The sequence below is a fragment of the Thermodesulfomicrobium thermophilum DSM 16697 genome (assembly GCF_059568695.1).
In genome coordinates, this window is the sequence record NZ_JCANTW010000011.1 from 54,654 (window position 1) to 110,778 (window position 56,125).

At 61.1% G+C, this 56,125-nt stretch carries 51 protein-coding genes (2 of these 51 only partly in view); 26 read left to right on the forward strand and 25 right to left on the reverse strand.

Features of this window, described 5'->3' with window-relative positions; all coding sequences use genetic code 11:
* The 4 genes in view from BR00_RS01575 to BR00_RS01590 are tightly spaced (at most 39 nt apart) and all read right to left on the reverse strand, a layout consistent with a single transcriptional unit that may run on beyond the window.
* A protein-coding gene (locus BR00_RS01575) for a UTP--glucose-1-phosphate uridylyltransferase (protein WP_496475863.1) crosses the window boundary here: on the reverse strand, nt 1–807 show its 5' portion. It extends 639 nt beyond the left edge of the window; only the first 807 of its 1,446 coding nucleotides appear in the window; the start codon lies at nt 805–807; the stop codon falls past the left edge of the window.
* A 39-nt stretch (nt 808–846) separates the two neighbouring features.
* Nucleotides 847–2,250: a response regulator gene (locus BR00_RS01580; RefSeq protein WP_496475864.1), complete on the reverse strand. Its 1,404-nt coding sequence runs from the start codon at nt 2,248–2,250 to the stop codon at nt 847–849.
* A complete protein-coding gene (locus BR00_RS01585) occupies nt 2,247–3,827 on the reverse strand; it encodes a sigma-54-dependent Fis family transcriptional regulator (RefSeq protein ID WP_496475865.1) in 1,581 nt (526 codons plus the stop codon). Before BR00_RS01585 ends, BR00_RS01580 begins: the two co-directional genes overlap by 4 nt.
* Before the next feature lie 30 nt (nt 3,828–3,857).
* Nucleotides 3,858–4,496, reverse strand: a complete 639-nt coding sequence (locus BR00_RS01590) for a hypothetical protein (RefSeq protein WP_496475866.1) — start codon at nt 4,494–4,496, stop codon at nt 3,858–3,860.
* 272 nt (nt 4,497–4,768) lie between these two features.
* Here BR00_RS01590 and BR00_RS01595 point away from each other — a divergent pair, with 272 nt between their 5' ends.
* The 3 genes from BR00_RS01595 to BR00_RS01605 are packed head-to-tail and all read left to right on the forward strand — an operon-like array spanning nt 4,769 to nt 6,988.
* Nucleotides 4,769–6,028 carry a glutamate-5-semialdehyde dehydrogenase gene (locus BR00_RS01595; protein WP_496475867.1) on the forward strand — a complete coding sequence of 420 codons (1,260 nt, stop codon included), beginning with the start codon at nt 4,769–4,771 and terminating at the stop codon, nt 6,026–6,028.
* Nucleotides 6,015–6,689 carry a nicotinate (nicotinamide) nucleotide adenylyltransferase gene (nadD, locus tag BR00_RS01600; protein ID WP_496475868.1) on the forward strand — a complete coding sequence of 225 codons (675 nt, stop codon included), beginning with the start codon at nt 6,015–6,017 and terminating at the stop codon, nt 6,687–6,689. The genes BR00_RS01595 and nadD overlap by 14 nt, the downstream gene beginning before the upstream one ends.
* Entirely contained in the window at nt 6,686–6,988 is a 303-nt protein-coding gene (locus tag BR00_RS01605) for a Dabb family protein (protein WP_496475869.1), read from the forward strand. The genes nadD and BR00_RS01605 overlap by 4 nt, the downstream gene beginning before the upstream one ends.
* Here BR00_RS01605 and msrB read toward each other — a convergent pair.
* Nucleotides 6,979–7,425 carry a peptide-methionine (R)-S-oxide reductase MsrB gene (gene msrB, locus BR00_RS01610; RefSeq protein ID WP_496475870.1) on the reverse strand — a complete coding sequence of 149 codons (447 nt, stop codon included), beginning with the start codon at nt 7,423–7,425 and terminating at the stop codon, nt 6,979–6,981. The genes BR00_RS01605 and msrB overlap by 10 nt on opposite strands.
* Before the next feature lie 96 nt (nt 7,426–7,521).
* Between msrB and BR00_RS01615 the strand changes: the two genes are divergently transcribed.
* Nucleotides 7,522–9,975, forward strand: coding sequence for a glycogen/starch/alpha-glucan phosphorylase (locus BR00_RS01615; RefSeq protein ID WP_496475871.1), 2,454 nt, complete (start codon nt 7,522–7,524; stop codon nt 9,973–9,975).
* Between the two features lie 56 nt (nt 9,976–10,031).
* On the opposite strand, the gene BR00_RS01620 is transcribed toward BR00_RS01615, so the two are convergent.
* A complete protein-coding gene (locus BR00_RS01620) occupies nt 10,032–11,234 on the reverse strand; it encodes an EAL and HDOD domain-containing protein (RefSeq protein ID WP_496475872.1) in 1,203 nt (400 codons plus the stop codon).
* Between the two features lie 399 nt (nt 11,235–11,633).
* On the opposite strand from BR00_RS01620, the gene BR00_RS01625 reads away from it, so the two are divergent.
* The 4 genes from BR00_RS01625 (at nt 11,634) to BR00_RS01640 (ending at nt 16,029) form a co-directional block, all read left to right on the forward strand.
* Complete coding sequence (locus tag BR00_RS01625) at nt 11,634–13,817, forward strand: glutamine synthetase III family protein (RefSeq protein WP_496475873.1); 2,184 nt, start codon at nt 11,634–11,636, stop codon at nt 13,815–13,817.
* A gap of 117 nt (nt 13,818–13,934) precedes the next feature.
* Nucleotides 13,935–15,005, forward strand: a complete 1,071-nt coding sequence (locus BR00_RS01630) for an AI-2E family transporter (protein ID WP_496475874.1) — start codon at nt 13,935–13,937, stop codon at nt 15,003–15,005.
* Between the two features lie 14 nt (nt 15,006–15,019).
* Nucleotides 15,020–15,379, forward strand: coding sequence for a hypothetical protein (locus tag BR00_RS01635; protein ID WP_496476241.1), 360 nt, complete (start codon nt 15,020–15,022; stop codon nt 15,377–15,379).
* Nucleotides 15,277–16,029: an adenosine kinase gene (locus tag BR00_RS01640; protein WP_496476233.1), complete on the forward strand. Its 753-nt coding sequence runs from the start codon at nt 15,277–15,279 to the stop codon at nt 16,027–16,029. The genes BR00_RS01635 and BR00_RS01640 overlap by 103 nt, the downstream gene beginning before the upstream one ends.
* On the opposite strand, the gene BR00_RS01645 is transcribed toward BR00_RS01640, so the two are convergent.
* A complete protein-coding gene (locus BR00_RS01645; protein ID WP_496475875.1) occupies nt 16,019–16,858 on the reverse strand; it encodes a VgrG-related protein in 840 nt (279 codons plus the stop codon). The genes BR00_RS01640 and BR00_RS01645 overlap by 11 nt on opposite strands.
* 137 nt (nt 16,859–16,995) lie before the next feature.
* Here BR00_RS01645 and BR00_RS01650 point away from each other — a divergent pair, with 137 nt between their 5' ends.
* The 10 genes from BR00_RS01650 to BR00_RS01695 all read left to right on the forward strand — a co-directional run bounded on the left by BR00_RS01650 (nt 16,996) and on the right by BR00_RS01695 (nt 30,691).
* Nucleotides 16,996–17,466, forward strand: a complete 471-nt coding sequence (locus BR00_RS01650) for a chemotaxis protein CheW (RefSeq protein WP_496475876.1) — start codon at nt 16,996–16,998, stop codon at nt 17,464–17,466.
* 137 nt (nt 17,467–17,603) lie between these two features.
* Complete coding sequence (gene mfd, locus BR00_RS01655; protein ID WP_496475877.1) at nt 17,604–20,990, forward strand: transcription-repair coupling factor; 3,387 nt, start codon at nt 17,604–17,606, stop codon at nt 20,988–20,990.
* 43 nt (nt 20,991–21,033) lie between these two features.
* Nucleotides 21,034–21,939 carry a SurA N-terminal domain-containing protein gene (locus BR00_RS01660; protein WP_496475878.1) on the forward strand — a complete coding sequence of 302 codons (906 nt, stop codon included), beginning with the start codon at nt 21,034–21,036 and terminating at the stop codon, nt 21,937–21,939.
* A 17-nt stretch (nt 21,940–21,956) separates the two neighbouring features.
* Nucleotides 21,957–22,928, forward strand: a complete 972-nt coding sequence (locus tag BR00_RS01665; RefSeq protein WP_496475879.1) for a RodZ domain-containing protein — start codon at nt 21,957–21,959, stop codon at nt 22,926–22,928.
* Complete coding sequence (recO, locus tag BR00_RS01670) at nt 22,925–23,656, forward strand: DNA repair protein RecO (RefSeq protein WP_496475880.1); 732 nt, start codon at nt 22,925–22,927, stop codon at nt 23,654–23,656. Before BR00_RS01665 ends, recO begins: the two co-directional genes overlap by 4 nt.
* Nucleotides 23,657–23,695: 39 nt before the next feature.
* Nucleotides 23,696–24,574 carry a glycine--tRNA ligase subunit alpha gene (locus BR00_RS01675; protein ID WP_496475881.1) on the forward strand — a complete coding sequence of 293 codons (879 nt, stop codon included), beginning with the start codon at nt 23,696–23,698 and terminating at the stop codon, nt 24,572–24,574.
* 21 nt (nt 24,575–24,595) lie between these two features.
* On the forward strand, nt 24,596–26,686 hold the full coding sequence (gene glyS, locus BR00_RS01680; protein WP_496475882.1) for a glycine--tRNA ligase subunit beta: 2,091 nt from the start codon (nt 24,596–24,598) through the stop codon (nt 26,684–26,686).
* 46 nt (nt 26,687–26,732) lie between these two features.
* Complete coding sequence (locus tag BR00_RS01685; protein WP_496475883.1) at nt 26,733–28,514, forward strand: ABC transporter ATP-binding protein; 1,782 nt, start codon at nt 26,733–26,735, stop codon at nt 28,512–28,514.
* Between the two features lie 271 nt (nt 28,515–28,785).
* Nucleotides 28,786–29,064, forward strand: a complete 279-nt coding sequence (rpsT, locus tag BR00_RS01690; protein WP_496475884.1) for a 30S ribosomal protein S20 — start codon at nt 28,786–28,788, stop codon at nt 29,062–29,064.
* Nucleotides 29,065–29,152: 88 nt separating this feature from the next.
* Complete coding sequence (locus BR00_RS01695) at nt 29,153–30,691, forward strand: NAD(P)/FAD-dependent oxidoreductase (protein ID WP_496475885.1); 1,539 nt, start codon at nt 29,153–29,155, stop codon at nt 30,689–30,691.
* A 24-nt stretch (nt 30,692–30,715) separates the two neighbouring features.
* On the opposite strand, the gene BR00_RS01700 is transcribed toward BR00_RS01695, so the two are convergent.
* The 9 genes from BR00_RS01700 to BR00_RS01740 are packed head-to-tail and all read right to left on the reverse strand — an operon-like array spanning nt 30,716 to nt 39,220.
* The gene (locus tag BR00_RS01700) at nt 30,716–31,267 is read right to left on the reverse strand and encodes a hypothetical protein (RefSeq protein WP_496475886.1); all 552 of its coding nucleotides are present in this window, start codon (nt 31,265–31,267) and stop codon (nt 30,716–30,718) included.
* Between the two features lie 11 nt (nt 31,268–31,278).
* The gene (gene glpX / locus BR00_RS01705) at nt 31,279–32,259 is read right to left on the reverse strand and encodes a class II fructose-bisphosphatase (RefSeq protein ID WP_496475887.1); all 981 of its coding nucleotides are present in this window, start codon (nt 32,257–32,259) and stop codon (nt 31,279–31,281) included.
* Between the two features lie 11 nt (nt 32,260–32,270).
* Nucleotides 32,271–34,259: a transketolase gene (gene tkt / locus BR00_RS01710; RefSeq protein WP_496475888.1), complete on the reverse strand. Its 1,989-nt coding sequence runs from the start codon at nt 34,257–34,259 to the stop codon at nt 32,271–32,273.
* Between the two features lie 18 nt (nt 34,260–34,277).
* Nucleotides 34,278–34,718, reverse strand: a complete 441-nt coding sequence (gene rpiB, locus BR00_RS01715; protein WP_496475889.1) for a ribose 5-phosphate isomerase B — start codon at nt 34,716–34,718, stop codon at nt 34,278–34,280.
* A 4-nt stretch (nt 34,719–34,722) separates the two neighbouring features.
* Nucleotides 34,723–35,049, reverse strand: a complete 327-nt coding sequence (locus BR00_RS01720; RefSeq protein WP_496475890.1) for a hypothetical protein — start codon at nt 35,047–35,049, stop codon at nt 34,723–34,725.
* Nucleotides 35,046–35,771, reverse strand: a complete 726-nt coding sequence (locus tag BR00_RS01725) for a hypothetical protein (protein ID WP_496475891.1) — start codon at nt 35,769–35,771, stop codon at nt 35,046–35,048. The genes BR00_RS01720 and BR00_RS01725 overlap by 4 nt, the downstream gene beginning before the upstream one ends.
* Nucleotides 35,768–37,447 carry a tetratricopeptide repeat protein gene (locus tag BR00_RS01730; protein WP_496475892.1) on the reverse strand — a complete coding sequence of 560 codons (1,680 nt, stop codon included), beginning with the start codon at nt 37,445–37,447 and terminating at the stop codon, nt 35,768–35,770. Before BR00_RS01730 ends, BR00_RS01725 begins: the two co-directional genes overlap by 4 nt.
* Nucleotides 37,444–38,199, reverse strand: coding sequence for an HD domain-containing protein (locus BR00_RS01735; RefSeq protein WP_496475893.1), 756 nt, complete (start codon nt 38,197–38,199; stop codon nt 37,444–37,446). Before BR00_RS01735 ends, BR00_RS01730 begins: the two co-directional genes overlap by 4 nt.
* Entirely contained in the window at nt 38,186–39,220 is a 1,035-nt protein-coding gene (locus BR00_RS01740) for a sigma-70 family RNA polymerase sigma factor (RefSeq protein WP_496475894.1), read from the reverse strand. The genes BR00_RS01735 and BR00_RS01740 overlap by 14 nt, the downstream gene beginning before the upstream one ends.
* A gap of 198 nt (nt 39,221–39,418) precedes the next feature.
* Between BR00_RS01740 and BR00_RS01745 the strand changes: the two genes are divergently transcribed.
* The 7 genes from BR00_RS01745 to BR00_RS01775 all read left to right on the forward strand — a co-directional run bounded on the left by BR00_RS01745 (nt 39,419) and on the right by BR00_RS01775 (nt 46,407).
* Entirely contained in the window at nt 39,419–41,836 is a 2,418-nt protein-coding gene (locus tag BR00_RS01745) for a homocysteine S-methyltransferase family protein (protein ID WP_496475895.1), read from the forward strand.
* A 13-nt stretch (nt 41,837–41,849) separates the two neighbouring features.
* A complete protein-coding gene (locus BR00_RS01750) occupies nt 41,850–42,314 on the forward strand; it encodes an N-acetyltransferase (RefSeq protein WP_496475896.1) in 465 nt (154 codons plus the stop codon).
* A gap of 13 nt (nt 42,315–42,327) precedes the next feature.
* On the forward strand, nt 42,328–42,855 hold the full coding sequence (gene hpt / locus BR00_RS01755) for a hypoxanthine phosphoribosyltransferase (RefSeq protein ID WP_496475897.1): 528 nt from the start codon (nt 42,328–42,330) through the stop codon (nt 42,853–42,855).
* A 2-nt stretch (nt 42,856–42,857) separates the two neighbouring features.
* On the forward strand, nt 42,858–43,703 hold the full coding sequence (locus tag BR00_RS01760; protein ID WP_496475898.1) for a DUF3426 domain-containing protein: 846 nt from the start codon (nt 42,858–42,860) through the stop codon (nt 43,701–43,703).
* A gap of 210 nt (nt 43,704–43,913) precedes the next feature.
* The gene (locus BR00_RS01765) at nt 43,914–44,408 is read left to right on the forward strand and encodes a rubrerythrin family protein (protein ID WP_496475899.1); all 495 of its coding nucleotides are present in this window, start codon (nt 43,914–43,916) and stop codon (nt 44,406–44,408) included.
* Nucleotides 44,409–44,525: 117 nt separating this feature from the next.
* Nucleotides 44,526–45,842, forward strand: coding sequence for a DNA repair protein RadA (gene radA / locus BR00_RS01770; RefSeq protein ID WP_496475900.1), 1,317 nt, complete (start codon nt 44,526–44,528; stop codon nt 45,840–45,842).
* 73 nt (nt 45,843–45,915) lie between these two features.
* Nucleotides 45,916–46,407: an HD domain-containing protein gene (locus BR00_RS01775; RefSeq protein ID WP_496475901.1), complete on the forward strand. Its 492-nt coding sequence runs from the start codon at nt 45,916–45,918 to the stop codon at nt 46,405–46,407.
* Nucleotides 46,408–46,612: 205 nt separating this feature from the next.
* Here the strand turns inward: BR00_RS01775 and BR00_RS01780 are convergent, their stop codons facing one another.
* The gene (locus BR00_RS01780) at nt 46,613–47,926 is read right to left on the reverse strand and encodes an esterase-like activity of phytase family protein (RefSeq protein ID WP_496475902.1); all 1,314 of its coding nucleotides are present in this window, start codon (nt 47,924–47,926) and stop codon (nt 46,613–46,615) included.
* A gap of 85 nt (nt 47,927–48,011) precedes the next feature.
* On the opposite strand from BR00_RS01780, the gene BR00_RS01785 reads away from it, so the two are divergent.
* Nucleotides 48,012–48,206 carry a hypothetical protein gene (locus BR00_RS01785; RefSeq protein WP_496475903.1) on the forward strand — a complete coding sequence of 65 codons (195 nt, stop codon included), beginning with the start codon at nt 48,012–48,014 and terminating at the stop codon, nt 48,204–48,206.
* 394 nt (nt 48,207–48,600) lie between these two features.
* On the opposite strand, the gene cas2e is transcribed toward BR00_RS01785, so the two are convergent.
* The 8 genes in view from cas2e to cas3 are tightly spaced (at most 23 nt apart) and all read right to left on the reverse strand, a layout consistent with a single transcriptional unit that may run on beyond the window.
* Nucleotides 48,601–48,909, reverse strand: coding sequence for a type I-E CRISPR-associated endoribonuclease Cas2e (gene cas2e / locus BR00_RS01790; protein ID WP_496475904.1), 309 nt, complete (start codon nt 48,907–48,909; stop codon nt 48,601–48,603).
* Nucleotides 48,900–49,760: a type I-E CRISPR-associated endonuclease Cas1e gene (gene cas1e, locus BR00_RS01795; protein WP_496475905.1), complete on the reverse strand. Its 861-nt coding sequence runs from the start codon at nt 49,758–49,760 to the stop codon at nt 48,900–48,902. Before cas1e ends, cas2e begins: the two co-directional genes overlap by 10 nt.
* Before the next feature lie 17 nt (nt 49,761–49,777).
* On the reverse strand, nt 49,778–50,476 hold the full coding sequence (locus BR00_RS01800; protein WP_496475906.1) for a type I-E CRISPR-associated protein Cas6/Cse3/CasE: 699 nt from the start codon (nt 50,474–50,476) through the stop codon (nt 49,778–49,780).
* The gene (gene cas5e / locus BR00_RS01805; RefSeq protein WP_496475907.1) at nt 50,473–51,186 is read right to left on the reverse strand and encodes a type I-E CRISPR-associated protein Cas5/CasD; all 714 of its coding nucleotides are present in this window, start codon (nt 51,184–51,186) and stop codon (nt 50,473–50,475) included. The genes BR00_RS01800 and cas5e overlap by 4 nt, the downstream gene beginning before the upstream one ends.
* A gap of 2 nt (nt 51,187–51,188) precedes the next feature.
* Complete coding sequence (gene cas7e / locus BR00_RS01810; protein WP_496475908.1) at nt 51,189–52,319, reverse strand: type I-E CRISPR-associated protein Cas7/Cse4/CasC; 1,131 nt, start codon at nt 52,317–52,319, stop codon at nt 51,189–51,191.
* 23 nt (nt 52,320–52,342) lie between these two features.
* Nucleotides 52,343–52,870: a type I-E CRISPR-associated protein Cse2/CasB gene (gene casB, locus BR00_RS01815; protein ID WP_496475909.1), complete on the reverse strand. Its 528-nt coding sequence runs from the start codon at nt 52,868–52,870 to the stop codon at nt 52,343–52,345.
* Complete coding sequence (casA, locus tag BR00_RS01820) at nt 52,867–54,468, reverse strand: type I-E CRISPR-associated protein Cse1/CasA (protein ID WP_496475910.1); 1,602 nt, start codon at nt 54,466–54,468, stop codon at nt 52,867–52,869. Before casA ends, casB begins: the two co-directional genes overlap by 4 nt.
* On the reverse strand, nt 54,461–56,125 hold the 3' portion of the coding sequence (gene cas3 / locus BR00_RS01825; protein WP_496475911.1) for a CRISPR-associated helicase Cas3'. The gene runs 888 nt beyond the window's last position; the window shows 1,665 of its 2,553 coding nt (coding positions 889–2,553); its start codon lies beyond the right edge, outside the window; it ends in the stop codon at nt 54,461–54,463. Before cas3 ends, casA begins: the two co-directional genes overlap by 8 nt.

Genomic DNA, 56,125 nt, shown 5'->3' on the forward strand with positions numbered 1-56,125 from the left:
CCGGCAAAGATGGCCGCCTTTTTTGTCCTGCTCCGTGCGTCGAGCCACTTCCATGAGGAACGGGAGATTGTGCCGCACCATATAGCCCAAAAGGCGACGATTCATAATGGCGCCGAGGTTGTCGGCGTTGGAGATAAAGGCGTAGTAGTAATCGTTTTCCAGCAATGCATCGAGCATGCCCGAGGTGACGAGGGCGGTGTAGATATCGCCGTGCCCTGGGGGATTCCACTCGAGTTCTGGATTCTTCGGCCATTTAGCTGGAGTGAGGTCCTGGGCGAGGATCTTGGGGAAACGGTGCTGTAAGAACGCCAAGGGAATACCGGTGCCGCCATTGGAGAATCCTTGGATGGCGAGCATGGTTTCGGTGTGGGTCCGAAAGCTGTTCATAAAGACCTGCGGGAACTCCACGCCGTAGCGTTGGCGGATTTTTTGGGCCTGCATGAGGATGAGGTCGAGGAAGGTGAAGTCATCTTTGACCGGGATCAGGCTTTTGGGGCCTTCGAGTCCCATGCTCGTGCCCAGCCCGCCGTTGAGCTTGATGACTACGGTGTGGCGCAGGGCCTTTTCGCCGTCTTCTTTATATTCCTCCAATTGTTCGTAGTCCGGCAGCTCCCGGTCCTCCACGGGGAGGATTTCCCGGTCCGAGAGCTTGCCTTGGGCGCCGTAGAGAAATTGGTTGAAGTAACACTTGAAGGTGTTGATGACGATGGCGGGCATGCCCTGTTCTTCCATCTTCAGGGCAAAGGGCCGAAAGAGTTCCGTGAGCTCTTGATCAGCAAGGGTGACGCAGGAAAGGGAGTTACTCATGGGGACTCCTTGATAACGGCGGTACAAGCAAGCGAAGCCTTAGGAAAAAGTGGCCGCGGACACAAGGCCGGGATGGGCGCACGGCAGGTGCAGTTGCACAATGAGGGTCTGGTCGGTGATATGCGACTCCATGTCTCCGTTTTGGCGGGCCATGAGACGGCGGCACACATCCAGATGGTGGTGTCTCACGTGCGGAAGCGGGGCAGGAGAGATCTCGAGGTTCACACCAGCGGTTTTTCCCTCACGGAGGATTCGTGCAAGGATATGACCGCCAGCGGCGAGGCTGTCTTGGGCATACTGGATGACGGAGAGCAGTGCCCGGTGGGTGAGCTCGGTGTTGGCCTGCACCAGGGGGGCTGCATCCTCACGGACCTCCCAGGTAATGCCCATGCGTTCCAGGTGGTGGCTGAGGATGCGGAAGATGAAAGTCACGGCGCTGGCAATGGAGATGGTTTCAATGGCCGCAGGCGGAGGGTCCAAGAGCGGCTCCAGGCGCTCCCAGATACTGTCGAGGCGACGACACTCATGGCGTAAAAGCGCACATTCCGCGTCGTCGGGGTAGCGTTCCTCAAGAATAAGAATGCGCGTAAGCCCGCCCAAGGCCACGAGTGGGTTGCGGACTTCATGGGCCAGTTCTTGCGCCAGGGTGTGGAGCGCCATCTGACGCTCGTTGGAGAGAAACATGCGATCTAAATAGGTGTGGTGCGTGATGTCGAGCAGGATTCCTTCCACCCGTCGGGGTTCGCTTTCGTAGCGGTTGGCGATGAAATGCACTTGGAGTACCAGTGGGTAGCCCTGTTTATGGGTGAATCGGAAGTCCAGCTTGGACGTAAAATGGGTCCCATCGAATATCTTGCTGATATTGTTTAGAAATATTTTTCGGTCATCTTTATGGATAAGATGGAGAAACTTGAGGGGATAGTTTTGGAGTTCCGATACGCTGTAGCCGAGAACGTGTTCGGTTTTGTGGGTAAGGAATGTAAAATCGAGATCTTTGGTGAAGCTGAAAAGGATAATGGGAAGGTTGTGAATGAGTGTATGGAGGCGCGCCTGCGTGGCGCGCATGCGCTCTTGGAGTTGGCTTTGCTCCAGGCAGTTGCGGATGGTTTGGGCGAGGATTTCGAGGCTGGCGATGGGCTTGATGATATAGTCCCACGCTCCGGCTTTGAATGCCTGAGCAGCGCTTTGGGCATAGTTTTTGGCCGAGATGACGAGTACGGGGACATAGGGGCGCAGATCGTGCATGGTCTGCAGGAGGGAAAGTGTGTCGTCTTCTCCGAGAATGAGGTCGAGAAGTACCCCATGTGGAGGGGTTTCGGTAAAGCACTGCAAGGCGGAGGCCGCATCTGCTGCCTCGGATACGCAATACCCTTCTTCGGTGAGCCAGTGGGCAACGGCGGCGCGGAAGAGGGGATCGTCATCCACGACCAAAAGACGTTTCATGACGAATGCTTGTTATGATGTCCGCGGGATCGCTTGGCGTATTTTTTGGGATCAATATTATATTTTTTGATCTTATAGTGGATGATGCGGTAGCTTGCACGCAAATCTCTTGCAACTTGCAACATGTTTCCGCTGCATCTTTGTAGAGCTTCGATCAATATCTCCTGCTCGAATTTGGCTACGGCCTCTCCAAAAGAAAGCTGGATGTCTGTTGCGGAGCTTTCTGCTGTTTGGAGTGTCGGCGGGAGATGATACGTCCGTATTGCTTCTTCATTGCAGATAAGTGTCGCCCGCTCCATACAATTGCGCAGTTCGCGCACGTTTCCCGGCCAATCGTATTGGGTGAGCAAATCTATGGCAGGCATGGAAATGCGTTTGATGCTTTTTCCATACTCCGTACAAAACCATTGGAGAAAGTATTCCGCCAGCGGCAGGATGTCTTCGCGGCGTTCCCGCAAGGGTGGGATGAAGATTGGGAAGACATTGATGCGGTAGTAGAGATCTTCGCGGAATTTACCTGTCTTGATGAGCTGTTCCAAGGGCTGGTGGGTGGCGCAGATGATGCGTACGTCCACGGTAATGGGCTTTTCGCTCCCCACCCGTTGGACTTCGCCTTCTTGGAGGGCCCGTAAGAGTTTGGCTTGTGCCTCTGGGCTGAGTTCGCCGATCTCATCCAAAAATAGGGTGCCGGTGTGGGCCAGTTCGAAACGGCCCTTCTTGGCGCTCACCGCGCCGGTGAATGCCCCGCGTTCGTGCCCGAAGAGCTCGCTTTCCAAGAGGTCTGCAGGGAGGGCGGCGCAGTTGAGGCGTATGAGCGGCCGGTCCCGGCGGGGGCTGGCGTTGTGGATGGCCTCGGCGATGAGTTCCTTGCCGGTGCCTGACTCCCCCCGCAAGAGCACGGCGGCCTTGCTGGGGGCCACTTGGAGGATTTGTCCCATGACGAAGGACATGGCCTTGGACGTGGCCACGATTTTACTTTGTGTGAGCGCCTTGGCGCGTTCGCTCGCCTCGCCCAAAAAACCCATGGACGCCCAGAGCTCTTTTTGGGCCATGGCCTCTTGGAGATATGCCGTTTGGCGGGCGATGACCGCGGCAAGGACCTCGAGAAAGGCGCGGTGCCCGTCGAGAGCGCATCCTCCCTGGCGGGGGATGTCTGCGCTGAGCACGCCGAGGATCTCCGGAGTTCCTTCGGCGGTGGTGCGGCGTACCGGCACACACACAAAGGCGAGCTCTTGGAGTTCCTCTTTGGGGCGCCCCAATGCCTTGTTGAGAAAGCGGGGGTCGCTTGCCATGTTTTCTACTACGATGGGGCGCCCCGTTTGGACCACTTGGCCGGTGACGCCTTGGCCGGGCATGTAGACCGCCTTGGCCTGACCCCTGTGGCCATAGAAGAGATCGAAGGAGATGGTGTTGGTCTTGGGGTCGAAGATGGCTACCGCCATACGGCGATACCCCATAGCTTGCGCAGTGCGCTGCAGCAGCGTCTCCAGGCCGGTCTGCAGGGGTCCGAGAGGGTCGAGGTCCTGAAGGAGTTCGTGCAGGGTGGTGAAAGCGTGCAAGCTATCGAAGGCATCCATGGTGCTGCCCGGTACGAGAGCGGTTGTAGGTTAAGGCCGCGTTTTTTGGAGCTGGGCAACTTTGGCGTCAATGTAGGGACTGCCCGAGACCAAGGTTTTGAGCTCTTGATAGGCTGCCAGGGCTTGCGCAGGTTTTTGGGCATTTTCTGCCGCAAATGCCTGGGCACTCAAGGCCAGTGGCTTGAGCCCTTCCGGCCAGGTGGTTTGCTGCGCGAGCGTCAGGGCCTCGGCAAAGCGTTGGGCGCGCGTCAGCGCCTGAACCTGGGCCAGCGTTGCTACGGGGGCGAGTGCATCAGCGTGTGCCGCTACCTGCTGCCACAGGCCAGCTTCTTCGGCGCTGTCCTGCAAGGCATCCGCCTGGACCGTGGCTTCAAGCAACGCGGCGACGGCAATCGTGGGGTGTTCGGCCGCCATGGCTTTGAGATCCGCGATCGTCTGGGCGCTTGGGGACTGCTGGGCGAGTTGCACGAGCGCTTCTTGGGTGCGGGCAAGCTGGATGCTTTGATAGTGATCTCGGGCGGTCCAGGCGGCGACGAGGGCGATCACGGCGGCTGCCGCCACGCCGAGGGCCTTGATATGCTCTACGATCCAGCGAAGTAGAGGATGGAGATCGTCGTCCATTTCCTGCTGAAGGCTGTCGAGAAGGTCTGGGTGGGGTGTCTGCTGCATGGGAAACCTCGAAATGATTGTTCAAAATTGTAAGCTGGGGGCGGATGTAGGCGGAAAGTAGGGGAAGGTCAAATGGAGAGAGGGTGTGACTGCGCGAAATTGAGGGCTGGTTTTGATGCGTGTCACCGGGATCCGCTTTGATGAGCGGGGGATATGGCCGTTGATTTCGCGCTCGGCGTACGGCGCGCATAATTTGGCGTCATTTTCTTGCCCTCTTGTCAGGGTTTGGCTAGAGACTCGCTTACAATCGATTTTTTAGGGGGAAGTATCGTATGGAATTGGAGATGCAGCTACGCACCCTTGCCCGCGAGGCCAAAGAAGCGTCGCGGATTTTGGCGACCTCCAGTGGCGCGGCTCGAAACGCCGCGTTGCGAGGGCTTGCTCAACTTTTGGAGCGACACCAGCCGGAGATTTTAGATGCCAATGCTCAAGATCTGGACAAGGCACAGCAAGCAGGGCTGGATAGCGCACGCATGGAACGGCTCCGCATGACCGAGGCCGGCATTGCCGCTATGTGTGCGGCGTGCCGTCATGTGGCGGCCTTGCCCGACCCCATTGGGGAAATGGAGCAGGTCGTCACCCGGCCCAATGGTCTTATGGTAGGGCGCATGCGTATCCCGCTGGGGGTCATTGCCATCATCTACGAGTCTCGTCCCAATGTGACCATCGATGCCGCCATTTTGTGTCTGAAAGCAGGAAACAGCGTGATTCTTCGTGGGGGCTCTGAGGCGTATCATTCCAACATGGTGTTGACCTCCTTGCTGCAAAAAGCGATCGCCGACGCAGGCCTTCCGCAAGCTGCGGTACAGATGGTGCCTACCACGAGCCGTTCCGCGGTGCCCATTTTGCTTGGCATGGACGAGTATATCGACGTCGTGATCCCACGCGGAGGAGAAGGATTGATCCGTGCCGTGGTGCGTGATGCCACTATGCCGGTGCTCAAGCATTACAAGGGGGTTTGCCATATCTATGTGCACGAAGATGCTGACATAGATCAGGCGATTGAAATCATTAAAAACGCCAAGACGCAGCGCCCTGCGGTATGCAACGCTTTGGAATGTTTGCTCGTGCACCAGCGTATCGCCCCCTCTTTGCTTCCTGCCTTGGGCAAAACCCTCGGGGCATTGGGCGTATGTTTCCGGGCCTGCCCCCAGGCGCTCCCCTTGCTGGGAGATGCAGCCGAACCTGCCTTGCCGACAGATTGGGGCCATGAGTTCCTCTCCCTGACCCTGGCGGTGCGCGTGGTGGACTCCCAGTCCGAGGCCGAGGCGCATATCGCCCAGTACGGGTCCGGGCACTCCGAGGCCATTTTGACTGCAGACTACCGCCGAGCCATGCGGTTTTTGCGCACCGTGGACGCTTCGTGCGTCTTGGTGAACGCCTCCACACGGTTCAATGACGGTGGGGAGCTGGGGCTGGGGGCGGAAATCGGCATCAGCACCTCCAAGGTGCATGCTTACGGGCCCATGGGGGTAAAAGAACTCACCAGCCAGAAGTTTGTGGTCTTCGGCGATGGCCATGTGCGGCAATGAACTTTTTGCCGGAGCCGTTGGGATCCTCGGCGGTACCTTTAATCCCGTGCATGTGGGACATCTGCGCATGGCCATTGAAGTCCGGGAGAACTTGGGCCTGCGCCGGGTGCTCTTCTTGCCGAGTTTTGCCCCGCCTCATAAGTCGGATCACGCGCTCCTGCCGTACAGCTTGCGTGTCTCCCTGGTGAAGGCCGCCTGCGAGGGCGAGGCCGGGTTGGGCGTGAGCGAGGAGGAACGCTTTCTGGCGACGCCGTCGTACACGGTGCGCACCGTCGTCTCCTTGCGCCAGCGTCCTGAGGACGGTCCATGGGTGCTCATCGTGGGCAGCACGGATTTCGTGAGTCTGCCGTCGTGGCACCAGGGGACGCGCCTGCCGCACCTGGTGGACATGGTCGTGGTGGAGCGGGGCGGGACCTCTTGGGCAGAGGCGGATCACTTTGCCCGCGTCGCACTGGGGCTTACCCGCACTGCCTGGGGGTGGCACGGCAAGCGCCGGATCGCATACATCCAAGCGCCGCTGCTGGCGATTTCTTCTTCCATGGTGCGAGAGCGGTTTGTGACGGGCCGCAGCGTGCGTGGACTCATTCCGGATGCGTGCTTTTCGCTTTTGGAACAGCACCGAACCTTTATTGAGCGCCTATGGTGCAAGGAGTTGCAATGATTGGACACATCGTGATGTGGACCCTCAAGCCCGAAGTCGATGGGAAGAGTGCTGCGGAAAACGCTGCCGTGATGAAGTCCATGTTGGATGCACTGCCCACGGCCATCGACGTCATTCAAGATTTTCATGTCAGTACACGCATGATGGCAACAAACATGGAAGTGGAAGTGCTGTTGTTTTCTACTTTTGCTACAGAAGAAGATTTGGATGCGTACCAGAGGCATCCGGAACATCAAAAATGCGTAGACTTCATCCGCTCTGTCGTTGCTTCACGAAAGTTTGTGGACTATCATTTTTGATCCGTTTCCTCTGTAAATCGCAGTGCAGCAGAATTGATGCAATAGCGCAATCCCGTTGGTTGTGGCCCATCGGGAAACACATGACCGAGGTGGCCGCCGCAACGGGCGCAGTGGACTTCCGTGCGTATCCGGCCCCAGGAAAAATCCTGGCGTGTGCCTACGTGATCCGGGGCGATAGGCGCTGTGAAGCTCGGCCAGCCCGTGCCGGAGTCGAATTTGTCTTGGGAGCGGAACACCGGATTGCCGCACCCGGCACAGGAGTAGACGCCCGGGGCATGATGATTCCAGTACGGGCCGGTGAAGGGGGCTTCCGTGGCTTCTTCGCGGAGCACCGCATATGCTTGTGGTGAGAGGATGGCCCGCCATTCTTCGGGGGTCTTCATGATGGGGAAGAGTTCCGTCGCCAGGGCTGCTCCCACGAGAAATACGGTGATCATCGTTTCTCTCCCGGTAAAAGACTAGACAGTGTTGGCAAAAATCGCCTATTTTCTTCCCATAAGTCTCGTCGAACCATAAGCAAGAGGAGTGGTGCCATGGGAGATGATGCGCAGTTTGCCTTGCAGGTTCAGGCGCTCAAGGAAGATATTCAGCGTCATGTGGCCCATACGCTCGGCGGTGATCCGTACCCTCCCCGAAAAGGGAGATACTTTTTGGGGCTGTGCTACAGTGTCCGCGACCGGCTGGTGACCAAGTGGTTGGAGACGCAGCGGTCTTTTTACGATACCATTTCCAAGCGGGTGTATTATCTTTCCTTGGAGTTTCTTCCGGGCCGTTTTTTGATGAACTACATCCAGGCCTTGGGTATCGAGGATGTTTGTCGGGAAGCCGTTCAGTCTTTTGGTATGGAATTGGACGAGCTGGTGGAAGAGGAGTGGAACCCGGGTCTGGGCAATGGAGGCCTCGGCCGGCTCGCCTCGTGCTACATGGATTCCATGGCGACATGCTGCATTCCAGGATATGGCTACGGCATATTGTATGACTATGGCATATTCTATCAGAGTATCGTCAATGGATACCAGCAGGAAAGCGCTGACAACTGGTTGCGCCAGGATTCTCCATGGGTTTTCCGGCGTGGAAACTTCATGTATAAGATCCATTTTTATGGAAGATCTGAAGTGTACCACGATTCCTCTGGAGCGGAAAGGTTTCGATGGGTCGATACAGATACTGTAATGGCAATGGCGTGCGATATTTTGATACCTGGATATCGTAACGATTACGTGACAAACATGCGCTTATGGAAGGCGGTTTCCAGTCGGGAATTTGATTTGAGCGAGTTCAACGAAGGCGACTATATCGGAGCTGTTGAAAGCAAGGTCAAAAGCGAGAATATCTCCAAGGTTCTTTACCCCAATGACCATAGCCCCAGTGGAAAGGAACTCCGTCTCAAACAGCAGTACTTTTTTGTCGCCGCCACCTTTAAAGATATCTTGAGACGATACCGCAAAAACAACTACGCCTCTTTTGAAAACTTCCCCAATCAAGTCGCTGTGCAGCTCAACGATACCCATCCGGCCATTGCCATCGCCGAGTTGATGCGCATCCTCGTGGACGAGGAAATGGTGGACTGGCATGAGGCGTGGAAGCTGTGTCAGAAAACCTTTGCCTATACCAATCACACCGTGCTGCCAGAAGCCTTGGAAGTGTGGCCTGTAGAGCTTTTATGGCGTGTGCTTCCCCGGCACATGCAAATCATTTTTGCCATCAACCACTTTTTCTTGGAGGAGGTGCGCCGCTGGAAGCCGGGGCGCGACGACATTGTGCGCGCCATGTCCCTGATCGGCGAGGATGGGCCGCAGACGGTGCGCATGGCGCATTTGGCCATCGTGGGGAGCCATACCGTCAATGGAGTCGCCAAGCTCCATTCGGACATCCTCAAAAAGCGTCTGTTCCATAATTTTCACGAATTCTATCCCGAAAAATTTACCAACGTCACCAACGGTATTACGCCGCGCCGTTGGCTCGATGGGTGCAATCCAGAGCTTTCGCACCTGATCACCTCGGTTATCGGCCCTGATTGGGTTCGGGATTTGAGTTTGTTAGAAGGCCTTACTGCGTATGCGGATGACCCAGAGTTCCAACAACGCTGGCTTGCCGTGAAGCGACAAAACAAGAAGCGTCTTGCCCGATATGTCTTGCGCAAGCTGGGAATGGGCGTAAACCCGGCATCACTGTTTGATGTCCAGGTCAAACGCATCCATGAGTACAAGCGTCAGCTTCTCAATGTGCTTCATGTTATTACACTCTACAATCGTATCAAGGCGCAGGGAGAAGATGCGCATACCCCGCGCATCGTCTTTTTTGGCGGGAAGGCTGCTCCTGGATACTTCATGGCCAAACTCATCATCAAGCTCATCAACTCAGTTGCGCAAGTCATCAATGCGGATACTGCTGTTGGAAGTATGCTCAAGGTCGTATTTCTGCCCAACTACTGCGTTTCGCAGGCAGAAATCGTCATTCCTGCCGCAGATTTGTCCGAGCAGATATCTACTGCAGGTATGGAGGCTTCGGGGACCGGAAATATGAAATTTGCGCTCAACGGCGCGCTTACCATTGGAACGCTTGACGGCGCGAACATCGAGATACGCGACCTCGTCGGCCATGAAAACTTTTTCCTCTTTGGACTCACGGAAGAAGAGGTCGTGCACATGCGATCTCAAGGGTACAATCCTTGGGCAATCTATGAGAATGACGTGGAGCTCCACAAAGCTCTGGACATGATTGCATGTGGTCATTTCAGTCCGGAAAATAAAGATCTTTTCCGGCCAATTATCGATGCTCTACTGCACAATGGTGATTATTATATGGTGCTTGCTGACTATCGCAGCTATATTCAGGCCCAGGAGTCCGTATCCGCAGCCTATCGCGATACTGCACGGTGGGCGCGCATGTCGATTCTCAACACCGCGCGTATGGGATTCTTTTCTTCGGACCGGGCCATCATGGAATATGCATCGCGCATTTGGAATGTGGATCCGATCCGCTAACGCGCCGCACGGACCTGCGATACCGACCAAGGGGGCGAAGAGCCCCCTTGGTGTTGTTAGAGGGACGCGTCGAGGATGGAAGTGGCCCAGGCCGTTGCCTCGCTATGCAAGCGCTTGACCGTGGGGATGTCGAGGCCCAAGGCCTGGGCGAGGGGTTCTTCCGTACCGTCTTCACAGGCGAGCATGAGATCCAGCAGTGGCCGGTGGGCGCAATTGGGGTCACCAAGCAGAGCTTTTTTCTGGAAATCGCTCAAGGGGAGGGATTCGAGCACCGTGGCCATGGGAATCCCGAGCATGGCATCCAAAAGGGAGAACATCCCGAGCAGGAACATCTCTTCTGGTTTGAAATCCCAATAATCATAAGTTTTGACCAACTCTTCCAAAAACTTGCCGCGCCGCAGCGCGAAATGGGCGAGCTCGGTCTGTTGTTCGTTTTGCGCCATGTCCGCCAGGAGCATGGCGCGCAGCCAATTGCGCATCTGACGCCAGCCCAACAGGGTGATGGCTTGCCGGATGGATTCGATCTTGCGGGCAAAGCCGAAGGCCGGGGAGTTGAGGTAGGTGAGGAGCTTGTAGCTCAAGGTGACATCGGTTTGGACTGTTTGTGCAAGTTTGTTCAAATCAGGGTCTTCTTGCTCGATGACTTCAAGAAGGCGCAGCCGCGAGCCCTGATGGGCGGAGATTTTTTTTCCGGGAATGACCTCGGGCTGGGTGAAGGCACGGCCTTGAAAGAGGCTGCCGCCGCGCTGGGCGAGGGATCGGAAGTCGTCTTCGGTGTTTACATTTTTGCACAAAATAAGCGCGTGGGTCTTTTGGACCGCTGTTTGGAGGGCGGGGTCCTCGAAGGCGGCGGGAGAAGTGACGGTGATGACTTGTGATTTCTCCAAAAGTGGCGAGGCCGGCGTGGTGGCGGGGTGCCATTCGAGGGCCAAGGTATGTCCTTCGGCGTGGAGTCGATCGAGGACTTCGGTGATGGTGGCGTCGAGCTGGTATTCCGTGGCCACCTGGATGGCGGAGTTGGCCGCAGGGATGGCGTGGGGGAGTTCGTTGGCGATTTGGTCATAGGTGTAGGCAATGAGGATTTTTTTGCTGCGGGCCACGATGTTTTGGAGGCCGACTGAATCGCCGGCGATGATGGTGGTCCCCACCGTACTTTGACCGGTGTCGCTCGTCGCCTGAATTTCGTATCCCCAAACGGTTTTGTTGGTGTGAAAGATGGGGAGCCGGGTCAAAAGATAGAGATTGGTGTTGGCGGGCATAGGGGACTCCTTGAGAAGGGGTTGGAGATAGCCGTAGCGTTCAAGTAAAGGAAAACGATGGGCGTTGTCTAGAAAATGTCGTGGCGAGCCTGGGTGGTGTGCAGGCAGACGTGCCACCTTGCGGTGGCTCCTCCGCTTTTGGGAGCGCGGGTGTTGCCTTCGTGCGTCCCGCGAGCAGTGCGAACAGCTCTGATGGGAGCTGGATGGACAAAAATGAAAAAAAATAATGAACAGGCTTGGCAAAATGACAAGATGGGGGGGGAGATGCTGGAGGCTTTTTATTTTTTTATTAAATAAAATAAGCATATTATGCTTTTTGGCCCTGTCCTTGCTTGTTTTGGGGCGTTGGTTCATACGGCGGGCGCATGGCGCGACCCTATCACCTTTTTGGAGGAGTCTATGAGCGGAGTTTCTACCCGGCGGGATGCCATTCGGGCGATTTTAGAGTACAAACCGGCCTCTTCTGGGATGCACTTCCAGGAGGAAAAACCGACGGACATCTATGGATGCAACGTATTCAACGACCAGGTCATGCGGGAACGTCTGCCCAAAGACGTCTATAAGTCGCTCAAGAAGACCATCGAGCTGGGGGAAAAACTGGATCCGTCCATTGCGGACATCGTGGCCACGGCTATGAAAGATTGGGCCATCGAGAAAGGGGCCACGCATTTTACCCATGTGTTTTTCCCCTTGACCGGCCTTACTGCAGAAAAACACGATTCCTTTTTGACCCCTGACGGGAAAGGGGGGGCCATTGCCGAGTTTTCCGGTAAGATGCTCATCCAGGGTGAGCCGGATGCATCGAGTTTTCCTTCCGGTGGGCTGCGCACGACGTTCGAGGCGCGTGGGTATACGGCGTGGGACGTCACCAGCCCCGCGTATATCCTGGAAAATCCCAATGGGACCTTTTTGTGCATCCCCACGGCATTCGTCTCCTGGAACGGCGAGGCCCTGGATAAGAAAACACCGCTGCTGCGTTCCCTGCAGGTATTGAACAAGCAGGCCAAGCGGGTGCTCAAGCTCTTTGGCACCGAGACGACGCTCCCCATCACCTGTTTCGCTGGCCCGGAGCAGGAGTATTTTCTCATCGATCGCAACTTTGCCTTTGCCCGGCCGGACCTGTTGATTGCAGGACGTACCCTTTTCGGCGCCAAACCTGCCAAGGGCCAGGAATTCGAAGACCAATACTTTGGAGTGATCCCCCGTCGGGTACTCTCCTTCATGATGGAAGTGGAGCGGGAGCTCTACAAACTTGGTGTGCCGGTGAAGACCCGGCACAACGAGGTGGCGCCCAGCCAGTTCGAGATCGCGCCTTTGTATGAACAGGGGAACTTGGCTACGGATCACAACCAGCTCATCATGACGGTACTGCGCACTGTGGCCAAGCGCTACGGCATGATGTGCCTGCTCCATGAAAAGCCCTTTGCCGGCATCAACGGTTCAGGCAAACACCTCAACTATTCCATTGGCAACGCCGAGCTCGGCAGTCTTTTCGATCCCGGCGACACCCCCCACGAAAACGCCCAGTTTTTGGTGTTCTGCGCGGCCACTATTCGTGCACTCCACAAATACGGCGCTCTCCTGCGCGCCACCGTGGCCTCGGCGTCCAACGACCATCGTCTTGGCGCCAACGAGGCCCCGCCGGCCATCATGTCCGTGTATCTGGGCGAGCAACTGAGCGACGTGTTCGAGCAGATCAAGACCGGTCAGGTAAAGGGGTGCAAGCAGAAGTGTTTCATGAATGTGGGGGTGGACACCCTGCCGCCGCTTCCCCGGGACCCGGGAGACCGCAACCGCACCAGCCCCTTTGCCTTTACCGGCAACCGCTTCGAGTTCCGCGCCGTGGGCTCCTCCATGTCCATCGCCGGCCCGCAGGTGGCCCTCAACACCATGCTCGCCGAGTCGTTGGATTATATCGCCACGGAGTTGGAAAAGGCCACCGCCGGGGACCCCTCCAAGCTCAATGCCGCGGTGCAGGAGCTTCTGCGTTCCATCATCACGGAGCATGAGGCGGTCATCTTCAACGGCGACGGATATTCCGAAGAATGGCACAAAGAAGCGGAGCGTCGCGGGCTGCCCAATCTCAAAACCACCCCGGACGCCTTGCCGGTGCTTACCAGTCCGGAGGTGGTGGAGCTCTTCACCAAGTACGGGGTCTTCACCGAGGCAGAGCTCAAAAGCCGCGAGGAAATCTATACCGAGCAGTACTGCAAGACCATCGAGACCGAAGCGGCCCTTGCCCTGCGCATGGCGAAGACCATTATTCTCCCTTCCGCCATCCGTTATCAGGGAGAGCTGGCGGCGGTGTGCGCCAATTTGCGCGCCATCGGGAAAGACTTCCGCACCAAGATGCTGGACGCGATCACCGAGAACCTGCGCAAGCTCCAGGACGCCATTGAAAATCTCGATGCCGTGTTGGCCGCCGACAAAGGGGCGTCGACCCATGCCCATGCCCGCTATGCCTGCGATGTCATTCTGCCGGCCATGGCGGAAGTGCGCCAATGGGCGGACACCCTGGAGACCATGGTGGCCGATGACCAATGGGCCCTGCCCAGCTACCAGGAAATGCTCTTTATCCGCTAACCACATCCGTCACTGGGCATCTTGTCTGTCCACGAAGGCCGCCTCCGGGCGGCCTTCGTGTTGACGGGCGAAACCCGGACAGGCTAGGCCGCGTCCATTCTACGACAAGGAGCCTCTGTGCATTTGTTTCGCAACGTACTCGATCGTTTTGCAGCCAATCCCCAATTTTTTACTCTGGTGGCAGTACTCGCAGTGCTGTCTGCCTTGGTGTTATGGATTGGCGACTTTTTGGCCCCAGTGATCGCCGCCTTGGTGATCGCCTTTCTCCTGGAGGGCTTGGTGCGCCCATTGGTGCGTTTGGGCACGCCTCGTCTCGTTGCGGTCAGCCTGGTGTGTTTGCTCTTTGTAGTGCTCTTGGTGTTTTTGGTCCTTGGCCTTGCTCCGCTCCTCATCCGTCAGGTGACGGACTTTCTGGGGCGGTTGCCGGATATGGTGGCCAGCGCCCAAACGCTGCTCGTGCATTTGCCCGAGCGGTATCCGCATCTGATTTCGGAAGCATATTTGACGGAGCTCTTGGATAGTTTCCGCATCCAGATCGCCAGCTATGGCCATCAACTGGTGGCATACGGCCTCTCCAGTATGCGTTCGGTCATCACCTTCACTATCTACTTGGTGCTGTTGCCCATCATGGTGTTCTTCTTTCTCAAGGACAAAACACTGCTCATTGGATGGTTTCGTCGTTTCTTACCGGAAGACCACCGGCTTGCCAGCAAGGTGTGGGCGGATATCCAGCGGCAGGTGAGTGACTACGTGCGCGGCAAGATCCTTGAGATTCTCATCGTGTGGGTGGCGACCTATATTACTTTTCTGGTGTGCGGATTGAACTACGCCATGCTGCTCAGCCTGTTGGTGGGGCTTTCGGTGATCATCCCCTATGTCGGTGCAACGGTCGTGACCATTCCCGTTGCCGTGGTTGCTTATATGCAATGGGGGGTCGAGAGCCAGTTCATGGTGGCGCTCGGGGCGTATCTGGTGATCCAACTCTTGGACGGGAATGTCCTCGTCCCGCTGCTGTTGTCCGAGGTGGTGAATATCCATCCCATCGCGGTGATTGCCTCCATTTTGGTGTTCGGCGGTCTGTGGGGATTTTGGGGGGTGTTTTTTGCCATCCCTCTGGCCACGGTGGTGCAGGCGGTGCTCAACGCCTGGTGGGCGCGTGACCTGGAGACGGACAGCACAGCATGCTGACAAATGGAGTGCATATGGAATTTGACGTGTTTGGTATGGGCAATGCTTTGGTGGACATGGAGTTTGCCGTCGATGACGCCTTTTTGGAGACCCATGGCATTGCCAAAGGACTCATGACCTTGGTGGATACGGAACGCCAGTTTGCTGTGCTCCAGGCGCTGCGCGGTCAGCATGGGAGCCGGGCCTGCGGAGGCTCCGCCGCCAATACCATGGTGGCTGTGGCGGCCTTGGGGGGCGGGCGTGCTATGCGTTCCTGGTGGCTGCCGATGAGATGGGGGATTTTTTCTTGGAGGATTTGGCCCGCATGGGCGTTGCCACCACCCTGCAGGGGCCGCGTCCTGCTGGGAGCACGGGGTCGTGTGTGGTGCTCGTGACCCCGGATGCGGAGCGCACCATGAATACCTATCTGGGTATTTCTGCGCAGTTGAGCCCAGCCCAGTTGGACGAAGAGGCCGTGGCCCGTTCCCGATTCGTGTATGTGGAAGGCTATCTCGTGTCTTCACCCACGGCCCGGGCTGCGGCCGTGGCGGCCATGGCCATGGCCCGACGCCATGGGGTGCGCACGGCACTCAGCTTTTCCGACCCGGCCATGGTGCAGTACTTTCGCCTGGGTCTGGAAGAAATTCTCGGAGAAGGGGTGGACTTGCTTTTTTGTAACCGCGCCGAGGCCTTGGCATGGGCCGGGTGCCGCACCCTGGCCAAGGCCGTGGACAGCTTGCGTCAGGTGGCGGGCGCTTTTGCCGTCACTTTGGGCGCAGAGGGAGCGCTGCTTTTTGACGGCTACCAGCTTCACGAGGTGGACCCGTTCCCGGTGGCGGCCAAGGACACCAACGGGGCTGGGGATATGTTTGCCGGCGCCTTCTTGTACGGCATCACCCACGGGATGTCCTTTCCCGAGGCCGGACGGCTGGCCAGTCTTGCCGCCTCCCGGGTTGTGACCCGTTTTGGCCCCCGTCTTGCGCAGGAAGAATATGCAGCGCTGCTCAAAGACTTCCGCGCGGGCGAGATGCCTTCTACGTCGTAGGCGCGCCCTGGAGCATGGCGAGCACCCATTGCCCTTCCTGCTGCAAGCGGCTCTGCACCGCGCTTTGCACGGCGGCGGGTGACGAGCCGAAGTCCGAGCCACGCAGGGCGTAAACCTTTTGCAGCAATCTTTGCGCAAATTCAGGGTGACGCAGGGCCTGTGGCTTGCCCGCCGCATTCATTGCATCGAGAGCAGTGAAAAAGATGCGGGTCGCCCCTGCCGGGCCGTGCTGCACCGCCGTGCTCCACAGCGCCTCGGCCACAGCTTGCGGGCCTTTTGCCACATCGATGCCGGTGCGCTCCAAAATGGCCTTGCGGGCGGGCTCGAAGTGGGTCTGTTCGATGAATTGGCGCTGAACCTGGAAGAAGCGCTGCGGGGCTTCGGCAGCAATGGCCTTCCATTCTGCGGGCATACCGCCACTGGTGGATCCGGTGTTGGCCGGGCCTGCGGCCCGCAGACGCGCCGCCCAGGACGGTTCCACCTGATCGAGATATTGGAGGAAGCGGTCCATGGTGCCGGGCCGGGAGGCGATCTGATACGCGCCGTAGGAGGTGCCGCCCACGGGGTCGTAGCCGATGGCTGCTGCCCCGGATTTTCCGGATTCGAAGCGGGCGCTCACTTCGCCGAGGGCTGAAGATGGGGAAGATACGCCTGTCAGCGATTGGATCGTCTGCACTGCTTGGTTGAGCAGCGTGCTTTGTGCGGCATCGAGCCCATGCCGTTGGGCGTCCATGTGCTCCTCGAATTGGACGCGTTCCCGGTAGGTGTGGCGGGGGGTGGGGAGGGCGTTCATTTGCCCGAGCAGGTGCAGACGATCGATGACAGGCATACGGGCTCCATGTCAAAAAAGTACCACAAACGAGGGTCTGTCCCAATTTATGCACAAAGCACGCCAGATGCCGCGAGGGTCGAGGCCTGCCTTGCCACTCGGAGCGGATGCCCGTATGGGGCGACCAGGAGGTGCGTATGGCCACGACAGCGCATGACGATCACCTACTGCAACTGGTGACTTTCCGCATTGGCGAGGAGGAGTTCGGGGTGAACATCCTCCAGGTGCAGGAGATCATCCGTATGCTGGACATTACCAAGGTCCCCAAGGCTCCGGACTTTGTGGAAGGGGTCATCAATCTCCGCGGCAAGGTCATTCCGGTTATCGACCTGCGCAAGCGCTTTGGGCTCCCGGCCCGGGAGCGCGACAAGATGAGCCGCATCATCGTGGTGGAGATTGGGACCACGGTGGTCGGCTTCATCGTGGATGCGGTGTCGGAAGTGCTGCGCCTTCCTGCCAGTACCGTGGAGCCTCCACCGCCCGTGGTGGCTGGTTTGGACGCCGAGTACATCAGCGGCGTGGGCAAGCTCGATGACCGCCTGCTCATCATGCTCGACATGGACCGGCTCCTTTCCCGGGATGAGAAAACCGCCCTCGGTGCGGCGTAGTGCTGCCCGTGTCTTTCCCTAACCATAGGCGGGGATGAGCGCATCCCCGCATTTTTTGCATCGCCTTGATACCTCCAGAACTTCACTCCTTCCTCAGCCGTCCCCGGGGCAGCCTGCGCCTCGTCAAGACCGGGCCTGTGGGCCAGGCCTGTCTGGTCCAACTCTTGGTGCGCGCGGGCCATTTTGTGGTCCTGCTCACGCCCCCAGGGGCGGATGTGGCGCTTTATAGCGCTCTTGTGCGCGCGCTCGATGCAGATGCTTCCGGCCATCCCCTTGGGGAGCATCGCTATCTCAGCCTGCCGCGCTTTTCCCCCGAGGTAGGCTCTCCAGGCACCTGGGGAGAGCGCTGGAGCGCGCTCTCCAGCTTGAGTACCAATGGGCCGCGGGCACTACTTCTTCCTTTGGACAACTTGATCCACAAATGGCCTTCGCCGGCCATGGTCGCCAGCGCGCATGTGGAAATCCGTCGGGGGGAAGACGTCAGCCTCGATGCTTTGGTGGAGACCTTGGTGGCCTTTGGCTACCGCCGTACGTCTCTGGTGGCCGTGGTGGGGGAATTTTCCGTGCGCGGCGACATCGTGGACGTGTTCACACCGGGCTGGGAACTGCCCGTGCGCCTGGAAACCTTTGGCGATACCGTGGAGCGGCTTACGCTTTTTGAACCGTTGTCGCAGCGTTCGCGGGCGGATTTGGAGCACGCTGTCGTCGTGCCGGTGCAGGCGGCGCCGGCATCTTGCCGCCAAGTGGAAGAGGCCCGCTGCCTGTGGGACGGCTGGGCGCGCACCGGTGATCTTTCCCGGCAGGCGCGTCAGCGCCTGGAAGAAAGCCTTGGCCAAGGGAGCCTGCCGCTTCTGAGCTTGGCCCAAAGCGGTCTCGATGGCCTCGATGCCTGGATCCCCAAGGACGCGGTGATCGTCGTGGTGGAGGCCCAAAACCTGCGCCCCAAGTTGGAAGAGTCCCTGTGGGAGTGGCAGCATTTTTTGCAGACCTGGCAGGATGGGCTTCCGCGTCAGGGGGTGCTGCAAACGGAGCAGGAGGCCCGGCGTCTCTTGGAAGGGCGGCCGAGCCTTTTATGCGAAGACCTGGTCATGGGGCAGCGCGGCCAGGCCCTGGAGCTTGCCGAAGAATCCGTTCGTACCTTTACGGACCTCTTTTGGAAGCCTGAGGACCGGCAACGGCCGTGGCGGGCGGTGGTGGAGGCCCTGAAGTCCTGGCAGCAGGCGGGCGAGCGGGTGGTGGTGTGCTTCCCCACTTCCGGAGCCCGGCGTAAATTCGTAGGCCTTGCCCAGGAAGAGGGGCTCCTGGTGCAGGACGGCCCGCCCCGTGAGCCTGGCATCGGCGCTGTGGTTTCTGGCGTACGCCAGGGCGCGGCCCTCCCCTGGGCGGGGGTGCGGGTGATCCCGGAAGCAGCACTCCATCCTGGGCAGGCCCCTTCGGCCCGCCGCCGGCCCAAGGCTTTTCAGGGGCTTTCTTCCTTCGAAGGCCTCGAACAAGGCGACCTTTTGGTGCATCGGGACTACGGAGTCTGCCGCTTTGGCGGGCTTTCGCGTGTGCAGATGGGAGAGGTGGCCAACGATTTCCTCCTGCTCCTTTTTGCCGACGAGGACAAACTCTATCTCCCGGTGGACCGGTTGGGGTGCGTGCAGCGCTACCAAGGTCCGGAGGGTGCGGCCCCGGCCTTGGATCGGCTGGGCTCCACGGGCTGGCGCAAGGCGCGGGAGCGGGTACGCAAGGCGGTGGCCGCCATCGCCCGAGACCTGGTGGAGATGTACGCCTTCCGCAAGATCGCCAAAGGATTTTCTTACGGACCGGTGCCGGCCTTTTACCGGGATTTTGAAGCCACCTTTGGGTTTGACGAAACTCCGGACCAGGAGCGGGCCATTGCCGAAGTCCTGGCGGACATGGAGCGGCCCGAGCCTATGGACCGTTTGGTGTGCGGCGATGTGGGGTTCGGCAAGACGGAAGTGGCCTTGCGGGCGGCATTTCGGGCTGTGGCCGACGGCAAGCAGGTGGCCTTGCTCTGTCCCACCACCGTGCTTGCGGAGCAGCACTATCAGACCTTCCGCCAGCGCATGGAGCCGTTTTCCGTACGTGTGGCCTTGCTTTCCCGCTTTGTCCCCCCAGCTACACAAAAGACGGTGCTCCGGGCCGTGGCCCAAGGCCAGGTGGACGTGCTCATCGGCACCCACCGTATGCTCTCCAAAGACGTGGAGTTCGCCAATCTCGCCCTCCTCATCCTCGACGAGGAACAGCGCTTCGGGGTGCAGCACAAAGAACGCCTCAAGAAGATGCGGGCGACGGTGGACGTGCTCACCCTCACCGCCACTCCCATTCCCCGTACTCTGCAACTTTCACTCGCCGGGGTGCGGGGACTGTCGGTCATCGAGACCCCGCCGGTGGATCGCAAGCCCGTGGAAACTGCGCTCATGGAGCGGGACCCTGAGGCCTTGCGCCCGATTTTGGAACGAGAGCTCGCTCGAGGCGGTCAGGTGTTTTGGGTCTTCAATCGTATCCAAGGACTGGAGCAAACTGCGGCCTTCGTGCGATCCCTCGTGCCACAAGCCCGGGTGGGCATGGCCCATGGGCAGATGCCGGCACGCGAGCTCGAAGACACCATGCACCGCTTTTGGCATGGAGAACTGGATATCTTGGTGTGCACTGCCATCATCGAGTCGGGCTTGGATTTCCCCCGGGCCAACACCTTGGTGGTGGATCAGGCCCACCTCTTTGGCCTGGGGCAGCTCTACCAATTGCGGGGCCGGGTGGGGCGCTCGTCGGTCCAGGCGTACGCCTATTTTGTGGTGCCCAATCCCGACGCCTTGCCGGAGGTCGCCCGGAAGCGGCTGAAAATCGTTTTGGAGATGGACTACCTGGGTGCTGGGTTCCGGGTGGCCATGGAGGATTTACGACTGCGCGGCGCGGGAAACATCCTCGGCGAGGCCCAATCCGGGCACATGGGCAAGGTGGGACTCGACCTCTATTTGGAGATGCTGGAGGAAGAGGTGCGGCGCCTGCAGGGCGGGGCGGTGGAGACCTTTGTCGAGCCGGAGCTCAACTTGGGATTTCAGGCGGTTATTCCGGAAGAGTATATCCCCGACGGTCAGGAGCGTCTCCAATACTACAAGGCCCTGTCGTCGAGCCCGGACGAGGCTGCGGTGGAGGCCGTGGTGGACGAGATGCGCGACCGCTTTGGCATCATCCCGGACTCCGTGCGCCTGTTCGTGGCGGCGTTGTTGGTGAAGCAGGCGGTGTGGCGCTTGGGCGCAGTGCGGGTGGATTTGGGGCAGGACAAGTGCCTGGTGTATTGGGACGCCTCCCGCTGTCCCATCGATCCGGAGCGTTTGGTCGCTTGGATCATGGCGCGGACAGACGCCCGCATGCTGCCGCCAGCCAAATTGGAACTTTCCTTGGCGGGAGAGGGGCTGACTGCTCGCGTACGGGCCGCCTACACCGCTTTGCAGGACCTCGTTCGGGAGGTTGTCGCTCCTGCTTTAGGGCTGGACGCGGGCGATGCAGAAAGCTAGAAATCACCCGGCCGCAATCCGGAAGACAACCATGGGAGAGACTATGCGCGGAGCATGGATGTTCGGTTTGGTATTTTTTGTGTGCGCCCAGGCTGCCTGGGGCGAGGTGGTGGACCGTATCGTGGCCGTGGTCAACGGCGAGATCATCACGTGGAGTGAACTGGAAGCGGAGACCAACCGCTTCCTCGCCCAAGCTGGCCCCAACGCTTTGGACGAGGCCTCCGCGCGTAAGGCGGTGCTCGACTCTCTCATCAACGATCTTTTGGTGCGCCAAGAGGCGGAACGTCTGCAAGTGACCGTGTCCGACAGCGATGTGGAAAACGCGCTGCGGGAATTCAAGACGCGCCGGCGCCTCTCCGATGCGGAATTCGAGCATGGCCTGACCCTCCAAGGCATCACCTTGGAGGAATTCAAGAAGCAGCTCCGTAGTGATCTCATGCGGCGGCGTATTTTGGGCTTCATGGTGCAGCGCAAGGTCGTTGTGACGGACGAAGAGATTCAGGCGTACTACGACGCCCATGCCCAGCAATTTCGCTCCGGCCGGCATCTGACGGTGCAGCTTGTCGTGCTGCCGAGCCAGGAAGATGCCGCCAAAGTCGCTGCTGCCGTGCATCAAGGCGACATCACCATGGACCAGGCTGTGCGGGAATATTCCATCGGCCCGCGTCAGGATGACGGCGTCATGGAGGTGGCGTGGCAAGATTTGGATGGGACCTGGCGTCAGGCCTTGTCGGGGCTTTCCGAAGGGCAGGTGAGCGCACCGTTTTTGGTGCAGGGGAAATGGGTCGTCGTGCGTTTGGTCCGTGAACGTACCACAGACGAAGACGGCGGGATCGATGCAGTGCGGGAAGAGATTCGGGAAATCCTTGCCCGGCCCAAATTGGAGGAGCGTTTCCAGGAGTACATGGCATCGCTGCGGGCCAAGGCGCTCATTGATGTGCGGTTGTAAGGGGCAGGAGGAGGCGCATGCAAGAAGAACTCCAGGCCATTGGGCAGATATTGCGCGAGGCCCGCGAGGCCAAGGGGCTCTCCCTGGCTGAGGTGGAGGCGCGCACCAAGATTTCCATCCCGGTGTTGGGCGCCTTGGAGGAAGGGGATACGAGCCGTCTGCCCCATCCGGTATACGCCAAGGGCTTTTTGCGCAGCTATGCCGGTTTGCTTGGGCTGGACGGCACGGACCTCTGCGCCCGTTTTGCCCGGGCGTATCCGGTACCCGATGAAATGGAAGACGCCCCGGAGGAACGGGCCGCCCATATCCGGGTCACCGTGCGCCATCCTGAGGACGAAGACCGCTGGCGGCCGTGGGCGGTGCGCGTGGCCGGAGGGCTTGTCGCCGTGGTCGTGGCCGTAGGAGGGTGGTATGGATTTCAATGGTACATCCTCCCTCAGGTGGTGGCCTTGCGCCAGGCGGCCACGCTGGTGACCCAGCCGGCCAACGAGACGGTGCCGGCGGCCAGCAGCACGCTTCCGGCGCCCCAAGAGACGAGCCCGACGCCAGGCGCGTCGGCGGATGCCCCCGTAGTTCACCGCGAGAATGCTTCTCTCAATGCGTCGGCAGCTTCAGAAGAAGAAGCGTTGCAGGCTGTGCCCCCAGCTGCGGCAAATGCATCTTCCGAAAAAGCGTTTTCTCCCGGCTCGACCTCGGAAGGGACAAGCCTTGAGGAGACCACGCCTGCGCCGCAGTCGCAATCTTCGCAAGCAGTAACGCTTCGCATCATGCGGGTGGAGGCGACTGCAGACTGTTGGATGCAGGCCAAGACCGACGATAAGGTGACGGACTATTTTTTACGCCAGGGAGAACGGGTGGATCTGCGCTTTGCCTCCTCCCTGCGGCTCAAGCTCGGCAACGCCGCTGGTGTACGGCTGTGGTTGGATGGGCAGGCTTTTCCGGTGGGAGAAACCCGCCCCGGGGAGGTCCGAACCATTTCCGTGCCATGATGGACTGGTCCGAAACGGTGCTGCTGTTGCGGGTGGGCACCTTGCGTGAGGCGGACTGCTGGGTCCGCTTTTTTTCGCCAACACAAGGGATGCTCACGGCCTTTGCCTTTGGCGGGCGCCGGAGTCGCCGCCGCTTCGGCGGCTGCCTCGATCCACTGGACCGGGTGCATTTTTCCATGGCGTGGGAGCGCCGACATCGCTATCTCGTGTTGCGGGAAGGGGCGCTGGTGGAGCGGTTCGGGCGTATGAAAGCGGATTTGGACCGTTTGGGCATGGCCAGCAATTGCCTGCGCTTTGTGGAAGGCCTCTGCATCCCCCCGGATGGGGCCGCCGTGGTGTCCCATGCCTTGGTGGAGGCATTGCGGCTCCTTGATGGAGAACGCGGGGTGTCCCGTTTTTTTCCGGTGTTGTTTCGGGCCCATGTGATCTTCACTATGGGCTTTGCTCCCAAGCTCGATGCCTGTGGGAGCTGCGGTGCGGATCCAGGAGGGCGGCCGGCATTTTCCATCCCCAAGGGGACGGTGCTCTGCCGCCGCTGCGCCGGAGCAGAGCGGAGCATTTCTCCCGCCACCATCGCGCTTTTGCGGAGCATTGCCCAGCCGTTGCCTGCATCGTGGGCCACTGAAGAGCTGCCGGCCGTGGTGCGCGAAGAGACATGGTACTTGGTGGATCATTTTTTACGCTGGCACGTGGATCTGCATGCAGGGGCGCACGGCGCCCGGTGTTGATTTTCGTGAAGCTATTTTGGGTATAATCAAGGAGAAGTTATGTATTTTCAGGATGTCATACTTGAGTTGCAGCGATTTTGGGCAGATCAAGGATGCGTGCTGCATTTTCCGTATGATATGGAAGTGGGCGCCGGGACGTTCAATCCATCCACGTTTCTTCGGGTGCTGGGCCCTGAGCCATGGAATGTCGCCTACGCGGAGTCTTCCCGTCGGCCAACTGATGGAAGGTACGGTGAAAATCCCAATCGTCTCCAACATTACTATCAATTTCAGGTGATCTTGAAGCCGTCACCGGCCAATGTGCTGGAGCTTTACTTGGAGAGCTTGGGAGTATTGGGCATCGACAAGGCTGAGCACGATATCCGCTTTGTGGAGGATGACTGGGAAAGCCCCACCTTGGGAGCCTGGGGACTGGGCTGGGAGGTCTGGCTCAACGGGATGGAAGTCACCCAGTTCACGTATTTTCAGCAGGTGGGCGGCATTGATCTCGATCCCATAAGCTGTGAAATCACCTATGGCGTGGAACGTCTCACCATGTATCTCCAGGGAAAAGAATCCGTTTATGATTTGCAATGGAACAAAAACGTGACCTATGGAGACATCTACCATCAATCGGAAGTGGAGCAATCCAAGTACAACTTCGATTATTCCAACAAAGGTATGCTGCTGTCTTTTTTCCAATCGTGCGAAGAGGAATGCAAACGCCTGTGCGAGGCCAATCTCCCCTGGCCGGCGTATGACTATTGTTTGAAGTGCTCCCATCTCTTCAACCTCCTCGATGCTCGTGGGGCCATCTCTATCACTGAACGCGCGCAGTATATCGCCCGTGTTCGGCACTTGGCATCCACGGTGGCGCGTTTGTATGTGGAGCAGCGTCAGGCCCTAGGACATCCCATGCTGCGTTCGGTGAATGCATAGCCCGTTGTGAACGGAGAAGATATGGCGCATTTTGTTTTGGAAATTGGTGTCGAGGAGATGCCGGCGCGGTTTTTGTCGGCGCTGGAAGAGGAGTTGGCGACACGTCTGGATCAAGCCCTGACGGATGCCCGTTTGGATCACGGATTGGTGCGAGCTGCGGCTACGCCACGGCGTTTGGTGGTGGAAGTGGAAGACGTTGCCCCTGTCCAGGCAGTGGAGGACGTGGAAGTCCTGGGGCCGCCGGCGGCCGTGGCCTGGAACGCCCAAGGGGAGCTCACCAAGGCAGGTCAGGGCTTTGCCCGCTCCCAATCAGTGGAGCCGCATGCCCTCTACCGCGTGACCACGGCCAAAGGAGAGTACGCAGCAGCGCGTAAGACCATAGGCGGCGGCCTGGCGCAAGATATCCTGGCCGAGACCGCTTCCAGTATTGTCAAGACGTTGTCCTTTCCCAAGCGCATGCAATGGGTGGGCAAGGAGTGGAGCTTCGGCCGACCGGTGCGCTGGATTCTGGCCCTCTTGGACGAGGTCGTGGTGCCGGTGCGTTTCGCCCAGTTGGCGGCGGACCGCTGCACCTGGGGGCACCGGGTGCTTGGGCCTGGGCCCTGGAGCGTCCCCCATGCCCGGGATTTTCGGCGTGTTCTCGAGGAGCAGGGGGCGGTGATCCTGGACCCTGCGGCGCGGCGTGCGACCATCATTGAACAGGGCGACGCCGCGGCCCAGGCCGTGGGCGGCCGGGTTGCCTGGAACGACGACCTCCTTGCCGAGGTGGTGGGCCTGGTGGAGAGCCCGTGTGTGGTGCTCGGAAGCTTCGATGCCTCGTATCTGGAGATCCCGGAGGAGGTTCTGCTCACCAGTATGCAGGCTCATCAGAAGAGCTTTGGCGTCCGCGGGGAGGACGGCGCGCTTGTGCCGTATTTCCTGGCCGTGGCCAATATCCGCTCCACCCGGCCGCAGACCGTGCGTGCAGGCTGGGAACGCGTGCTGCGCGCCCGTCTCGAAGACGCCCGCTTTTTCTGGCGTACGGACCTTGCCGCGGATTTTGCCGCCTGGAACGCCAAGCTGGAAAACGTCACCTTTCTTGGCCCATTGGGCTCCATGGCGGACAAAACCCGGCGCCTGGAGCGCATTCTCGACGTTTTGGATGCGCACGCGGTGGTGCCTGGGGAAGACACGCTCGCCGCGGCTCGGCGGGCGGCCCAACTCTGCAAGGCGGATCTGGTGTCCGCCATGGTGTACGAATTCGGAGAACTGCAGGGGATCATGGGCGGCATTTACGCCCGCCGCAAAGGCGAATCCGATGCCGTGGCCCTGGCGATCCGGGAACACTACCTGCCCTTGGGGCCGGATACGCCGGTGCCTGCCAGCCTGGCGGGCGCCATGCTCGCCCTTGCCGACAAGGCCGATACCTTGGTGGGCGCCTTTGGCTTGGGCATGATCCCCACCGGGGCTGCGGACCCGTACGCCTTGCGTCGCGCAAGCCTGGGCATCATCCGTATCCTCTTGGAGCACGAGCTGCGCGTGCCGCTGTCCACGTTGTTGCAGGCCGCTTACTGTGCCTACGGCGATGGCATTGCCTGGAAGCTTGCCCCTGAAAAGGCCCAGGCGCGGCTTATGGATTTCTTCGGCCAGCGCCTCAAGGCGTATTGGGCAGGCCAGGGCATGGACACCCTGACCCTGGATGCCGCCTTGGCCGTGGGCTTCGACGACGTGGTGGACACCGGCCGCCGGGTGCGCGCCCTGCAGGCCGCGGTGGGAACCCCGGACTTCGAGCCTGCGGCCCTCACCTTCAAGCGTGTAGCCAATATCGTGCGCAAAAGCGGGGCCGAGGCTGCGGCCCAAGTGGATCCGGGGCTCTTGGAGGCCGGGGCCGAGGCGGAACTCTGGGCCGCACTGGAGGCGTGGGAGCCGCGGTTTGCCAGTGCCTGCTCCCAGGGGGATTACGGCGCGCTGTTTCCGCTTTTGGCCGAGTTGCGGCCGGCAGTGGACCGCTTTTTCGACTCCGTGATGGTGCTTACCGACCATCCTGGCCAGCGGGGCAACCGTTTGGCCATGCTGTCGCGCATCCTCCATCAAGTAGGACAAGTGGCGGATTTCACGCGGTTTCAGGTGTAAGCGAGATCATGATACTGGCAGATTGGAAACGTTGGGGGCGGCGGTAATGGCCGCCCCTGCCATTTGGGGCTCGAGTCTGTGGCGCCTTTTGCCTTGGGTACGGCCGTATATGCGGCGCATGGCCCTGGGGCTGGTGGCCAATGCCGGCGCACGGTTCTTCGACTTGGTGCCGCTTATGGTGGTCGGCCGGGTGGTGGATATGGTAGCGGCCTCCATGCAGGCCGGCCGCGCCTTGCACGGGGCGGATTTCGCCCTGGCTGCGGCGGTGGTGCTGGTCACCTTTGGGGCCTTGGCCGTGTGCCAGAGCACCAGTGACTATCTGCTCGACACCGTGGCCCAAAAGGTGCGCCACGACCTGCGCGTGGCCTTGTATCAGCATGTGCAGCGCCTGGATGTGGCCTACTTCGAGACCCGGCAGATCGGCGACATCATGGCGGTGCTCGCCGGCGACGTGGATACCCTGGAGCGCTTTTTCGCCGACACCTCCACCAGCATGGTGCGCTTGGTCATCACCTTTGCGGGGGTGTATGGGTCGCTCTTGTGGATCGATCCGTATTTGGCCGTGCTGCTCATGGTGCCACTGCCTTTTGCCATCGCTGCGGTGCGGTTTTTTGCCACCAAGGTGGCCCCGCAGTACCGCCGCGCCCGGCAGGCCGTGGGCGCCATCAACGCCATTTTGGAGAACAATCTCCAAGGCATGCCCGTGATTCAGGCCTACTGTGCCGAGGACGCCCAGACCGCGCGCATCCGCGAGCACTCCCAGGAGTACCGTGACGCCGCCATTCAGGCCGCTTGGGAGCGGGCGCGCTTCGTGCCGCTGCTCTACGGCGTGGCGGGCGTGGGCTACGCGGTGCTCATCGGCGTGGGCGGCTGGATGACTTGGGCCGGCATCGGGCCGAGCATTGGGGATTTTACGACCTTTGTGCTCATGGCCATGCGCCTGGTGCTCCCACTCTTTGTGTTCGGTGCCCTGATCAACCAGATCCAGCAGGCCGAGGCCTCTGCCCGGCGTATCATGGAGCTGTGGGAGACCTCCGCCCAGGTGCGGGAACACACCGAAGCAAGTCCGCTCTCAGGCCCGGTGCGTTGCGTGGAACTGCAGGATGTGTGTTTTGGCTATCCAGGGCGGGGGCAGGTGCTCTGTCATATCCATTTGCGCCTTTCCCGCGGCGCGGTGGTGGGGGTGGTCGGGCATACCGGCGCAGGCAAGAGCTCGCTGGCCAAGCTGCTGCTTCGCTATTTTGACCCCGATGCCGGCCAGATCCTGGTGGATGGCCGGCCCCTGCAGCAGGTGGCCTTGGCGTCCTGGCGCAGCCGTATTGGCTACGTATCCCAGGAGGCCTACCTCTTTCACGGCACGGTGGCGGAAAATATCCTGTTGGGCTCTCCCCATGCAGACGAGGCCGCCCTGTGCGAGGCCGCACGCTTGGCCGGGGCGGAGGAGTTCATCCTGCGTTTGCCGCAAGGCTATGCCACCCTGGTGGGGGATCGCGGCGTGCGCCTTTCCGGCGGCCAGCGCCAGCGCATCTCCCTGGCCCGGGCCCTGCTGCGGGATCCGGAGCTCCTCATCCTCGATGAAGCCACTGCCAGCGTGGATACCCGCACCGAGGCCATCATCCAGGAGAACCTTCGCCACTTGCACCCCGGACGCATGACCTTGGTCATCGCCCACCGGCTCTCCACCGTGCGCTTTTGCGATGAGATCGTGGTTCTGGTGGATGGCATCATCGTGGAGCGCGGCACCCATCAACAATTGGTGGATATGGGCGGAGTGTATGCCGGGCTCTGGCAGGTGCAAAGCGGAGAAAACGGGGAGCAGAAGGCATGAGACGACCACGCTTGCACCGCGGCGCGGCAAAAACGGTGGGCCCCCTTGTCTTCACATGCGGAAGATGATACCGAGAGCGCAGGCAAGGGCCGAGGCAGGGACGGCACGAAGAACTTCAGACGGTATGGCTGGCGCATGGAGTTCTTTTTTGGCGTTCAGCTGGTACAATCATGCCGCATACTCGCTTGACAAGCGGCGATGGGAATCGGTAACGAACGCCGCTGCAGAGACATCCAGCTGACGGAACTTCCATCCAGCAAGGAGAATGACCTTGGCGAATCACAAATCAGCTCTCAAGCGGCATCGTCAAAGCCTCAAGCGCAATGAACGCAACCGCATGGTAAAAACCCGGGTGAAGAATGCCATCAAGGCAGTCCGCAAGGCCGTGGAGGCCGGGGATCTGGACGCTGCCCAGACCCTGCTGCGGACCGCCACCTCGGTGTTGGACCGCGCGGCGAGCAAGAAAGTGCTCCATTGGCGTACCGCTGCACGCAAGATTTCGCGGCTTTCCATGGCCGTGAACAAGGCGGCCACGGCTCCAACCGACTAAAGGCCGCAGGAACGCGTGATCATAGGCCTGCCCTCCTCTCGGGACAGGCCTTTTTTATTGTGGCGTTGCTACCCAAAGAGGACGTGCTATGCCCATCGTGGAAATTCGCATCACTCCAGAAGAATTGGGAGATTTCTCGCGTATTCAGGCTTTGGCCTGTGAGGCGGCCGGAGTGGCGGTATCGACCCCGGTGCAGGTCGTGCGCCGCTCCCTGGATTGCCGAGGCCGCCGGCCGCGCTACGTGCTGCGCGTGCAGGTGGGAGACCTGCCGGTGGTGGAGCCGTCGCGCGCCTTTGCGCCCAAGCCTCCCACTGGTGCGCCGGTGCTCATCGTCGGCGCCGGACCGGGCGGATATTTTGCCGCTTTGGGGCTGCTGGAGGCCGGGTTTCGTCCCATCGTGCTCGAGCGCGGCCGGGACGTACGCAGTCGGCGCCGCGACCTCAAGCCGCTGTACACCCAAGGAAGAGTGGACCCCCATTCCAACTACTGTTTTGGCGAGGGCGGGGCCGGTGCCTACTCCGATGGCAAGCTCTACACGCGGGTGAGCAAGCGTGGGGATCCCCGTCGGGTGCTGCGCCTGCTTGTGGAATTCGGTGCCTCTCCGGACATTCTGGTGGATGCCCATCCCCATTTGGGCTCCAATGTGCTTCCGCGCATCGTGGCCGCCGTGCGTGAAGCCATTTGCGCCTTGGGCGGGGAAGTGCATTTTGGTGCGCATGTCACTGGGCTGGTGCGGCGCGGTGATGCGGTCTGCGGGGTGCGGCTTGCCGATGGAAGTACCCTGGAAGGGGGCGGCGTGGTCCTTGCGCCGGGCCACTCTGCCCGGGACGTATTCGCCTTTCTGCATGCTCACGGCATTGCCGTGGAGCCCAAACCCTTTGCCCTGGGGGTGCGCATCGAGCACCCGCAAACCTTGGTGGACCGGATGTTTTATGGAGCTTCTCCCAGACATCCGGGGCTTCCCCCAGCCAGCTACCGCCTCACCCATCAGGCCAAGGAGCGTGGGGTGTTTTCCTTTTGCATGTGCCCTGGGGGATTCATCGTGCCTGCCGCCACTGCGCCGGGGGAGCTCGTTCTCAATGGCATGAGCCTTGCCGCCCGCAGTGCTCCCTTTGCCAATGCGGGTATCGTGGCGGAGGTGCGGTTTACGGACGTGCCCGGAGTGGATGCCGATCCCTTGGCCATGCTGCGTTTTCAGGCCGAGGTAGAACAGGCCATGTTTGCCGCAGGTGACGGTACGCTCAAGGCTCCGGCGCAGCGGGTGCCGGATTTCCTGCGCGGCGTGACGGGCGCGCATCCCGGCCGCACGTCGTATGTGCCAGGATGCTTTGCCGCGCCGCTTCACGAACTCCTTCCGCCCTTTGTCACCGCGGCGCTGCGTGAGGCCCTGCGGGCCTGGGAGCGCCGCTTTCCGGGGTTTGCTTCCAGCGAGGCCAAGATCCTGGCTGTGGAGTCCCGCACCAGCTCTCCGGTGCGCATCCCCCGGGACGCGGCCACCCAAATGCATCCGGCGGCCCCAGGGCTTTTTCCTTGCGGGGAAGGCGCGGGGTATGCCGGCGGTATCGTATCCGCTGCCCTGGACGGCCTTGCCGCGGCGCAGGCTGTGGCGCGGTATCTCAAAAAGTAAGGCCGCCTTGGGGCGGCCTTTTCCCTAGGCGCGGAAGCTGCGGGCAAAGAGGTCGGCAATGGCCTTGCGACCGGAGTCTTCCAGAAACCTGGTCCCCGTGCCGCAGAAGTGCTGGGCGGTGATGCGGGGAAGACCGCCGTCTTCCCAGACCTCGCCGTTCCAACGGAACCAGGCGTTCTTGGCCTGGTCGAAGGTAAAGATGGGTTTGTTGCAGATCTTGGCAAACTCGGTGCCCCAGCCGGTGCCGCCGCGCACCGTGCCGTCGGGCATGATGGTGCCCACCACGAACACTTCGTGACCGGAATCGATCTGGTACATGATGGTCTGCAGGATTTTGCGCATGAGCGGGGCGTTGGTGAAGGTGCGTCCCAGGAGTTTGGAGACGTACGAAAGGCTCACGTCCTTGCGCATGAGCTCTTCGGGGGTCAGGAAGCGCAGCCCCCGGGAGCGCTCGATCTTGTGGCCATCGAAGGTGTAGGTCACTTCCTGCACGCCATATGCCTCGGCCTGACGGCCGAATTCCGCTTCGGTTCCTGGGGCGCCGCCGCTGAAGAGAGTGAAGGCAGTTGCGTCCATGAATCCTCCTTTCAGTATTGGATGGAAGAAAAGCGCATGAGCTTGTCCCATTGATGGGTGGAGCTGATGCGACGGATGGTGCCGGTCTTGCCGCGCAGCACCAAGGAATGCGTGGTGGCGCCGCGGCCGGTGTAGCTCACTCCGGCCAGAAAGGTGCCGCCGGAGATGCCGGTGGCGGCGAAAAAGACATCTTCGCTCTGCACCAGGGTGTCGGTGGTGAGGATCTGCGTGATGTCCACGTCGTACTCCAGGATGCGGCGTCGTTCCATTTCCGATTGCGGATCCAGGCGGCCGACGATCTCGCCGCCGAGGGCCTTGATGGCGCAGGCCGCGAGCACTCCTTCAGGGGTGCCGCCGGTGCCCATCATGACGTCTACGTTGGCCAATGGGTCCACGGCCATGAGGGCGCCAGCCACATCGCCGTCCGTGTGCAGCTGGATGCGGGCGCCGGCGCGGCGGATTTCTTCGATGAGCTGTTTGTGCCGTGGCTTGTCGAGGACGAAGACCACCAGGTCTTCCACCTTCTTCTCCAAGGCCTTGGCCACTTGGGCGAGGTTGTGGGCCACAGGCGCATCCAAGTCTACCATACCCTTGGCTTCGGCCGGCACCACGAGTTTTTGCATGTAGTAGCTGGGCCCGGGGTTATACATGCTGCCCGAAGGCGCCGCTCCCACCACGGCGATGGCGTTGGGCCTGCCGTAGGCCAGGAGGTTGGTGCCTTCCACGGGGTCCACGGCGATGTCCACCGCGGGGCCGCGGCCAGTGCCCACCAGCTCGCCGTTGTAGAGCATGGGGGCTTTGTCTTTTTCCCCTTCGCCAATGATGATGCGGCCGGCGATATCGAGGGAGCTGAAGCACAGGCGCATGGCGTCCACGGCGGCGCGGTCGCCTTCTTCCTTGGCGCCTTTGCCAAGCCATCGGCCTGCGGCCAGGGCCGCAGCCTCAGTGACGCGCACCAGATCCAGGGCGAGATTGTGTTGCGGGGCTTCCATAGGGGTCCCTCCTAGCGGGTTTCGGCAATGATGCGGGCGAGATTTTCCGGGGTAAAGCCGTAATGTTCTTGGATGACCTTGGCCGGGGCCGAGGCGCCGAAATGGTCCAGCCCCAGGACACGGCCCCGCGGCCCGACGTACCTGAACCACGGGGCGGTACATCCTGCCTCCACGGCGACGCGGCGGGTGACGGCCTCCGGCAGCACCATGCGGCGGTAATCTTCAGGCTGCTCCTCGAAGAGCTCCACGCAGGGCATGGACACGACGCGCACCCCGATTTCCGGCACGCGCCCCGCCGCTTCCACGGCCAGGGACACCTCGGAGCCCGTGGCGATGACGATGACTTCCACAGGTCGGTCTTGGGGCTCCACCAGGATGTAGCCGCCGCGCGCCACGTGCGCCTCCAATTCCTCCTGCGGGATGCGGTCCAGCACCGGCAGCCCCTGGCGGGTGAAGGCGAAGACCGATGGCCGGGATTTTTGCCGCAGGGCGACAGCCATACAGGCCGCGGTCTCCCGGGCGTCGGCAGGCCGGAAGACGAGCAGGTTGGGGATCAGGCGCAGCGACCAGAGGTGTTCCACCGGCTGGTGGGTGGGCCCGTCTTCGCCTACGAAGAACGAGTCGTGGGTGAAGACATGGAGCACGGGCAGTTCCTGGAGGGCGGACATGCGGATGGCATTACGTTCGTAATCCGAGAACACCAGGAAGGTGGCGCCAAAGGGGACGACCCCGCCATGGAGGGCCATGCCGTTGAGCATGGCGGCCATGGGGAATTCGCGCACGCCGAAGCAGATGTTGCGGCCTCCTGGATTGTCTTGGGCGTGGAAGACGCCGTAGGTATCCCGGAATTTGGCGGTTTGGTTGGAAGGGTCGAGGTCCGCCGACCCGCCGACGAGCAGAGGAAGCTGCTCGGCAAGGGCCATGAGGCAGGCGCCAAAGGCCTTGCGTGTCGCTACCGAGCTGGAGGCCTCGAAGTCGGGCCACGTCAAACGACGCTCCCATACCGGGGTTTGCACCTCGCGCAGGCGCGCAGCGATCGTGGAGTCGGTCAGGAGGGCGTCGCGGCGGGCGTTCCAGGCAGCGCGTAGGGCGCGGAGTTCTGGATATCGGGAGCGGAAGTGCGTGGTGACGTCCTCGGGGAGGAAGAAGGGGGACTCTTCAGGCAGCCCCAGGCAGGTCTTGGTGCGGCGCAGTTCGTCTTCCGGCAAGGGGGCGCCGTGGGTATCGGCGCTGCCTTCCATGGTGGCGCATCCCTTGGCCATGGTGGTGTGGCCGATGATGAGTGAGGGCCGGGTGGTTTCGGCTTGGGCCGCTGTGATGGCCGCAGCGATGGCCGCATGGTCGTGCCCGTCGATGTCCTGCACGTGCCAGCCCATGGCGCGGAAGACGGCGGCATAGTCCGTGATGTCGGCCCGATCGGTGGGACCGGCGAGTTGGATCTTGTTGCTGTCGTAGAACACGATGAGACGCCCCAGACCCAAACGTCCCGCCACCGCAGCCGCGCCCAAGGCCACGGGTTCTTGCAGGTCGCCGTCAGAGGCGAGCGCGTACGTCCAATGGTTGGTGAAATCGGGGTGGGTGTGGTGGCGCACCATGGCCTCGGCGGCGGCCATGCCCACCGCCATGGCAAGACCTTGGCCCAGGGGGCCGGTGGTGGCCTCGACGCCGGGGGTGAGCCCGTGCTCTGGATGTCCCGGGGTGCGGCTTTGCCATTGCCGGAACGCTTTGAGGTCCTCCACGGAAAGGAAGCCGGCGAGGGTGAGCAGACTATAGAGCAAGGCGGACTCGTGGCCAGCGGAGAGCACGAAGCGATCTCGGTTCCACCAGGTGGCGTCGTCCGGATCGAAGTTCAAGAAACGCTGGAAGAGGACGTAGGCAAAGTCCGCTGACGAGAGAGCGCCGCCCGGATGTCCGGATTTTGCCCGGTGGACGGTATCGAGCACCAAACCTTTGAGGACGGACACACAACGAAGATCCAGGGCAGAAGAAGAAGTGGTCATGAGGGAAACCAAATAAGGTTAAAGGGTTGTACTGAGTTGCTCAATGGCTTCCACCCGGCGCAGATGCCGGCCGCCCTCGAAGGCGGTGGACACGAAGACCTCGGCGATGGCTTTGGCCAGATCCGGACCGATGATCCGCTCGCCCAGACAGAGCACATTGGCGTTGTTGTGTAGGCGGCTCATGCGCGCCAGGTATTCGTTGGTGCACAGGGCGGCCCGCACGCCGGGGAAGCGGTTGGCGGCCATGGACATGCCAACTCCGGAGCCGCATACTAGAATCCCGAGGCTATCGCCGGCCTGCACTTTTTTGGCCACAGCCGCGGCGATGTCTGGGTAGTCGCAGCTGGTCTGGCTGTGGGTACCCACATCGTCCACGTGGTGTCCCAAAGACTGCATATGGGCCTTGAGCAGGTTTTTGAGGGCAAAGCCCGCATGATCGGAACCAAGAACGATATTCATGGGGTTACTCGCTTTGCGGCGGCACATTCAAGCCTTTTTCCTGGAAGAAGCGCTGTTTTTCCTCGGCAAGCGCGTCTTCCAGATGGCGGATTTCGTCCAGCAGAAAATCCACCTGCCGCAGGGCCAGGGCAACCTCGCCGGAACTGATATCCAGGCTGGAGCCGGTCTTCCAGGCGTTGTGCGCAGTTTTTCCCACCTGCAGGTATTCATCGTGCAGGCGGTTACGCAACCCTACGATTTCTCGCTGACGCATCCAGGCGATGATGGTCCAATGGGTCTGGGCCCAAAGCAGGCGCAGCCCCTTGACGATGGTGGTGAGGACGTCGTTCATGGCATCTCCTTGGAAGGTAGTGGTTCCCGCCGCGCCGAGGCCGGGACGGTCAGAGGGGCTGGCAGCGGCGTATGGGATACGAAATCTTTGACGCGGAGGACGGCGCTTCCCTCTGGGGAAGCAAAGTGCAAAAGGGTGAAGCGCTGGGTTTGTGGCTCCGGGACCCTAGCCTCCAGGGTCAGCCCGTCGTGGCCTTCGGCAGATACCTGCGAGCCGTCCAAGGCCATGCGCAGACGTTGGAAGGGTCCCGAGGCCAGGAGGAATTCCATCCCCCCGTCGCGGTGGTGCGCGCGCAGAAAAGTCTCCGGGAGCACCGCCCCCCAATCGCCCTGGAGGAGCCGGGCAAGCTGGCCAAGGGTCAGGGGCAAGGGCAGGCCTTGGGCAGGAAGCACTGCGCGCGGGTCATGGGATATGTAGAGCACGTTGCGCTCCGGAACGTACACCTGCACTTGGCTCGGGGTTTCTTCCACCAAGGCCAAGACCGAGCCCACAGAGGAGCTGATGGTGAGCAGCAGACGCTCTTGAGGATCTCCGGTCAGCTCCACCAATACTCGGCCCGCAGTGGTGGAGGTGTTCACATGCACGGAGAGGTGGGCGGAAAAGGAGACCGCCGTCGGCGGGTGGAGACGCAGCCAAAGACGCGTCGCCGCTTCGTGGTCTTGCGGGGTCAGCCGGGGCGCACAGCCCACCAGCAGACATACGACAAAGACCGCCCATCTCATCGGGGGCCTCCGCCAAGGGCGCGCAGCTTGGCATGGACGGCTTCCGCATTTTTGGACTGGAGGCGCAGCGCTTGGCTGTAGCCCCGGCGTGCCTGGGATTTCAGGCCCAGCTGTGCGGCGATATCACCGTAGTGTTCCCAGATGATGGGATCGTCCACCACGGCCACTGCCCGCTGGATCTCCACCCAGGCGAGTTTGAAGCGGCCTTGGCGGAACAGCACCCAGGCGAGGGAATCCAGAAAATAGCCGTTGTTGGGTTCCTGCGCCAGGGCGGAGCGGATGAGCCTTTCCGCCCGTTCCAGGTCGCGGCCTTCCTCGGCCAGGGTATAGCCCACATAGTTGAGGCCGTCGGCATGATCGGGATGGGCGGCGATGAGGCGCTCCATGGTTTCCATGGCCTCGGCCTTGCGGCCGTGCTCTTCGAGCAGCATGCCCAGGCGGTAAAGGAGCTGGGAAGAGTCGGGCGCTTGTTCGAGGCCACGGCGCAAGACGCCTTCCGCTTCATCCCCTTTTTGGGCGTCTTCCAGGATATCCGCCAGGATGACCCGCAGGCTGGGTTCTTGGGGAAAGCGGCGTACGGCTTCGCGGGCTTGGGCCTCGGCTTCGTCCATCTTGCCCATGTCCTGAAGGATGAGCAGGCGCAGCGAGACCGTACGCACGCCCAGGGGGCCGTCTTCCGGGATGGGGGCGAGAATTTCCAAGGCATGGGCGTGGTTGCGGCGCTTGGCCTCCAAGAAGCCCCAGGTGAGGCGGACTTCAGGGGAAGGTTCCCCTTGCGAGGTGATGGATTCGAGCAGGGTGGCGGCGTGGTCGAACAGGCCTTGGTCGATGAGAAAGTGCACCCCATCAAGGACAGTCTCCTGGGAAGGCATGGTCTCGAGAAAGACCGCCAGCCCCTTGTCCGGATTTTTGAGCCGCACGTTGAGCTCCAGAAGGTGCATGGCCAGCGCCTCGCCTCCCTTGCCGAGGCGCACGAGCTCACTCAAGATGCGTTCGGCCTCTTTGAGGTTCCCCTGGCGCTCGTAGGCAAGGGCCATTTCGATCCAGACTTCTTCCGCATCCGGGTTGAGCCCTGCGGCCTCTTCCAGCTGAGCAATGCCTTGGGTGAGTTGTCCTTGGCGGATAAGGGCCTTGCCCTGGAGAAAATAATAGCGGGCGTCGCGTTTGTCCCGGGGAATCGGGGCGAGGGTTTCGATCGTCTTGCGGGGCTGACCGGCATCGAGAAAGTGCGCCGCTGCCTGGGTTCGTATTTCGCTGTCGTCAGGATGGAAGGCGAGATATTCGGTCAGGGTGAGGGCCGCGTCCTCATGTCGGCCGCGGGTGGCTAGGGCGCGGGCTTGCATGATGCGGACGTTGCGGCTCTGGGGATAACGTTTGACCGCATCGGCCAAGGTGGCCAGTGCCTCGGGGAAGCGGTTGAGGCGCCAGGCGAGGGAGGCGAGCTCCAGATAGAGTTCTTCTGCAGGGTGGGTGGCGATGAGTTCCTGCAGGACCTCCATGGCCTTCTCCGGTTGGCCGTCTTGCACCAATTGGTCCACCAAGAGGGTGCGGTAGATGGCCTGTGCCTCGGTGGACATGGGGGCGGTAGGCAGCGACGGCAGTGACGCGCGGGGGCTGCAGGCATTGGCCGCCAGAAGTGTCATCACAAGGGCAGGCAGAGACGAACGGAGATTCACGATGCTCTTCCACAATATTGTTGGATTTTTTGATACAGGTGCTTGCCCATGGCCAGGCCCAGGTCGATGAACTCCGGACCGTACGCCTGTCCGGTGGGGGTGCGGAAGGTGTCGCGGATGGACTCGATCACCTGGAGTCCTGCGGGAAAGCGGTCCGCAATCTGGCAGATGTCCCACTCTTGGTAGTTACAGATTTCCCACAAGGTGGTGACGAAGTTGTCCGGCCCCCAGCGGAACTTGTCCGCGTCATAGAGGGCCCCGGCAACGATGCGTGCTGCTTCGTCCAGGGGCAGGGGAATGTCGCGGAAGGCTTCGTGGCAGCGGATGGCCTCGGCCACCATGGTGCGGTGCTCATCGGTGAGGGGGTAGTCGCGCAGGATTATCAGGGCGAGATCCGCCCCACGGTGGGCGTGGTCCCCCTCCAGGCGGCAGACATCGTGAAGGAGCCCTGCCAAAATGGCGAGTAACCCCAGATGTCTGGCCTCCATGATGCCGAGCGGCAACCCTTCGGCCAAGGCAATGGCCCCGGCCTCGATGGCCACTTTTTTGGCGTGGGTGGTGCCGTGGCCGTAGCGGTCGTTGAGGAACGGCAGCACATCGTCCTGGCAGCGCAGCGCCAGAGGATGGGTGAAAAACGTCTCCCGCGCCCAGGCCAGTTCTGCTTCAAAGTCCCGGTAAAATGTCGGGGTGCTCTCGGGCAGAAGGGCGGCACTCTCGTTTTTGAGACGGATTAAGATGTCATCGCGATTCATGGATCCACTCTTCGGAAAAATCGTGGATGGTCTGCTGCATGCGTTCTTTGATCTTTTGCAGCAAACGGGCCTCGATTTGCCGCACCCGTTCACGGGTGATTCCATATTTTTCACCGATTTCCCGAAGGGTCACCGGCGTTTCTGCGAGCAGTCGTGATTCGAGGATGTCCCGCTCTTTGTCGTTGAGCTCTGCTTTGAGGACTTCGATGTTCTCAAGCAACAATTCGCTCATTTCTTCGCTGGCCATGCGGTCTTCCACGTGGGCTTCCAAGGCGGGGATGAAGTCCAGCGGAGTGTAGTCGGAGTCCTCTCCTACCTGCATGTCCAGGGAAAGGTCGTTTTGCCCGAGTCGTTGGCCCATTTCCACGATGTCCGTTTCCGAAACCTGGAGGTTTTTGGCCATGGTACTGGTGTCGGGCTCGTAGCCGAGGGATTGGAGGCGCTGCCGCTCTCTGCTCAAATTATAGAACAATTTGCGCTGGGCCTGGGTGGTGCCGATTTTGACCATGCGCCAATTGTCCATGATGAACTTGAGAATGTACGCCTTGATCCAGAATGCAGCGTAGTAGGAAAACTTGATGCCCTTGTCGGGGTCGAATTTTTGCACGGCCTTGATGAGCCCGATATTGCCTTCCTGGATGAGGTCGAGGACATTTTTCATCCAGCGGCGCTGAAAGTCCATGGCAATACGCACCACCAGCCGGAGATTGGCGGTGATGAGCGTGAAGGCGGCTTTTTCGTCGTGTTCATCGCGATAACGCCGGGCGAGCTCGAACTCCTCTTCCGGAGTGAGTGGCTGGAATTTTTTGATTTCTTGCAGGTAGAGCGCCAGAGGATCGAGGGCACGATCCCGGGGCACCAGGGCGCTTGAAGGGATCAGCGCCAATTCTCCCCGGGCGGGGGTATCCGTCTCGTCCTTGGTGGGTTCGATGTCTTCGATGGATTCTTCCACCAAGGAGTCCTCGAGGATTTCCGGGTCGGCGACTTCGATGATTTCGGGCTCGGTGACCTGTGTGCTCATGATGGTCCACGGAGTGGGTCGGGTTGGGGTGCGCGGCAAAAGCCAATCATCCGCAAGAGCGCGGCAAATGGCAAGGCCCGAAATGCCCTCTGCCGGGGGCGGGTGTGTTTGGTGTTTGTGTTTTGATGCGTTTTTCCCTAGCCTTGTGCCGCTTTTTTCGGAGATGTCTTTTTTTCACATTTGTGTGCGAGGTTTGGCATGCACGCCTTTCGTAAACGACTTGATGCCTCTCGTCCCATTGTCTTCGATGGAGGCATGGGCAGCCTGCTCCAGGCCAGAGGCTTGCGCCCCGGGGAGTCTCCCGAGATCTTTGGCCTTGCCCACCCGGATGCGGTGCAGGCCATCCATCGGGAATACGCGGCCAGCGGGGCGGAGGTGGTGACCACCAATACCTTTGGCGCGAGCAAATTCAAGCTGCCCGCGGGGGTTTCGGTCCGCGAGGCCAACGCGCGCCTGGCGGCCATGGCCCGCGCTACTGTGGGGGACGGGGTGTTCGTGGCTGGCAGTGTCGGCCCCACCGGGACCATGATCGCGCCGCTGGGCCCTACACCCTTTCGGGAGGTGGTTGCCGCATTGCGTGAGCAGATCCAGGGGCTTGTGGACGGTGGGGTGGACCTCATCCTGGCGGAGACGCAGTTCGATTTGGCCGAGGCCCGGGCGGTGGTGGTGGCTGCGCGGGAAGTCACGGATCTGCCGGTAGGCGTGTCCATGACCTTTGAAGACGGGGTGAGTCTGACCGGCACCACTCCGGAGGTCTTTGCCCACACCATGAACGCCATGGGCGTGGATCTGCTGGGGTCCAATTGCAGCGCCGGCCCCGAAGCCCTGGTGGCTGTCGCCCGGCGCCTTTTGCAGGTGGCGGCCATGCCGGTACTCATCGAGCCCAATGCGGGCTTGCCCGAGCTGGTGGACGGCGCCACAGTGTTTCGGTTGGCCCCCGGCCCTTTTGCCGATGCCCTGGCGCCCTTGGTGGAGGAAGGCGTCCTTGTCTTGGGCGGCTGCTGTGGCACGACCCCGGCGCATATCCAATCTCTTGCCCGCGCACTTGCCGGGCGCGCGGCGTCTCGGCCCAGAGTGCGGCCCCGTCTTGCCGTGACCTCACGGGCCGAGGCCGTGGTGGTGGACCTGGAAAGCCCCTGCCGCATCATCGGTGAGCGCATCAATCCAACGGGCAAGGCGGATCTTACGGCGGACCTGCAAAGTGGCGCCGTAGGCCGCGCCGTGGCCCTGGCGGAAGAGCAGGTGGCCCAGGGGGCGGATATCCTCGATATCAACGTAGGGGCGCCCATGGTGGACGAGGAGTGGATGCTGCCTGCAGTGGTGGAGGCGGTGTCGCGTCGCTTGCCCACGCCGCTGTGCCTCGACTCCAGCAATGCCGAAGCCCTGCGCCGAGGACTGGAGAGCTATCCCGCTGCACCGCTCATCAATTCCATCAGCGGCGAGCCCGGGCGCATGGAACTCCTGGCCCCCCTGTGTCGTGACTATGGCGCGCCGTGCATCCTCTTGCCGCTGCAGGCCAAAAAACTGCCCGTGGAGGCGGCGGACCGCATCGCCATCATCGACACCTTGCTGGAAAAGGCCATGGCCCTGGGACTCCCGCGCCATCTTATCCTCGTGGACGCCCTGGCGCTTACGGTATCTTCCAAACCACAGGCCGCCCGGGCCTGTCTGGAGGTCATTGCCCATTGCCGGCGCTTGGGCCTGCCGTGCACCTTGGGCCTTTCCAATATCTCCTTTGGGCTCCCGGCCCGGGAGCTGGTCAATGCCACGTTTCTCACCATGGCGTTGGGGGCGGGGCTTGCTTCGTGTATCGCCAATCCGGGAAGCGTCCGTTTGCAGGAGGCCTTGTCCGCCGCAGAGGTGCTCTTGGGCCGCGACGCGCAAGCAGGCCGCTTCATCGAGCGCTACGCCGCTTGGCAGCCTGGAAGCGGAGCGGCTGCCGCTGCCCCGGAAGTCGCCCTGAAAAGCGATGCTAGCGACGGGTTGACCCCTGTGGGCCAGGCCATTGTGCAGGGGAAAAGCGAGCGTATCGCTTCGCTTTTGCTTTCCCGCATCGACGAAGGCGCTGATCCCTTTGCCCTGGTGCACGACGAGATGATCCCCGCCATCATGCGGGTGGGAGAGAAGTACGAGCGCAAGGAATATTTCCTGCCACAATTGCTCCAGTCCGCGGAGACCATGCAAACGGGCTTTGCCGCCATTCGGCACTTGCTCGCCCAGGATGCCCGCGCCACCAAAGGTGTCGTGGTCATGGCCACCGTGGAAGGAGACATCCATGACATCGGCAAAAACATCGTGTGTCTTATGTTGCGCAATCATGGCTATACGGTCATCGACCTTGGAAAAGACGTTCCCGCGCAGCGTATTGTGGATGCGGCGCAAGAACATCAAGCCCATATCATCGGGCTTTCCGCGCTCATGACCACAACGATGGTGCGCATGGAAGATACGGTACGTTTGGTGCATGAGCGTGGCCTCAACGTCCGTATTATGGTCGGCGGCGCCGTGGTGACCCAAAGCTTTGCGGATCGCATCGGCGCTGATGGGTACAGTGTTGATGCTGTTGCTGCGGTTCGTTTGGCCGATGACCTTATGGCTTCCTTTTCCAATGCATGAGGAGAAACGCAACATGGCTTTTGTTTTGCGCAAAACAAAAATGACCGACGTGCGCACGATACATCGCTTGCTCATGGACTGCGCTTCCAAGAAGCTGCTTTTGCCGCGGAGCTATACCGAGCTCTATGCGCATCTGCGGGACTTCATCGTCGCGGAAGATGCCGAGACGGCAAATGTCGTTGGCTGCTGTGCTTTGTCCATCACCTGGGAGGGACTGGCGGAGGTGCGCTCCTTGGCGGTGGCCGAAGAAGCCCAGGGGCAGGGAGTGGGCCGACGGTTGGTGGAGGCATGCGTGAGCGACGCCCTGACTTTTGGTATTTACAAGGTGTTTACCCTCACGTATCAAGTAGATTTCTTTCGCAGACTTGGATTTCAGGAAGTGAGCAAAGATGTGCTTCCACAAAAAGTGTGGGCAGACTGCATCAAGTGTCCGCAATTTCCAGAATGCGATGAAACCGCGATGATGATCGAGCTCTAATCTGGAGAATTACATGGAATTTCGGGAAATATTTTCTCGCGCTCAAATCGATGCGCGCGTCCGTCACTTGGGAAAGGAAATTTCTGAATATTACGGAGATGAGCCGTTGGTATGTGTATGCGTTCTCAAGGGGGCGTATGCATTTTTTACAGATTTGATGCGCAGTCTTACTATTCATCCAATTATGGATTTTGTGCGTCTTTCGAGTTATGCGGATCAAACATCTCGTCAGTCTCGCATGGTATTTTCCAAGGATATGGAGATTGACGTCAAGGATAAGCATGTTCTCATCGTCGAAGATATTGTCGATACAGGCCACTCCATGCGATTTTTGCGTAAGGTTTTGGAGGCGAGATCCCCTCGCTCGGTGCGTATTGCTGCCATGGTGGACAAACGGGAGCGCCGCGAGGTGGACGTGGCCGTGGATTACGTGGGATTTCCCTTGCAAAAGGGCTTTATCGTGGGCTATGGCCTCGACTATGCGGAACGATTTCGGGAGCTCGATGGAATTTACGAGTTGATTTTGCCGGAAACGAGGTGAGCATGATCGTTCAATGCCCCAATTGCGGCACCAAGTACAACCTGCCGGAGGAGCGCATCAAGCCGGAAGGGGCCAAGGTGCGTTGCACCCGGTGTACGCACGTCTTCCAGGTGCAGGCACCCTTGTCGGAGGAAGCCGCCCTGGAACAGCTCTTGGAAAACAAGGCGGCTGCCGCGGCCCGTGTGGAGGGCGAGGCACACCGAGAAGTCCTCAAAGATCTGGAAGGGACCTTCCAGCCTCCGCTTCTGGGCGAGGAAGGCAAACCTCGTCTGGAGCTGAGCCCAACGCCCAAGTCTTCCGGGAAGCGGTCGGTATGGCTCTGGCTGGCGGCGGTGGGCCTCGTGTTGGTACTGACCGTGGGTGCGGTGTTTCTTTTGCGGCCGTCGTGGATCCCGTGGCTGGCGCCCAAGCCCGGGGCTGAGGTCGCGGTCACTCCCCCTGGGGCATCTTCCGAGGAAGTGGCGCGCATCGTGCTCGAGAACGTGCGCCAGTATTTCGTGAACAATGAAAAAGAAGGCCAGCTGTTCGTCATTGAAGGCCAGGCCGTAAACCGCTTTGCCGAGCCTCGGGAACTCATCAAGCTCAAGGCGGCGCTGTTCAATGCCCAGGGCGTGGCGGTGGCCACCCAAGAGTTTTTGGCCGGCAATACGGTAAGCCTCTATCAACTCCAGGTGGCCTCCCGCCAGGAGATCGAGGCCGCCCTTGGGGCCAAGGTGGGGATCCTCACCAACAACACCAACGTCCAGCCCGGCCGAGGGGTGCCGTTCATGGTCGTCTTTTTCGGCGTTCCCGCTGGGGTGCAGGAATTCGGCCTCGAAGTCGTCCAGGCCAAGACTCCGCCCCAATGATGCACTTGGGGTATGGGGAACGATGGGTGAGGCTGCCTGGGGCGGCCTCATTTGTTTTTTGATGATCTCCTCGGCCGTTCCTAGGAACGTTTTCAGCCGCTGGGATACGACTCCCTCTTGGGGGGGGCGTGAATAGGGGGTTTGGGGGCTTGCCTTAGGGAAAAAAATTTTATAGAGAAGAGTTATCAATAACAACCAAGGAGGTAACGGATGAGCAAAACGATGGAAAACTTGAAGACAGCGTTCGCCGGGGAATCCCAGGCCAACCGGAAATACCTCGCCTTTGCCAAGAAGGCGGAAGAAGAAGGGCTCACCCAGGTGGCCAAGCTTTTCCGCGCCGCGGCTGAGGCGGAGACCATTCATGCCCATGCCCACTTGCGCCTCATGAAGGGTATTGGTTCCACGGCGGAAAACCTCAAGGAGGCCGTGGCCGGAGAAACCTACGAGTTCAAATCCATGTACCCGGCCATGATCGAGGACGCCAAGGTTGAAGGAGACAAGGCGGCCCAGCGCTACTTCGAGTTTGCCAACCAGGCGGAGGAGTGTCATGCGGAGCTGTACTCCAAGGCGGCGCAGATGATGGGCGACCTGCCTGCCGTGGACTATTATGTGTGTGGTGTGTGTGGGCACATCCACGAAGGCGAACCCACGGAAAAATGTCCCATTTGTGGGGCTGCACCCAAGGCGTACTTCCGGGTGCAGTAGCCAGCTGGGCGCGTGCTCTCAAGGCCGGGAAACCGGCCTTTTTCATTGGCGAAAGACTTTGGCCGCGCGGTTGCCTGTTGGGGAGCCCGCAGCTAGGACAGGCAGAGGGAGGCGCACATGAAGAAGAGCCTACGTTTTGTCTGCTCGAGCTGTGGGAGTTCGCATCCGCGCTGGCAAGGGCAATGTCCAAGCTGCAGGGCGTGGAACTCATTGGTGGAAGAATCCTCGAAGCTATGTGGGCGCAGTGCCCCTGTGGACCTTCGCGAGGTGGACGCAGGCCCCGGGGGCCGGGTCTCCACCGGGATCCCGGCCTTCGACGGGCTCTTGGGCGGCGGACTTGTGCCGGGGGCGGTCATCCTCATGGGGGGGGATCCTGGTGTGGGAAAGTCCACCCTGCTTCTGCAGGTGGCAGGGGCCATGGAGGCATCAGGAAGGCCGGTGCTCTACGCCTCCGGCGAGGAGTCCTTGGGGCAGCTCAAGGTGCGCGCCGCCCGCCTGGAGCTTTTGGACCGTTCGCTGCGCGCACTGGCCACGAGTCAGGTGGAAGACATCACCGCCCACATGGCGGGCATGGGCCTCGTGGTGGTGGACTCGGTGCAAACCTTGGTGTCGGCGCGTACCGAGGGTCTGCCTGGGTCCGTCAATCAGGTGCGGGCCGTGGCCACCTGTTTGACCGAAGCGGCCAAGGCCCTCAACGTGCCTGTGGTGCTCGTCGGGCACGTGACCAAAGACGGCCAGTTGGCAGGGCCGAAACTTTTGGAGCACATGGTGGACACGGTGCTCTCCTTGGAAGGGGACGGTGAGCGGCTTTTTCGGGTGCTACGGGTGATCAAGAATCGCTTTGGTCCTGCCAACGAACTGGTAGTGTTCGAGATGCGCGGGGAAGGTATGCGCGTGGTGGACGACCCCTCCACGTTTTTTTTGGAGGAGCGGGACACCGCCAGTAGCGGCACGGCGCTGGTGTTGGCCATGGAATCCGGCCGGCCTTTTGTGGTGGAAGTCCAGGCCCTTGCCACACGCACTTTCCTGGCCTTTCCCCGGCGAACCGCCCTGGGATTTGACACGAACCGCTTGAATCTTTTGGTGGCTGTCATGGAGAAGCGGCTGCGGGTGAATCTTGGCCAGATGGACATCTATGCCAAGGTGGGCGGCGGCCTGCGCATGAAGGACCCAGGACTGGATTTGGGCATTGTCGCCGCCATGTTGTCTTCCGTGGCGGATCGCCCGCTGCCGGAGGACGCCGTCTTTTGGGGTGAGGTGGATTTGAACGGCGGGATCCGCCCGGCCAGCGGCCACGAAGTGCGGATGCGCCAGGCTATGCAATTGGGCTACCGCCCTGTGCACCCCAAGGTGGGGGGCAAGGGATGGGCAAATCTTCCTGAGCTTCAAGCGTACCTTGCCACGGCATTCCGGCCACCTCACAGGCCTGGTTGAGATGCGTCGGTTTTTGACACAAATGCTGCACCTTGCTATAAGGAAAGATATTTTTGTCAGGAGGGCTTGGTAGGTGCAGCACGATACATTTGTCCGAGCCATTTCTTTCGTCCATTCGCTTGAGGTGCCTCAAGCACTGCGCATCCACCTGGAAACTGTCCATGGTGTCTGCTCCCAAATTGTGGAAGGGCTCTTCGGCACGTGGCCATGCCTTGTTTGGGATGCGGAGAGCACACTGCTTGGGGCAGCGCTCCATGACATTGGCAAGGTGATGCATCCTGAAGAAATCTTTTCCCCCGGGAACAAGCATTGCGAAGCTGGATACCAGCTTGCGCGCCGCCTGGGTGTGCCAGAGCGGGTTGCCCGCATGTGCCGCACGCACGAAAGGTGGCACGAGCAGGATGCTGTTGAAGATCTCGTGGTGTCCCTGGCGGACATTTGGTGGCGGCAGGTGTCCGAACCTGATCTGGAATGGCGCCTCTGCGGCGCCTTGGCCCGCCGGCTCCAGACCGACCCTGCTCAAACCTGGGACGGGCTGCAACGGATCTGGGAGCGAATCGTATGATTCGCCAAAATCCACACGGCCAAAAATCTTGTTTTTAGAACGCCCAGCCGGTCCATGGGGAAACGACTTCACTTGTGCGCGTTCGAAACACTTGTCGTGTGCGGCGGTTCTTTCAGGGCAAGCAAGATTGTGCAGCGGCGAAATCTGCACCCACACGATCAATGGGAGGCAATATTTCGCCACTGCACCAGTACACTCGAGAACATCAAGGCTGGCTCCCTAGCTTGGACACCGGCGCAACGTAGGTCTCCATCGCCGGGTCTTTCATTGTGGTCTTGTAGGCGTACAGAACTCCGGGGAGCAGGCTGTAGCCTTTGGGCGCACACGCTGCCCCGAGGGTGCACTGCACGCGGTCGCCGCTACGGAAGTCAAACCACACGTCGAACTGGGTGCCTCCGTCGTTCTGGGTGACGCTGTAGTCGTTGTCGGTACCGGCGAGGATTACATAGGTGCCGTCGGCAAGGCGCGGGCCGATGGCCAGTCCTTCCCATTTCTCCGGCGAACGGTTGCCAAGCTCAGCCAAGGTAACGCCATCAAGATCGATCCAGGGAGTGGGGGCCTTGGTCACAGGCGTAAAATTTGCGCCCGGCGCGTCGAGGTCAATGGTGGTGACGTCGGTGGCGCCCATGATGTCGATCAGGTAGACTCGTTTGTCAGCTTCATCGTACTTGGAGTCCACACCTAAGCCGCGGTTGTTGCGCTCCAAGACCAGAAACTGGTGGTCATTGACCGCCACCAAGGCGGAAATGCCGGGTTTGTTGGCGATGTCGAATTTGTAGGCGAACTGGGCTATGGCTTGGCCGGAGGCGGTATCGAATTGGATGATCCGTGTGTAGGGCGCGTTGCCCTCGTCGAGCATTTGGCTTTGCAACATAGCGTAGACGTAGCGTCCGTCTGGGCTGATGGCCAGGCCCTCGTAGCCGCGGTTGTTTGATTTGCCGGCGGTGTTGCCGTCATTGCTGGCGTAGTTGACGGCGCCGTCCGTTGGGTTGCGCGGGACCACGTTGGCCGGGGGAGTGTAGGCGCGCACGAATTGTCCCTTGCGGTCAAACTCGTAGAGGGATGGCCCGTATTCGTCGGAAACCAGGAAATGTCCGGTCGTTGGATGCACGACGAAACCCTCTGGGTCGAAGGCTGTGCCCAACACGTTCGCTGGATTGGGGGCGAGACCGTTGAAGGGCGTGCTGCCCTGCATGAACTTGATGGTCTCCACCACCTGGAAGTTGGAGATGGCGCCGGTGTTGGGGTCGATGTCCAGCGTGAAGCGCTGCACTCGAGTTTCGTACGGGATGGTGCCGCCCCCAGGGCCTCGGTCGGACAGCCCCCACCACTCATTGCGATTGGGGTCGTAGTAGAGGTCCGAAAAAAAGCCCAAACGACCGTCATTGACGCTTGTGCCATAGACATCCCCCGTGCCACCTGGGATGGTTATCCCATTGACGAATATTGGCGATGCTTGGGCAACACCAGTCAGCACCAGAACCAGGACAAGACAGACGATAGTTTTCTTGGGATTCATCCTCTCTCTCCATAGCTCAAAATGGGATGGTTGGTTTGGGGTTCCGCGTACATGTTCGCTATGTTCGGTTGCGGACAGGAGGCGATTGTATTTCATTCTCGTCACATTGGAAAAAGTCCCGGCATGGACGCTTGTGGACCACGAACTCTCGCCATGGTCGAGTGCTGAAGAAGTGCGCTCCTGGATGCGGCGCATCGAGGCCATGCGTGCCCAGCGTCCGGATGACGAAGGACTGCGCATCGCGTTCCAGGATGTACGGCGCATCGAGGCCATGTGGTAGACCGGAACGATGCGGAAAAGGGATGAGACGGCATCTAAAACGCTTTGCGGGGCTGGCGTGCCGGACTCCGTCTCCCCCCAGAGACTTCGCGTAGCCGGTCGATTTCCGCGTGCGCGGGGGAGACAACATGCTCGCCAAGCGCGAGCACCTCACCCCGGGTCGATCCCCGCGTGCGCGGGGGAGACGGTCTCCTGATGATGCACCGACGCCTGAACAAAGGTCGATCCCCGCGTGCGCGGGGGAGACAAAAAAAGATAAGGGAGAACAGGGAGTTAAGGGGGTCGATCCCCGCGTGCGCGGGGGAGACTCTTAGCTATACTATTTTGATATACAAAGCAAACTTATAGTTTCAAAGATTTTTGGTGTGTTTTTTGCTTAAAACGTGGAGTGAGGGCTATTCGGGTGACGGTAGCGGCCTGCAAGCCAACACCAAACCATCAATCTGTACAAATTCAATCGGCGGTGAGCCAAGTATTCTAACTGCCTGTCCCCCAGGGATTTCACGCTCTGCCCACAACATAACGATAGATGCATTGATTTCGTTGGGGAACCAGTCTTCAAGAACTACCCACAGGCGCTCTCGAACAGCAGGAGAAATCCTGGGAGCGCTATAAATACCAGGTACGATTTCCAACATTACAGATGCAAGAAATCCACGCACTCGAGAGGACACATTCCGAGTTGCGACTACCGTCATGGACATTCAAAGAGCTCCTTGATGCGGTCAATCATCTTTGGGATGAGCTTGTGTTGTCGAAAAGCAGCTGCGGCACGGCGCCGCACTTCGCGCTCGAGGTTGTCGGCCTTGTTGTCTTGGTAGGCTTTGACGGCACCAAAGGCCAGCGGCACCGTCAGGTCGATGCGCCACAGGTCGGCAATGTCGAGCGTGAAGGCATTGCTGGAGTCCTCATGGATGAAGCCCAGCGGTGGCAGGGCACCCACGGCAGCCACGGCGATGTCGGCCGCCGCCTCCACGAACGTGGCGGCATGGTTGATGGCCTGGTTGGGCAGGTCGGCGGCATTGGGATTGTCGCGGTCGTAGCGCCGGCCATGCCATTCGATGCCGAAACGCTGCGCAAGCAGCTTGTAGCTCTCTTTGATGCGTGCGCCTTCGATCCCGCGCAGGGTGGCAATGTCACGATGCGGTAGCACACGGCCGAAACGCCAGGCGTACAGCCGGCGTGCGGTGTCCAGCCGTTGTTTGGGGTCGGCCCAGCGCTCGGCGTGGCGGCGCGCCACATCCGAGCGCCCCTGGCCCATCGGGGGCGCGGTGTAGCTCTTAACCCCGCCTTCGCCCACCGCAGCGATGAGCGTGCCGTGCCGCGCACACAGCCGCAGTACGTCATGGGTGATGCTCGTGCCCGGCCCAAGCAGGATCATCGAGACTGCTTGGTAGGGGATCGCGTAGTCGCCCGCATCGAGCGTTTCGCTTTGGGCAGCGACGAAGCGCAGGGTGCCGTCTTCGACCGAAAGCCTGCCGTATTCCAGCCACAGCAGTCCATGGCGATCGGCGTGCGGGATGCGCGAGGCGGCGAGTCCCAGCCGCCCGCTCATAAGGCCAAGTGCGGGGCTCATCGCGGGGGACCAAGCAAGATCATACCAAACCCAAATGCGCGGTGGCGGCCGATGCCCCGTGCGAGCAATGCGCAGAATTGGCCCACATCGATGATTGTAGCCTCGGCGCTGAAAAGCGCCTGTGGCCGCTCGACGATGCGCAGGCGGTTGCCGCCATTGCGCGCACGTCGCACGAGCCGGCTGCGGGCGGTCAGGCCCAAGAGTTCGGTGTGATCCAATTGCGCAGCACCCTCCCACTGGCGCATGAACCATGCGCGGTAGACCTCTGCCCGTGGCGGCGCAGCGTCTCCAAGGCGGTCCAGGGCACGCAGGTAGAGGTCTTTTTCCTCCTCACCCTGGCGCGAGACCGGGCAGGTGAGGACCTCCAACCGCAGGCGTTGGCCTGTCCGCCACGTGTGCGGCATGGGTTTGCTGGCCACGCCATCCGTGTCGAGTGCGGCCCAGGCCTGCGGCGTAGCGAAGGCCTGGGCATGTGCCAACAAAGTGGCGGCATCGGCCGCTGTATAGCCCAGCACCTCGTGGCGCCGTTCGAAGTACCGGAACGGCTTGGGTGCCAGCGGGCCGAATACGGCAGTCAACCAGGAATGTAGGGTGTAGCCCAAGGTTTCGTCCTCGTACGTGATCCCGTGGTCGGCGGCAAAGCGCAGCAGACGCGGCACATGTACAGGGATACGTAACAGATACAGATTGCTCATACCGTTAGCTCCAGTACGCCCACCGCGTAGGGCTGGGCGCCGCGGTGGATGTTGTTGGCCCAGTCGCGCAGGTCGTAGCGCTCGTCCGTTGCGCGCCCCGCGCCTTCGTCGAGCGGCCACAGGGCTTCGATGGTCCGCGGCCGCCGCCGCGGGCCAATGTCTGCCAAGGGCTCGGCTGCCAGTGCCGCCTTGACGCCAGGGGCTTGCACGCGGCGCAGCAAAATCGGCGCCGCCGGCAGGCACGGCTTGCGGCCGATGAAAAGCGGCCGTGCGGGAAAGCGCAGCGCGCGCTCAAGCTCGTCCATCGTGGGCGACCCATCCCCGTCGAGGGCCAAGGCCACCGTGGCGACACCGTTGGCCCAGTGGTCGCGCCAGCGCTGATGCGTGCCTGTAGCGGCCGTGCCCCCTTTGCGGTCTTCGCGTCGGCCGCGGGTGGTCCAGCCGGTGTCCTTCAAAAAATCTTGTCCCAGGTCCACCGTCTGGTAGTCGGTCAGCGGCTCAGGCTCGGCATCCCAACGGGCTGCAAAACGCAGCCGGTTTTGCAGCTGTTGCAATGAGCCGGTTTCGCGGTGATCCCACCCCAGGGCGTTGCCCAGCAATCCAGTAAGCAAGGACTTGCCGGGGAAGCGCCAAACGGGGTTGCGCTGGTCGACGACGACAGCGCCAAAACTCATTAAGGGCGCGTCCAGGCGCAAGATGAGGCAGTCCATGGTCAACCCCACATCGCATCGAGGGCGGCGCGAATGTTGTCGGCTACGGGCATCTTCGGCGGCAGGGGCGCGGGCAGCGGCTCAAGCACGGTGGACAGGCCCCGGTATCCGGATGCGGCGCCGTACATCTCGTCCAGTCGGCGCAGGTAGTCAGCCAGGCGGTTCATGGCCAGCACGCGCAAATCCTGAGCCTCTCGCGGCTTGATAGCATCGAGAAACGCATTGGCCAACGAGCGTGGCTGTCCCTGCCCTGCCTCCAAAAACAGCATGTCCGCCCACGCATAGGGGGCGGTGCTCCCCTTCTTGGCCCCGGGACTTTGCCGCACGATGCTCTCCACTAACGCCTGCAGCACGCGCTTGACCACCGTTGGATCCTGCTGCTTCCAATCTTTGGTCCTACATCCGTTCAGGTTGCATACCAGCAACGGCACGTCCACCGCGACATAGGTGTAGTACAGCCCCGCTCCCAGTTCGGCGTGACTCAAGTGCGCCGTGCCGGTGTCCTCCTCGCGGTTTAGGTCATCGACGACCGTGAAGAAGTCCATTTCGGTGTTTGCCGCGTGCACGGTGAAGGCATGGGCCACATGCACAGGGGCATCGACGCGCGCAAGCACATCCGAGGTGACCATGCGGCCAAACAGCGCTGCGGTGAGCCCTGCCGCCGATTTGCTCATCGCCTTGAGGTTTTCTTTTTCCTCTTTGGACTTGAGGCGCTCGGTGAGGGCTTTGACGGGATCCGCCTCGCCGCTGGCCTCGACGATCAACCGCACCAGGTAGTCCGCTTCGCGCAGACCGAACAACACCGGCTGGTTTAGGTCGCCCCCTTCCTTGACGCCGCCGTCGATCACGGCTTTTGCCAACGGCTCGATCAAGGCAGTCGCCACGCTTTCCGGTACGCCTGCCGCAATTGCCCTGGGCAGCACCGTGCGCGTGAAAAACGACCGTGTGCGCTGTCCGTCAGGGACGTCTGGCAGGCGGCTGGTCAGGTCCTCCCGCCAGTGGCGCTTCAAGCACTGCGAGGACACCCGCAGCCGCACGGCATTGCCGAACGGAATGCGCTTGGCGAGCCCAGCGTCGTCGCGGTTGAGCAGACTGGCCGAGTAGGTCGTGAGGGTGTGGATCTGCAAAAACATCGTGGTCCTCCTTGAGCTTGGGGTTATTCGCGGTTGACTTTTTTGTGACGGTAGTAGTGGCTGGCCAGTCGGCGGTGCAGGCGTTCGCGTTTGTCGGGGTCCGTCGTCAGCAAGAAGCTGGCCGCATCCGCAAGATCGAAGCCATTGCCTTTGGCCGCAACAAAGCGCACGGCGCTCATCAAAAGCTCCACGCGTTTGTCCTCGGGCGCGCCAAGCAGCTGCTCGAGCCGGCCTTCGGAGTAATCGCTTTCAGCCAGCGCCTGCCCCAGTGAGCGTTTGGGAACATGGCCGCCTGCGCCCAGTGTTGCGATGCTCCAGAGGATCGTCATCCAGGCTTGCGTCTGCTCTTCGCTGGGCAGATCGCTTGCTGCTTGGCGCAGCCACAAGCGGTAAAACGCCAGCGGCAGCGGCTGAGCCGGCGCCCAGCGGCGCAGCGCAGCCCGGTCGCCTGCTGGGTAGTGTGCGGCGTGGACGATGTGGGCCAGGCGCGCAATGAGGCTGCCCAGGTTTGCCTCGGTGCTGTGGGCCGTATCGGTGGCTTGCTCCTTCATACGATGGTTTCCTCCTGTTCAACAGTTACATGCGTGCGGCCTGGCAGGGGCAGCCCTTTTTTGTCCAGCATGCCGCGCCATGCGCTTTCGGCTTTGGTGATGGAACGCCAGCGGCGGTTGCTGGGCAGCGGCAGGCGCTGCGTGGCATCATTCAGCAGGGCTTGGCCGATCTCGACAAGTCGCCCCTGCCAATCTCGGCGCACCGCCTCATGGTCTTCGTCGGCGCCGCGCCAGAGAGTGGGAAAGTAGTGCTGCTGCCAATGTTGGCCATACTGGCTGCGCGCTGCCTTGACCCAGCCGGCCACGCGCTCGAAGTCGGCTTTGTCCGGCGCTCCTTCGGTGAGCACGGTGAGCGCCATGCCCAAGGCGCTTTGCACTTCTTTGGCGTCAGCCAGGAGTTTGCCGGCGAGATGGGCCAGCGTGTCGCGGCGGTCTTGCTGGAACAACGCCATTCGCACCTTGGGTGGCACGGGGATCACGGCCTGGTGGAAGCCCTCCGTGCTGCCCTGCCCTCGGGCAAGGCAAGAGGCAACGAACCAGCCAGGGCCTTCGCCTGCGGGCGGCTTCTGCAGGGGCGTCAGTTCAAAGCCTTGCTCGAACAAGAGGTTGGTCAGGCGCTCCGGCGTGAAGCCCTCGGCCGACAGCGTCAGCGCCGAACGCCCTTTCTTTTTGTCCCCCACATTGATGGGTATCCAGGGGTCGCCCACATCGCCGTTTTCCAGGGTTTTCGGCCCAATCTGCCGCGCTTTGCTGGTGGCGCCAAGCGCAAAAAGGCTGCCGTCTTCAAGGGCGCGTAATCGCACCGGGCGTGCCGCTTCGATGAACCAGGGCTCGAGTTGGGTAATTTCTTCAAACTGATGTTTCTCGCGCGGCCACGAGCTGAGCCAGGTCAGCACGACGCCGCGGTTCTTGTAGTGGAAGTCACTGCAAGTTTTGGCGCGCAGGTCCTGAAGCATGCGCGTTTCGTCGGCAAACCGTGTGCACGGGTCGAGAGCGCGTGCCCAGGCCACGATCGGGCGGCTGGCAAAGCCGCCGTTCATGCGCACAATGCCGTAGTTGCCCGCCCCCAAAAAGCCGCTGGTGGTTTGCAGCAGCACAAGCGCGTAAATCCATGCCTCGACCACCTCCGGGCCCATGCGCGCCATCTTTATGTCGTGGTTTTTCGAAGTGACCAACACGTCCAGCTCGTCGGGCGTGGTGGCCTTGGGGTTGTGCACGGTCTGCCCGCGCACGGCTCTGACACCGTAGTCATCCGCCTCTGCCTCCCAACTCGTCCACGGGTGCTGCAAAAAAGCGGGTTTGCAGACGTCCTCCACGACCAGATGCCAGGCTGACGCCTCGCCCTCGGCCAACTCCAGCAGCCCCTCGCGCCAATAGGCCGCCTCGGTGGGCAAGGTTTCGGTCGGGCGGCGCGCTTGGACGCTGGCCGCGAGTTGCACCAGGAACACGTGCCAGGGATCGGCTTGGTGGGCGCGCAGCCCCGTGTAGCCTTCGACGCTGCCGGCCGAGAGCGCGGCCAGCAGCTCGGGGAGATCCATGCGACGCTCGCCCTCTTGAGTGCGTACGCCAATGAGTGGGTCGTTGAGTAGATCATGCATCGTCTTTCTCCAAACCAAAGCGGGTGTAACGAAAACGCCGCGCGCCCACCGTTACCGAAAAGCCCTCGGCGTGGCCTTGCGCGGCGACCGACTCCGGCACAGTTTCGCCTTGCAGCCAGTGCGCGGGAATCGGAACACGGTGGATGCGCTGGCCAAATGGCGAACACATAGGGGCCGCCAACGGAAGGTCGTAGGTGGGGTTTCCAAGCCTGGTCAGGACGCGCTCGCTCTTGTCCGGGTAATGCAATTCGCCGAAGGGTAAGACGTCCAAAACAGAGCACAGCGCCTGGCGAACTTCGCCCAGCTCCTTCCCTTCGATTTCATGACCGTGGGCACCCCACGGCTCAGGCAGCCGCGCGAAGGCCTCGGGATGCGTGGTGCCTTCAATCAGCTCGCGCGCCTGATCGGGTAGTCGCACTTCCCCCTGTTGCGCAAGCATCTGCCAGGTCAGGGCCAGCACCCGGCCGTCCACGTAGACGCTGCCCAGTCCTGCGGGGGCTCGGAGCAGTTGGTCTTTGTTGAGGTAGGTGGCGAGATCTTTTTCTGGTACCCGCACTAGTGCGCGCGCCGTGTCGAAGCCTTGGGGTCGGTTCGTCCGTTCGTGGCGATGCAGTCGGCCAAGGCGTTGGATCAGCACATCCATCGGCGCAAGGTCGGTGACGAGCCAGTCGGCGTCGATGTCGAGGCTTTGCTCCAGCGTCTGCGTGCCGATTACGAGCCGCGCCCCGTCGGGCGAGCCCTTGCCAAGCTGTGCGCTCACGGCCGCGTCCAGCACCTCACGGTCCTCGCGGGCAAAGCGGCCGTGGTGGGGGCAGCAAATGCCTCCCACCTGGAACAAGGCGTTCAGCAGCTCGGGGCACTCGCTCGCCATCAGCGCTTCGACCTGCCGAAACAGCGCATTGGCGCGCGCCACCGTGTTGCACACCACAAGCACGCGCGCACCGGCTCGCAGCGCCGTAATCAGCTGGGGCGCAAGGGCGGCATCGTCGGTAAGTAGGGGTGACAGCTCCACCGTCACGCTGCGCGAGCGCACGACCGGCATCGGCCAGGTGCGCTGCGGCGCAGAGAGCAGCGGATAATGCTTTTTCTGCGCCTCTGAAAGCGGCAGCACCTCGCGCCCAAAGAAGGCCGCTGCGGAGGTTTCGCCAAGCGTTGCCGACAACAGCAAGGCCCAGCCGCCACGACCAAGGTGACCCGCAAGGAGCGTCTTTAGCACCTCGCGCATGTAGGGGTCGGAAGCGTGCACTTCATCGACCACCAGCAGGTGCCGGTCTAGGCACACCGAGCGCAGCAGGCTGTGCTTGACCTGCAACGCCGACAGCAAAGCCTGGTCGATGGTGCCCACCGCGATGGGCGCGGCAAGGAAACGCTTGGGCCGCTCGGCTGACCAGAGGCGCTCGCGCTTGAGGTCGTGCGCGTTGTCGTCCCACAGCGTCCCCTGCGGGTCAGTCAGCAGCGACACCTGAACGCCATCGACACTGACGTAGCCTGGCGCTGCCAACAGCACCGGCCCTGGGCGCAGCGCCGGCTCGAAGGCCGCGTCCACCGCCTTGAGCACGCGCTGATAAAGTTCGCGCGCCGCCACCCGCGTGGGCAGCGCAAAGTACAGCCCATCCACCTTGCCTTCGGCATAGAGGCGGAAGAACCAGGCGAGCGC

Excerpts from the sequence above, each read along its gene's own strand:
- BR00_RS01580 (WP_496475864.1), bottom strand. The coding sequence starts at position 2,250 with ATGAAACGTCTTTTGGTCGTGGATGACGATCCCCTCTTCCGCGCCGCC.
- BR00_RS01585 (WP_496475865.1), bottom strand. The coding sequence starts at position 3,827 with ATGGATGCCTTCGATAGCTTGCACGCTTTCACCACCCTGCACGAACTC.
- BR00_RS01590 (WP_496475866.1), bottom strand. The coding sequence starts at position 4,496 with ATGCAGCAGACACCCCACCCAGACCTTCTCGACAGCCTTCAGCAGGAA.
- BR00_RS01595 (WP_496475867.1), top strand. The coding sequence starts at position 4,769 with ATGGAATTGGAGATGCAGCTACGCACCCTTGCCCGCGAGGCCAAAGAA.
- nadD (WP_496475868.1), top strand. The coding sequence starts at position 6,015 with ATGTGCGGCAATGAACTTTTTGCCGGAGCCGTTGGGATCCTCGGCGGT.
- BR00_RS01605 (WP_496475869.1), top strand. The coding sequence starts at position 6,686 with ATGATTGGACACATCGTGATGTGGACCCTCAAGCCCGAAGTCGATGGG.
- msrB (WP_496475870.1), bottom strand. The coding sequence starts at position 7,425 with ATGATCACCGTATTTCTCGTGGGAGCAGCCCTGGCGACGGAACTCTTC.
- BR00_RS01615 (WP_496475871.1), top strand. The coding sequence starts at position 7,522 with ATGGGAGATGATGCGCAGTTTGCCTTGCAGGTTCAGGCGCTCAAGGAA.
- BR00_RS01620 (WP_496475872.1), bottom strand. The coding sequence starts at position 11,234 with ATGCCCGCCAACACCAATCTCTATCTTTTGACCCGGCTCCCCATCTTT.
- BR00_RS01625 (WP_496475873.1), top strand. The coding sequence starts at position 11,634 with ATGAGCGGAGTTTCTACCCGGCGGGATGCCATTCGGGCGATTTTAGAG.
- BR00_RS01635 (WP_496476241.1), top strand. The coding sequence starts at position 15,020 with ATGGAATTTGACGTGTTTGGTATGGGCAATGCTTTGGTGGACATGGAG.
- BR00_RS01640 (WP_496476233.1), top strand. The coding sequence starts at position 15,277 with ATGGGGGATTTTTTCTTGGAGGATTTGGCCCGCATGGGCGTTGCCACC.
- BR00_RS01645 (WP_496475875.1), bottom strand. The coding sequence starts at position 16,858 with ATGCCTGTCATCGATCGTCTGCACCTGCTCGGGCAAATGAACGCCCTC.
- BR00_RS01650 (WP_496475876.1), top strand. The coding sequence starts at position 16,996 with ATGGCCACGACAGCGCATGACGATCACCTACTGCAACTGGTGACTTTC.
- BR00_RS01660 (WP_496475878.1), top strand. The coding sequence starts at position 21,034 with ATGCGCGGAGCATGGATGTTCGGTTTGGTATTTTTTGTGTGCGCCCAG.
- BR00_RS01665 (WP_496475879.1), top strand. The coding sequence starts at position 21,957 with ATGCAAGAAGAACTCCAGGCCATTGGGCAGATATTGCGCGAGGCCCGC.
- recO (WP_496475880.1), top strand. The coding sequence starts at position 22,925 with ATGATGGACTGGTCCGAAACGGTGCTGCTGTTGCGGGTGGGCACCTTG.
- BR00_RS01675 (WP_496475881.1), top strand. The coding sequence starts at position 23,696 with ATGTATTTTCAGGATGTCATACTTGAGTTGCAGCGATTTTGGGCAGAT.
- glyS (WP_496475882.1), top strand. The coding sequence starts at position 24,596 with ATGGCGCATTTTGTTTTGGAAATTGGTGTCGAGGAGATGCCGGCGCGG.
- BR00_RS01685 (WP_496475883.1), top strand. The coding sequence starts at position 26,733 with ATGGCCGCCCCTGCCATTTGGGGCTCGAGTCTGTGGCGCCTTTTGCCT.
- BR00_RS01695 (WP_496475885.1), top strand. The coding sequence starts at position 29,153 with ATGCCCATCGTGGAAATTCGCATCACTCCAGAAGAATTGGGAGATTTC.
- BR00_RS01700 (WP_496475886.1), bottom strand. The coding sequence starts at position 31,267 with ATGGACGCAACTGCCTTCACTCTCTTCAGCGGCGGCGCCCCAGGAACC.
- glpX (WP_496475887.1), bottom strand. The coding sequence starts at position 32,259 with ATGGAAGCCCCGCAACACAATCTCGCCCTGGATCTGGTGCGCGTCACT.
- tkt (WP_496475888.1), bottom strand. The coding sequence starts at position 34,259 with ATGACCACTTCTTCTTCTGCCCTGGATCTTCGTTGTGTGTCCGTCCTC.
- rpiB (WP_496475889.1), bottom strand. The coding sequence starts at position 34,718 with ATGAATATCGTTCTTGGTTCCGATCATGCGGGCTTTGCCCTCAAAAAC.
- BR00_RS01720 (WP_496475890.1), bottom strand. The coding sequence starts at position 35,049 with ATGAACGACGTCCTCACCACCATCGTCAAGGGGCTGCGCCTGCTTTGG.
- BR00_RS01725 (WP_496475891.1), bottom strand. The coding sequence starts at position 35,771 with ATGAGATGGGCGGTCTTTGTCGTATGTCTGCTGGTGGGCTGTGCGCCC.
- BR00_RS01735 (WP_496475893.1), bottom strand. The coding sequence starts at position 38,199 with ATGAATCGCGATGACATCTTAATCCGTCTCAAAAACGAGAGTGCCGCC.
- BR00_RS01740 (WP_496475894.1), bottom strand. The coding sequence starts at position 39,220 with ATGAGCACACAGGTCACCGAGCCCGAAATCATCGAAGTCGCCGACCCG.
- BR00_RS01745 (WP_496475895.1), top strand. The coding sequence starts at position 39,419 with ATGCACGCCTTTCGTAAACGACTTGATGCCTCTCGTCCCATTGTCTTC.
- BR00_RS01750 (WP_496475896.1), top strand. The coding sequence starts at position 41,850 with ATGGCTTTTGTTTTGCGCAAAACAAAAATGACCGACGTGCGCACGATA.
- hpt (WP_496475897.1), top strand. The coding sequence starts at position 42,328 with ATGGAATTTCGGGAAATATTTTCTCGCGCTCAAATCGATGCGCGCGTC.
- BR00_RS01760 (WP_496475898.1), top strand. The coding sequence starts at position 42,858 with ATGATCGTTCAATGCCCCAATTGCGGCACCAAGTACAACCTGCCGGAG.
- BR00_RS01765 (WP_496475899.1), top strand. The coding sequence starts at position 43,914 with ATGAGCAAAACGATGGAAAACTTGAAGACAGCGTTCGCCGGGGAATCC.
- radA (WP_496475900.1), top strand. The coding sequence starts at position 44,526 with ATGAAGAAGAGCCTACGTTTTGTCTGCTCGAGCTGTGGGAGTTCGCAT.
- BR00_RS01780 (WP_496475902.1), bottom strand. The coding sequence starts at position 47,926 with ATGAATCCCAAGAAAACTATCGTCTGTCTTGTCCTGGTTCTGGTGCTG.
- cas2e (WP_496475904.1), bottom strand. The coding sequence starts at position 48,909 with ATGTCCATGACGGTAGTCGCAACTCGGAATGTGTCCTCTCGAGTGCGT.
- cas1e (WP_496475905.1), bottom strand. The coding sequence starts at position 49,760 with ATGAGCGGGCGGCTGGGACTCGCCGCCTCGCGCATCCCGCACGCCGAT.
- BR00_RS01800 (WP_496475906.1), bottom strand. The coding sequence starts at position 50,476 with ATGAGCAATCTGTATCTGTTACGTATCCCTGTACATGTGCCGCGTCTG.
- cas5e (WP_496475907.1), bottom strand. The coding sequence starts at position 51,186 with ATGGACTGCCTCATCTTGCGCCTGGACGCGCCCTTAATGAGTTTTGGC.
- cas7e (WP_496475908.1), bottom strand. The coding sequence starts at position 52,319 with ATGTTTTTGCAGATCCACACCCTCACGACCTACTCGGCCAGTCTGCTC.
- casB (WP_496475909.1), bottom strand. The coding sequence starts at position 52,870 with ATGAAGGAGCAAGCCACCGATACGGCCCACAGCACCGAGGCAAACCTG.
- casA (WP_496475910.1), bottom strand. The coding sequence starts at position 54,468 with ATGCATGATCTACTCAACGACCCACTCATTGGCGTACGCACTCAAGAG.